Source organism: Aliihoeflea sp. 2WW (assembly GCF_000497755.1).
GTDB lineage: Bacteria > Pseudomonadota > Alphaproteobacteria > Rhizobiales > Rhizobiaceae > Aliihoeflea.
In genome coordinates this window covers 1-55,753 of the sequence record NZ_AYOD01000008.1, presented here as the reverse complement: position 1 = coordinate 55,753, position 55,753 = coordinate 1, and the positions used below count along the sequence as shown (strand labels likewise).

Below are 55,753 nucleotides of genomic sequence, written 5' to 3'. Positions count from 1 at the left end.
GAGGTGAGCGAAGAGGTAGATGACAAGGCCGGTGAAGAACAGCGCGCCCGGCAGGCCGAGCTGGAAGGTCAGGATGACCGGGGTGCTCTCGATATAGAGAAGGTCGAGCCGGGTCTCGATGATGTTCTGGATGATGGCAATGTCGGTGCCGGCGATTATGTCGCGCCAGGAGACGTATTCGAACACCCGATAGACATCGAGCCGCGCCATCGCGCTCTCGTCGATTAGCCCGCCCTCGAACCGGTCGAGGAAGCCGGCGCCGATGAGGAGGCCGATGGCCGGCAATGTCGCGATGGCGGCGAAGGCGAGCACCATCAGCTTCATCGAAGCTTGGCGGGCGGCGTCGACATTCTGCCAGCGCGTCAGCATCAGGCAGGCGAAGATCGCGATCGCGGCCATGATCGTCGCGGTGCGCGCGCCGGCCGCGGCAGCGCCGATGAGGAGGAGCGCCGCGCCGAGAAGCTTGAACGACAGGCGGAATCGGCTGGCGACGAGAAAGCCGATGCCGGCGGCGAGCATCAGGCCCTGGTTGAGCGGATGGCCCATCAGGCCTGTCGGGCGGAAATCGAGCTCGCCGACCTCATAGGGCAGGAAGCGCGTTCCCGTCGCGACTTCGCCGATGCCGATCAGCGCGCTCGCCATCAAGATGACGAGCATGACGTGTCCCGCAGTGCGCCGCATCGGCAGCGGCAGCATGAAGAGAACGAGGCCGGCGGCAGCGGCCGCGACGTAGGAATCGATGAGATAGCCGGCCGAGCCGCCCCGTCCGATGGCGACGAGGGCGACGGCGATGGCGAGCACCCAGAAGCCGAAGAAGAGCAGGGCGCGGAACGGCGCGAGCTCCCAGATTTCGAGCCTTATCGGCCGGAACAGCGGAATGATCGCCGCAACCCCGAGAAGCGCGTAGGTGCCGAAATGGATCTTCTCGTAGATCGCGCCTTTTTCGGTCGTGTACTCGACGAACTCGTTCATCAGCGGATTGGTGATGAGGATGCGCAGGCATATCGCACCGAGCGCCATGGCGAAGAGGAACAGCCAGAGCGACCTGTCGCGTTCGCGCCCGAAGGATGCCGATAAGGCGGCGTCGCTCATCGTGCTCAGCCCCGGATGACCTGCGCGATGACCGGGGCGGACCCGGCGGCGACGGTCTCGCCAACGGTGATTGCGCCATCATGGCGAACGCGACCCGCCGACGGCGCATCGACGACGATCAGGTCGAAATCCTGGCCCGACGCCGCGACCCAACGCGCGAGGTCGATGTCCTCGGCCGGCGCGCCGATGCCGATCGCGGTCAGGCCGCGCGGCAGGAAGGCGAAGCCGGCCGCATCGACGGTCAGCGCGAATTCGGGCTCGAAGCGGCGAAGCGACTGGACGTCGTTGAGGCCCGGATGACGCTCGAGGCCGAAGGCTGTGGTGAGCGGATTGCTGGTCTGGCCGGCGTCGACCAGCAGAACCTTGCGTCCGCTCTTGGCCGCGGCAATCGTGGTGTTGAGCGCGACGAAGGCGCGGTCGTCGGGATCGTCGCCGGTTATCGCGATGGAGGCGACCGGCCCAGCCGCCGACATGCGGCCGATCAAACCGGCGAGGTCGAAGAATGCCGGCGCTTCGCGGCGGGTCGCGAGCATCGCCATTTCATCGCCGGTCGCCGAACGACGCGAGAGGCGGAAGATCGGTGGAGCCCCGGCGGGTATGGCGCGGCGGGCGGTGGCCGGCGTCCCCGTCTGGTCGAACTGCTCGCGCAGCATGGCGAGCCCGACGCCGAAGAGGAAGCCGAAGGCGAGCGCGCCGCCAGTCATCATGGTGCGCGGCGGGCCGGCTTTTTCGAGCGGGGCGAGGGCGGCGGCGATGATCTGCGGGTTTTCCGGATTGACGGCTTGCTCCTGCTCGGAAAGCTGGCGCGTGCGTAGCAGGAAAGCCTCGTAGACGAGCCGGTCGCTGGCGGCGGTGCGCTCGAGCTGGCGCAGCTCGACGCTCGACTGGTTCTCTGCGGTAACCGTCGCGCCCGCAGACTGGAGCTGCGCTTCGAGGCTGGCAAGGTTGGCGCGCGAACGGGCAAGTCGCTGATCGACGGAGGTCGCGAACCGGTCGAGCTCGACATCGAGCTGGCGGCTGACGGACTGAGAGCGCGTGCGGGCAAGCTGGTAGGACGGGTGGCGCGCGCCGAGCGAGGAGGCGAGCGTTTCCTCTTCCTCCTGCGCCTCGGCGAGACGTGCACGCAGGGTCACGATGGCGGGCGTGAGGTTCGTTTCGGCGACCGAACCGAACGAGCTCGAATCGGCCCGCAGCCGCGCGACTTCGGCCGCCAGCGCCTCGTCCTCGGCGATGCGCGCGCCGACGCGGGTGATTTCAGTGGTGATGTCGGCAAGGCGCTGCTCGCCGATGCGCCGCCCATCGGCATCGATGATGTTGTTGGCGACCTTGTATGCCTGCACGGCGCGTTCGCCATCCTCGACGCGCTCGCGCAGCCGGTCGAGCTGCGACGACAGACCGTCGGCTGCACGGCCGACGGCTTGCGCACGCGTTTCGGCACGCTGCTCGACATAGATCGCGGCGATGGCATTGGCGAGCCGGGCGGCCTTTTGCGGGTCCTCCGACTTGACCGAGGCTTCGACGACGAAACTGGCCTCGTTGAGCGAGACGTTGAAATTGCGCTGCAGTGCCCGCAACGCCAGCCGTTCTGCGGGAACCGCGCTCGGCGTGGCGGGGAAGAAGGAGGCGACGAAGCCCGGCGGCGGGACGCCGAATTCCGGATCGGTCGCGAGGCCTTCCCGCTCGACGACCTCCATCAGGACCCGGTTCGAGCCCATGATGTAGGCCTGGTTCTGCGCATAGATGAGGGCGGTCTGTTCCGAGCGGCCGTTTGCCGAGAGTTCGCCTTCGAGAACCTGCATCCCCTCGGGATCGACCAGCACCTGCGCGGTCGCCCAGTAGTAGTTCGACATGGCGAGCGACGCGGCCGCTGCGATCACCGGAAAGACGATGGTCGGCACGAGAATCCAAAGGATGCGCCGACGCAGCGTGCGCAGCAGCGCGGCGAAGTCGAAGATCGTGACCTTGCCGTCGTCCTGGGTGCCTTGCGGCCGGCCGGCGCCACCGAGTGCCACGTCGCTCATCATGCCTCGCTCGTCGAAAAGGCGCGATGCGCCGTCTATTCCGTGCGCGCAAGGCTAAGTGACAGTCCTTAAGAAGATGTTCACCATGATCGGGAGAGGCGGATACGCGTCGTTAACCCTTCCTTACCCATGTCGTTCTAGGTTTTTGCTGTCGTGGACGCGCGTCCGACGGCTCGAGAACGGACAGAACATGGCAATGGCGCGATTTGCGGACAGGTTTCGGCGCAAGGAACCGGCACCCGAAATACCGGTGCCGGCCGCGCCCGCGTCGCTTCTGTCGGTAGAGCCCGAGCCTGAGGTCGAAATCCAGCCAATCGAAGCGCAAGCGCCGGCCCCGCCCGCACCGCCGGTCGATCAGCGGCCTGCGCTTTTGCGTCGGCTCTCCGGTGAAGACGCTCGACCCGCAAAGAGATTCGGGCTGCGCGCCGCAGGCCGGGGCGATGATACGATCCTCGCCGCAACGCCCTCTTTACGGCGCGCACCCCGCATCGGCGACTGGCTGGCGCGCCTTACGGGCGAGGGCGCGGCGCCTGACCAACGGGCCAGCGGCGCGATCGACGCCGAGGCGTTCGAGGACATCCGCCGCCAGATGGCCCGGTCCGATGAGGACAACCAGGCAGGCGATATCGACGACGCCGAAAAGCGGTTGACGCTCGCCCTGTCGAAAGCCGGGTGGCTCGCCGGTGAGATCGACAAATGTCATGCCGCGCTGGAGCAGGCGCGCGCCTTGATCCGCGACGAGGAATTGAGGCTCGCGCGGCTGCGCGGCCTGCACGAAGGCATGGGCAGCCAGGCGGAGACCGAGCGCGCGGATCTCGACGCCATCCAGCAGACGCTCGACTCGCTGCGGCGGATGGTCGGCCGCCTCGACGAGCCTAGATGATCGTCGGCACCGCGACGCCGTCCATCGTGATCGAGACGCCGGAAATATAGCTCGCTCGCCCGGAGGCGAGGAACACCACCGCATCGGCGATCTCTTCGGGCCGCGCATAGCGGCCGAGCGCGATTCGCGACACGCCGCGTTGGCGCGCTTCATCGACCGTTATGCCCTGCGCCTTCGCATCGGCGGCAAGCCCCTCGGCGACACGGTCCGTCTCGGTCAGGCCGGGATTGACGGCGAGGACGCGAATGCCGCGGCCGGCATAGGCATTGGCAAGCCCGGCCGTAGCCAGCATCAGCGCCGCATTGGCCGCGCCTCCGGCGATGTGGATCGGCGAGGCGACCTTGCCGCCATTGCCGATGACGTTGACGATCGCGCCCGAGCCGCGCTCGGCCATGCGCTTGACGACGGGGTCGATGACGTTGACGTAGCTGAAGAACTTGGCGTCCATGGCGGCGCGATAATGGTCCGGCGAGAGGTCTTCGGCCGACGTGCGCCGCGCCGAGCCGGCACTGTTGACGAGTATGTCGATCGGTCCGCCGGCACTTTCGGCCTCGCCGACGGCGCGCGCGGCATCCGCCGCATCGGACAGATCGGCCGCGACGAGCCCGACATCGCCGAGGATCGCGGCCGCCTTGTCGAGGTTCTGGCGACTGCGCGAGACGATCGTCACCTTGGCCCCTTCGTCGAGAAAAGCCTTCGCGCAGGCAAGGCCGATCCCTTTCGAGCCGCCCGTGACGAGCACGTGAAGCCCGTTGATGCCAAGATCCATATCAAACTCTCCCATTTTGCCTGCGCGCGACCGCCGGGCGATTCGACGGCCGCCTCTGTCCTGAAACGGGATCGCACCTGCATCCAAAAGTGCAAAGTAAGCAACACGGTCAGCTTGTCCATGCAAGCCGGGTGGCGCGGTTGTCGGGCTGCGAACGGAGAGTTCGAGCGGAACCTGAAGCCTTATGAAGGTGGATGGCGCAGCAAGGACTGCAGAATCGCGCTGCTACAGACTGTTCCAGACGGTGCACACTGTGTCCCGAACCGTATCCTCGATCGGTCGGTCCGTATCGATGGCTGCGACAGGCGCGCTGCCGTAGTCGCCATTCGATTCCAACGCGCGGCGGCGCTCGACGGCGTCGGCGTCCGGCCCGCCTTCCTTGCCGCGCTCGCGGTCGCGCATCAGGCTCGTGCCGAGTGGTGCCTGAAGCCTGACCACGAGGCCCGGCGGCGGCAGGTCGAGGCAGAATTTCTCTTCGAGCCGCATCAAGCCTCGCTTGAGGGCGGACGCCGCGCGCGCCTGTTGGGCCTTTGAGAACTGCACGCTGTCCATGCTGCCGACCGTGAGAGACGGATAGCGGTCGCAGATGACGATCGTTCCGGCCGTGGCGGCGCGCATCGCCTTGCGCAAAAGGTGGCGACGGTCGTGTGCGAGCATCGCCATGCGCAGCACATAGAGGAGCGAAGGGCTGTTCTCGCGCCGCTCCGGCTTTTCGTATTCGCCGGGGCGCTCTCGCGGGAAGAGACGGCGGGCGAGGGGGATTGCCAGATGGAGGAGCCACGTCGCCGGGGTCGCGGGCGGCTTGCCGGCATGGATGCGCCGCACGTCGAGATGCTCCCCGAGGCGGGTTTGCAGCGCCGTGCCAAGCGTGGTCTTGCCGACGGCCTTCGGCCCCACCAGCGCAATCACCGCTCCACCCGTGGCAAGGGCGAGGTCGCGACGGCCGGTAATGCGCGAGAAACCGAGTGCCGCGATGCGCCGCGCCCTGTCCACGAAGGCCGCGGCGCGGCCGACCCGGCGCAAGCCCTTCAGCGCGCGCGCCACGCGAAAGCCGAGCCGGACGCGCCGCGTAACAGTGCGCTCCGTCGCGATGGCTGCCAGCAAGGCGTGGAAGAGCCGCCCGTCGATTGCCGGAAACCATGACGCGCAGAGCTTCGCCGCGCGGTCGATGTCGCACTGGCCACGCAACCAGTCGAGTTCGGCCACGACGCCGGCATAATGTCGGCTCACCATCGCGATTTCGGTGAGGCTCGTATGCTTGAGCGCGTTGCGGACGGCGAACAGGACGAGTTCAGCTTCTGCCTGCGGAACCCGCACGCCGTGTATAAGGCGCGTGTCGTCCAGGAGTTCGTGCTCGATAGGCAGCCGGTACGCCTTGACGAGACTGTCGCCGGTGACGACCTGCGAATAGGCATGGAGGTGTATCAGCCGTGCCGAATCCGGATCGAGCGCAAAGGCATGGAAAACGCCCGGGTGACCGATACGGGCGCGCGACACGGCGAGCTTGAACCCGGTTTCGGCAAGCAATGCGTGGAAGGCGCAGGCGTCCCGCCGATCGACCAGGACGTCGATGTCGTCGTCGCCCGACAGCGCGTCCGCAAGGCGCATGTTGCTCTTCCAGTGACAGTAGCGGATCGAACGAGCCTCCATTCCGTCGAGAAGCGCGCGGACGACCGGATTGATGGCGGCGCGTGCATCGCGGGTCGGAAATTCGATCAGATTCTCAACCGGCATGGTGGCGTCTCCCCCGTCGCAGCGAACGTCCGAGCGCGATCGCCATGCCCGGCGGCAGGGCCAGATGGCGCCGGATCGCGACGGCGAGCGCCGCATTGAGCAGCGCCGTCGACCCGACCGACGCGAAGGCGGCGCCATGGACGCCGAGGACCGGAACGAGCGCCAGGGCGGCGGCGACGCCGAACGTCGCCGCAATAAGGAAGATCACCGCGCTCGCGCGCTCGTGGCCGGTCATGGTGAGAAGATGCTGCTGCGGTCCGAAGGCCGCGGCGAAGACCTGCCCCGCCATCAGGATCGCGACGATGGGAGCCGCCTCCAGGAAGGAATGGCCGAGCCAGCCGAGCAGCACCGGAGTGCCGCCCAGAAGCGGAATCGCGACGCAGATGGTTGCGATCAACGACAGGAGCGTCGAGCGGGCGCTCAATGTGCGCAGACCATCGATGTCGGCGCGCGCGTGAAGCGCCGAAACCTGCGGCGCGAAGGCGCTGGCGATCGCCATGCGCGGCAGCGCGGCGAGGAGAGACAAGCCGAAGGCGATGGCAAACAATCCCGCCTCGTGCACGCTGGCGATCATGCCCAGGACGAGCACGCCGGATCTGACGAGGACGTTGTCGGCAAAGAGAAGCACCGTCAGCGGGAGAGCCGGCGCCAACCATTCGCGAAAGGAAGCTCCGGCCCGCGCTTCGGCCAGCGCTTGCGGTCGCAGCAGGCGCAAGGCCGTCAGCGCGAAGGCGAGCGCGATTGCGCAGCCTGCGGCAAAAGCCAGCACGGCATAGGCGGCATCAGGCCGCCCGAGGCCGAGAAGCGTGGCGCCCGAGACGATGATGAGCACGGTGCCGTCGCGCAGGATGCGTTCCGGCACGAGCGAGACGACGGGTCCGCCGAACGCACGCGCGCCGGCCGATGCCGCCAGTTGAAACGCGATCAAGGGGATGGCGACGGCGCCGATGCGCAACGCATGGACCAATGCGCCGTCCCCGTCGGCCAGCCGGTCGGCGAAAACGACGATCAGCAGCGCGAACGCCGCTCCAAGTGCAAGCGTCGTCACCATCGCGCAACGCAGGACCCCGCGCGCCAGCGGCCACGCCTCTTGCGCTTCATAGGCGGGCAGGAGCCGAAGAAGCGAAGTGTGGAAGCCGAGCGTGGCGACATAGGCGCAGAGCGTGACCCAGGCGACGACATAGGCATAGATGCCGAACCCCTCCGGTCCGATCGCGCGGGCGATGACGAGCTGCGCGGCATAGGTGATGCCGGCGCCGGCGCAAAGGACGGCGAAGGCTCCGGCGCTGGAGGAGAGCAGCCAGGAGAGGCCGCGTGCACCGAATTTGCCCGGCGGGACACGCGCGATCGTAGCGCTCAAGGTGCGCATGCGTCCGCCTCCCGCCGAATGACGTCCAGGGAGCGCACGATGCGTGCCGCATTGGTGCGCGGGCTCGTGTCAGGCCCGCTTTCGACACGGATCGCGGTGCGGTTGCGCAAGGCGAGTTCGCGGCCGATGTCATGGGCCATCTCGATCTGGTTGGCGCTCGCCTTCGGTGACAGTTCGAACAGGCGTTCCAGGACGGACTGCCGGCCAAGGCGCGCCGCGAGCCGCTGACGAACGGCGCTGCGGGAAATGTCGATCTGCACGAGTGCGCCGGGCTGCGGAAGAAGATCGAGAGCGTCGGCAAGGCGCGAAGGGTCGGCGCGGCCGGCAAGAATGACGAGCGACGACAGCGCGCACAGATAGGCCTGGTCGAAGATGACGATCCCCGGGTCCTGCATGGCCTCACGCCATTGCGCGTCGAGCCGGTCGAGATATCGTCGGTAGCGAAGCGCCCAGAGCGGATTGCGGGGCGGATAAAGAGCAAGTAGCCGATCGGCGACCGGCGACCGGGCCGGACGCGATGCGAGGCGAAGCGCCTCGGGCAGCTTCGTTGCGCGCGACAGGACGGCGCCGAGCCTGCTGCCGGTCGCAGCTTCGGCCGGTCGGTCGCTGGCGACGATCCGCACGTCGATCCGGTCGTCCGCAAGGGCCTGCGCGAGGGCACGGGACAGCTTGGTCTTTCCGCTTCCCGCCGGGCCGAACATCTCGACGATCATGGCGAGGCCATGCGCAGGCCTGCCGGCTGCGCTCGCAAGGATGTGCTTGCCGGCGTCGCCTGTCCGGGGACGGAAGCGCCCATCGCCGCAAGTGAGATCTGGACGAAGTCGCCCGGTTCGAGCGCTGAATCGAGGTCGGCTTCAAGACGCACGGTCGATGCCGATGCCTGCTGGCGATAAAGGACGACGGTTGGCTCGGCGGCCGGCTGCGCGCCGCTCGGCACCTGGATTCCGGCCAGTTGCAGCTTCTGTTCGATGCTGTGCAGGCGTTCCCGCTCCGATGTCAGCTTGACGGTCGCCTCCTGCAACTGGCGCAGGAAATCAAGTCGTCGCTCGCCGGCAAGGCGCTGAAGGTCGCGCGTCAGTTCCTCGCGGTTGCGCCGGACCTGCATCAGTTGCGAACGGGTCTGCAGGAGCCGGGTGGACGACATCAGGAGTGCGCGCCGGGCATCGGTCACGCGTCCATGAACAACCGTGCCCTGCGTCAGGAGGTCGCCCGAGCGGGCAAGCTCGGCAGTGTCGACCGCGACGCCTTCTTCCTCGTTTTTCTGCTGTTCGGTCAGCACCACGATATGCTCGTCGGCCTGAGCGATCGATCGTTCGAGATATTCCTGCTGCGCGCTGAATTCGGCACGCTCGGTTTCCCGATAAGCCGTCTCGAAAGCGAGGAGGGCGTCGAGATCGGCCTCGGCGGAGGGCGACGGCGGTATCGCGTTCGCATCGAACGGTGCCTCGCCTTCGAGTTCGCCGTCGAGGCGCCAGATACGGACGTGCTGGGCGGCGAGGGCGAGCCAGGCGGTCACATAGTCGCTGCGCAGGCCGGACACATCGAAGGTCGGAGCGGCTGCCGCGGCCAGCAGCGGCAAGGTGCCGCCAGCCGACGCGATCGCCTGGCGCACGGTCATCTGCGGCCGGAATGGGACCTCCCCGGGCCGGGCGACGTCGCCGCCGATGGCGACGGGACGGTATTCGACGATGGAGACGGCGATGTCCTCGCGCTCGACGGCCCGCAGATATTCCCTGCCGTCATTGGCGTGAAGCCGCAGCACCTTGCTGGCGAGAACGGTCTGGATGCGGTCGCGTACGGCCGCGATTGTCGCGTCTGCGGCGTCGATCGTCCCAACCAGCGGAAAGGTGAGTGTCCCGTCGAGTTGCAGCGGCGCGCGCAGACCGAGCTGCGGCGTGCCGGCAACGGACATCTCGACGATGTCGCCGGGGTGAAGGCGATAGTCGGCGCCTGCCGCAGAGCCGGCAGCAACCAGCGCGCCGCCCAGGATGGCCAGTCGCGCGTGGGAGGAAAGGACGAACCGCATGGCTTCCTCCTTCAGCTTGCAAAGCTCAGTTGCGGACGCACCCGGCCGACCGACAGCCGCTCGCGCCACCACTCGGCCGTGCGCTCAAGCCCGGTCCGCAGGTCGACCGCCGGCCGCCATCCGGTCGCGGCATGAAACCGATCGGCATCGGCGACGAGAGCGCGGACTTCGGAATTGACGGGGCGGGCCCGCTCCGCGTCGCGCTCGACCGTCTTGCGGCATCCGGTGACCTCGCAGATCAGATCGACAAGGTCGCCGATCGTGATCGCCTTGCCGCTGCCTGCATTGTAGGGGCGCCCGAATTCGATGCTGTTCGACAGGCCGATCTCGGCGAATGCGGCCGCCGTGTCCTCGACGAAGGTGAAATCGCGCCGTGGGCTGAGATCGCCGATGCCGATGCGGCCGGCGGCCGGATCGAGGATCTGGCGGATCACGGTCGGAATCACCGCCCGCTCGCTCTGGCGCGGGCCGTACGTGTTGAACGGACGCAGGATCGCGACCGGCAGGTCGTGCGAGCGCGTGAAGCTCTCGGCAAGCATGTCGGCCGCGATCTTCGTCGCCGAATAGGGGGACTGCCCCTGCAGGGGATGGAGCTCCGAGATCGGCTCGAACAGGGCTGTTCCGTAGACCTCGCTCGTCGACGTGTGGACGACCCGCAGAACGTCGGACCGCCGCGCGGCCTCGAGGACGTTGAGCGTGCCGGTCACGTTCGTATCCACATAGGACTGGGCGGCGACATAGGAATGGGGGATGGCGATGAGCGCCGCCAGATGGAAGACGACCGCCATGCCGGACACGATCTGCTGCATGAAGGTGGCGTCGCGCACGTCGCCGCGAACGAGGCGGAGCTCGGCGCGGATGCGCGGGTCGATCTCGTCGATCCAGCCATGCGTGTCGAACGAGTTGTACAGGCAGAGCGCGGTGACGCTGGCGCCGCGCCGCACCAGTTGCTCGGTCAGATGCGAGCCGATGAAGCCATCCGCTCCGGTAACGAGCACCTTGAGGCCGCGATAGGTCTCGGGGCAGCGAAAGGGACCGCCGATTGGTTCGTGGACGTTCATGGCTGACCGCCCTCCGTCGTCGCCATGCCCGGCATCGACGCAGATCTGACGGCCGAGGCATTCAGCCCGACGACGGCCAGGATGCCGACGACGATCCATTTGAAATCGGTATAGAGCGTGCGGTCCCGATAGTAGCGCAGGTCGAGGCCGGCCTTGGCCGGGAACAGCACCTCCCGGTAGAAGCGCGTCGGCTCGGCGTTGACGGGGAAGAGGCTGCCTTCGTTGCGGAAGGCGACCTGGCTCGGCCCGAGAATGCCCGGACGATGCTCCAGGATCGAAATGGTCGTCGCATCGAAGCAGTCGGCGAAGTCGAGGCTTTCGGGTCGCGGGCCGACGACGGACATGTCGCCGCGCAGGATGTTGTAGAATTGCGGCAGCTCGTCGAGCTTGGTGTCGGCCAGGAGTCTGCCGATGCGCGACATCCGTGCGTCGTTCTGCATCGTCAGCGGCAAGCCGGCGCGCGTCTCGCGTGTCGCGAACTTACGGAACTTGTAGATCGTGAAATGCCGCCCACCCTCGCCGAGCCGGATCTGCCTGAAGAAAATCGGCCGACCGCATTCGGCGACGATCGCGACGGCGATGGCGAGAAAGAGCGGCGCCAGCACCACCAGCGCGGCACCGGCGATCGCGACATCAAGCAGTCGGCGCAACCGGGCGTCGAGATATGGTTGTACGCGCATGATCGATCCCTCGTCATGAATGTCTGAGCGCAATTGCAAGGCTTGCGACGACCCTCTCGACGTCAGTGGCCTGCATGCGCGGATGGAGAGGCAGGCTGAGTTCGCATGCGGCGAATTCCTCCGTCACCGGGAGCCGGACGTCGCGAAACCTGCTGGCGTAGTAGGAGAGCGTGTGGACGGGGGGATAGTGGATGGTCGTCTGGATTCCCTCCCCGGCGAGGCGGGCGATCACGGCATCGCGATCCGTTCCGGCGGGCAGCACCACCGGCATGATGTGATTGGCCGAGATCGCGCTTTCGAAAAACGGCACGCCGATGTCGGGGCAATTGCGTGAGAGCGCGTGCCGATAGGACGCCGTCAGTGCACGGCGTCTGGCATTCCAGGCCGGCAGGTGCGCGAGCTGGACGAGGCCGATCGCGGCGCGCAGCTCATCCATGCGATAGTTGTAGCCCAGCATGGAGACGTCGTAGTGCGGTGTCCGCCCGTTCAGCCGCTGGCGCATGTCGAGCGTCATGCCGTGGCCGCGCATCTGCCTGACCTTGGCGAGGACGGCTGGGTTTGCGGCAGTGACCATGCCGCCCTCGGCGGTCGTCATGTTCTTGTTGCCATAGAAGCTGAACGCCGTCGCATCGCCGACATGGCCGACGCCTCGCGCACCGACCGCGTGGGCAGCATCCTCGATGATGACGAGGTCGTGCAGATCGGCGAAATTGCGCCAGTCCTCGGCATGGGTGAGATAGCCGGCATAGTGCATGAGGATGATGGCGCGCGTTCGCGAATTGACCTTGGCATCGGCATCGCTCATCGAGATCAGCGGAGTGTCGAGCGCTGCGATGTCGACGAAGACGGGCTTCGCGCCGACATAGAGAACGGCGTTCGCCGTCGCCACGAAGGTGAGCGAGGGCACCAGCACTTCATCGCCCGGGCCGATGCCGAGCGCATCGAGGATCAGATGAAGCGCGGCCGTGCAGGAATTGACGGCTACGGCATCCTCGACGTCATGCGCGTGCGCGAAGGCCTCCTCGAAAGCCCGGACCTTCTGCCCCATCGTGATCCAGCCACCGTCGAGAACGGCGCGGACTGCCTCCTTCTCCTCGTCGCCGAGAATGGGTTCGGCCACCAGAAGGTTCGGCGCCGGCGCCCGCATGGGGGAGGGACCAGATGGAGAGTCCGTCTCGACCGTCGCGCCGATCGACGGCGGGACAATGGGGGCCGACCGGCCATTTTCGATGATCTGTTCGGTATCCATCATTCACTCCGCCGCCACCTGTTCGGGCGCGATGGCGTGCTCGAATGCCGGCAACTGGTCGTCCCAGCTCAATTGTTGGGCGCTCTGGAAATCCTCGACCCGCCCGATGTCGAGCCAAAGCCCCTCATGCGGGAAACTGAAGATTGGCAGGCCGCGGCCCAGCATGCACAAGATGAGGTCGTCGAAGCCGAACGGGATTCCGCTCGGGATGTGCTTCATGATCTTCGGGTCCATGCAGTAGATGCCCATGCTCATCAGGTTGGACAGCACCGGCTTTTCCTTGAAGCCGACGATGCGCCCGCCGATCTGCTCGATCACGCCGAACTCCATCTTGGTATGGCGGCGGGCCGAGGCGACGGTGACGAGCCCGCCAAAGGAGCGGTGACAATCGGCGAAGGCCGTGATGCTCAGGTCGGTCAGGATGTCGCCATTGATGACAAGGAAGGTCTCGTCGAGTTCTTCGCGCAGGAGGCCGAGCGGCCCGATCGTTCCGAGGGGCTCGCGCTCTTCGGTGTACTTGATGCGCATGTCCCACTGGCGGCCGTCGCCGCAGAAACTGCGGATCAGATGGGCGAGGTAGCCGGTGGTGATGTAGACGTCCTGGATGTCGTTGCGGCGCAGCCAGCGCAGCAGCAGTTCCAGCACCGGCTTGGTTCCGACCGGCATGAGCGGCTTGGGGAGCACCATCGTATAGGGCCGCAATCTCGTGCCCATACCCCCGCATTGAATCACGACTTTCATGTTTACCCTCCCTGCCGTTCGATTGCCATTCTGCGGAACGTTGGAATTGCTCGCACGCAGTTGTTGATTTGTTGAAGCGGCATTCGAAGAGGATGTTTTTACTTCAAAATATACCGTACAGAAATTGCCAATAAATGGGCAATACAAATAATGACTAGTATTAAATCGAAATTCTAAAAAGTATTAAGATATTTAGGGAGGGGCTACCTCCAAATAGTATTTGTCTTGGCGCCTGTCTCATGTGGAATGTAACCTTTGCCGCGTCGTTTGCATGCTGACGACGGCGCGCGGACTTCGGGCTTCGGGGACGCATCATGTTGCGTGAGGGTCTGTTCGCATTGGGGCTGGTGCTTTACCCGGCCACGCAGTTGAGAATCGGCGGCTTGCCGATCGGCCCGGGCGAGGCGTGTCTTTTCGGCTGGATCGGCCTCACGAGCCTCGAACGCCTGCTCGTGCCGCGCAGCGTCGGCCCGGTCGTCTTTCGGGTCGCGTCCTTCTGGTTCATCTTCGCCCTTTCGCTCTCGCTGGGAATGGTGGTCGGGCTCCTGGTCGAACCCTTTCACGACCTTCCCTCCATCGCCCACGATGTCGTCGCCTACAGCCTCCTGATCGCGATCAGCATGCTTCTGGCGCTCGATCTGGACGACCCGGTTCGCCGGCTGCGCACCGCGCGGCTGGTCGTGTTCTGCGGCGTCGCGGTGCTGACAGTGCAGCTTGCGGACGGCTTTGGTGTATCCGTCGTGCCCGGAACAGATCCCTGGTTCTTCGATCGTTTCCGCGGCTGGTCGCTCGATCCGAACCAGCTCGGCCTGATGTGCGCAACGCTGACGCTGCTATCGATCTATCTCGTCGAGAAGAGCGATCGTGCCGGAGAACGGTTTCTGGCGGCGAGCGCGGGCATCATGGTCTTCGGGGTCGGTCTCCTGACCAAGAGCGATTCCTACGTGGTCTGCGTCTCGGTCGCCGCGCTTGCGCTGATCGCGACCGGCGCGTGGACCATGCTGTCGAGGCCTTCTGCGAACCATCGCCTTCGCGACGCGCTGATGATCTTCGCGGTGCTTGCGCTGCCGGTGACAGCGCTGGCGCTGGCGCCATTCGCGCGAACGATGCTGGTCTATGTGCAGACGCAGTCGACCGCGGTCTATGAGGACGATGATCAGGGCGACACGCGCCTCGGCCTGTGGACCGAGGCGATCGAAAAAGGACTTGAGGCGAATCTCGTCGGCTTCGGCCCCGGCGCCCATCTGACCAGCAAGTCCTACAAGCGGCCGCCGCCCGACAAGTTCGAGGCGCACAACACGGTGCTGGATCTCTTCACCCAGGGCGGCGTCGTGGCGGTGCTTCTGTTCGCCTGGCTCTGCCTGTCCGCCTTTACGCGATGCTGGAGCGCCGGATTGCCGTCGCTGGCCGCACTCGCGGTCGGCTTCACGGCGTTCTCGATGTTCCATTTCGTCATCCGCCATCCGATCTTCTGGTTCGGGATCATGCTGTGCCTGCTGGAGACCGCACGCGTCGGCGTCGCCGCGCGCAGCGATGCGCCGCATCCGGTGGGAGCGCGCGCATGAGGCCCGTCAATGCGGACGTCCCTCCGTTTCGCTTCGTCGCTACCGTGCTGCGTCGGCGCTGGCTTCTGGTCCTCGGTGCCGGCGCCCTCGGCGCAGCGGCAGGCATCGTCGTGGCGGCGGTCGTTCCGCCGACCTACACGGCCAAGGCACAGCTCGTCATCGATGCGCAGGCCGCCACGATTGGCAACGTGATCGACGACGCGGCGGTCGACACGCGCGTCGAGATGCTGATGTCCGATGGTCATCTGCGCCAGATGCTGAAGAGCCTCGATCACGCAGCGAACCCCGCCGCCTCGACCGACACGGTCCCGGCACCATCGATGACCGATCGCATCGAGCTTTTGCGCACCAAGCTGATCGCGCGGCTGGCGCCCTTCACCCGCGCCTCCGGAAGCGTGGTCGTGCCGTCCGAGCAACCGGAAACCGATCTCGCCGCGCTGAGCCTCGATGACCTTCAAAAATCCATCAACGTCTACCGGGAGCGTCGCTCGCGGGTCATCTCGGTGACCTATCGCTCGCGCGATCCCGTTGCTGCGGCAGCGATGGCGAATACGGGCGTCGAGGTCTATGTCGACGACCTGCGCAGCCAGAGGGCGAAGTCGCGCCTCGATTCGCTCCGGCGGCTCGAGGAGCGCATTCCCGAAGCGAAGGTGGCGATGGAGGCGGCCGAAGGTACGCTGCGCCGTTTCGCGTCCGCCCACGGCCTTCTGGCAGACGGGGACGCCGGCGACGAAGATCTGCGCATAGCCGAGATCAATCGCCAGCTCGCCATCGCGCGCTTCGACCTGGCGGAGCGAAGCCACGGGCCCGAAGCGACGAAAGGTCCGGGAGCGGATGGCAACGCGAACTCCTCCACGTTCCAGACAACTGCGCGATCGGGTCCGATGCCACTCTATCCGCTCGGTATCGCCGGTCATCCCGGAACCCTGGCCGGTATGGCCGCACCCTTCGCTGCGAGCGCCGGTCGGCCGGAGACTGCAACGGACGCGGCTGGCGCCGACATGCCCGACTCCGACGTGCTCGCAGCGCGAGTGCGCTATCTGGAACGCTGGCAATCGCGGCTGCAGTCGGTCCGGGCGCAGACGCTGGAAGCCGAACTCGCCTATCGCGACCTCGTACGCAATGCGGCGTCGGCGCTGCAGGTCTATGACGCGCTGCTGCGCCGTCAGGCTGACCTGCTGACCCAGGAATCCCGGCCGCCCGAGGCACGCGTCCTCTCGCTGGCGGCGCCGCCTGAAAAACCGAGTTCGCCCGACACGCTGCTCTTCATTCTTCCTGCAACGCTCTTCGCCTGCCTGAGCGGCGGGCTCGTCGCGCTGATACTCGAACGCGGCAACCATACGCTGCGGAGCCCAAGCCTCGTCGGCGCGGATGACCGATCGTCCGAAACGGTGCTGCTGCCCCATGTCGGCCGGCTGTCGGGTCAGCGGGGAGCTTTGGCGCGCCTCGCCCAGCCCTTCTCGGCATACACAGGTGCGGTACGCCTCTTATCCGCGCAGATGACGATCGAAACGGGTCCGGATGGCGAGGAATCCTGCATCTGCCTCGTCACGTCGAGCGGGCCCGGTGAAGGCAAGACCACGCTTGCAATTTCGCTCGCCGCCTATCTGCGCACGATCGACCGCAAGGTGCTCCTCGTCGACATGGATTTCCGCCGTCCGGGGCTGGCGCCCGGCTTCGATGCGGCGCGCGGGAACGGCATTCTCGATCTTTTGCGCGGCACGCCGCCAGGCGACGTCATCGCGCGCCACGAAGGCTTCGGCATCGACTATCTGCCGCTGCCGGTCGACCGGATCGACCCCATGCTCGTTCTGGCCGATCGCGAACTCGACAGGGTCATGCGGGACTTGCGCGGTCAGTACGACGTCGTCGTCATCGACGGCTCGCCAATGGCGGGGACGGCCGACGCCCGGCTCATCCTGCCGCTGGTCGACCGCGTCGTTCTCGCCTCGCGCTGGGGCCGCACCCTGATCGAGGATACGCGCACCGCACTTGCGCGCCTGCACGACCTCCAGATGGCCGAGCGCACGGAACTGGTCATGACCATGGTTCCTCTGCGCCGGTACGAGCGTCACCATTATCGCGAGATCAACTGAAGTGCCTGCCGGGTAACCAACAATAAGTACCCCGGAATAGAGCATACCCAGGTCAGGAAAATTCGAGACATAATCAATCTATATTTCGGCGGCAAAATATTCGCAAATCAAGCGGGGGACGCAGATGGATTATCCTGCCGATGACAATGTTCGAATATTGCGGGCGGGTGGATCGGCACGACCGACCAGATTGTTGCTGGTGACCTCGGACGACCCGATCTACGTCATCGAATTCTTCCGAGTGTTCTTCGCTGAATTGCCGGAACGGGCATTCGACCTGAAGGCGATAGCGATCGATCATCCGTTTCGGGAATCGAAGATCGCTTCCTTCCGCAGGATCGCGGGAATGTACGGGCTGGCCGGTGCCGGCCGCCAGGTGCTTCGCTATGCGCGCGCCCGGCTGCGCCGCGAGACGATCTCCGAACTGGCTGCGGCGCAGGGCATCGAGGTGTTCGCGGTTTCTTCGGTCAACGACCCGGCTTTCATCGCGCATGTTCGGCGGATGGACGTGGACGTGATCGCATCCGTCGCGGCGCCAGAGATTTTCGGCTCCGACCTGCTGGGCGTGCCGCCGATGGGCTGCATCAACATCCATTCGGGTCGCCTGCCGCGCTATCGCGGCATGATGCCAACCTTCTGGCAGATGCAGCAGGGCGAACCGGAGGTCACCATCACCGTTCACCGGATGGTCGAAAAGCTCGACGCCGGAGACGTCCTGGGAACGCGGTCCTTTCCGCTCCGAAAGCGCGACACGCTGGATCGCGTCATCCGCGGGACCAAGCGCGAAGGCGCGCGGCTCCTGATCGAGGTGCTGACCGAGCTGCGCGAAGGTCGCAGTCGCGCCACGCCGCTGGACATGCGGCAGGCCTCCTACTTCACCTTCCCCGCTTATGCCGATGTCCGCGCGCTGCGCAGGCGCGGCCACCGGCTGTTGTGAGGCCTGCACGATGGCTCCGGGGGAGAGGTCACGCCCGCAATTTTCCGCGCCGACGATTTCTGTCGGCCTTGTCGTCGCGACGTTGCTGGTGTTGTCGCTGGTGCCTGTCTTCGGCGATTTGCGCACGGGCATCCCCGGCGAGATCGAGCATTTCGGCGCCTATCTCGTCTCCTCGATCATCATGGCCGCAGCGGTGCCGGGACGGCGTTTCGCCATCGCCGCCGGGCTCATCGCTCTCGCGCTCGCCTCCGAGGCGCTGCAGGCCTTCATACCCGGGCGAAGCGCCGCGTTCGGCGATGCGGTCGCGGGGTTCGTCGGCTCCGCCTGCGGCCTTTCGATCGACCAGTATGCGCGGCGGTGGCGAAAGAAACGGGCGCAAGCCGCCTTGTCGAAAGGACATTTGTCATGACGTTCAACACGCGCCCCGTCTCGTCCCGCATCAAGCTTGCCGCCGCGACCGCACTGGTTCTGGCTCTGTGCCAGACACCGGGCCTTGCCGGGCAGCGGCATATGGCGAGCAATTTGAAGGGCGATTTCGAAACCGCGAGACAGGACGGGTTCGATCTTGCCGACGTCGCAAGCATCGCAGTTCTGGAGAGCCTTCCGGACGGGATGAAGGGCGTGTTCTGGCTCGGCAACGGCTACAACACCGAATGCGCGTGGCGTCTCTCCGACGACGAGGTCGTCAGACAGGTTTCCGCTCTTGCCGGCCACCCGAAATTCAGCGGCATCTACTACATTTCCGATGAGCCGCATCCGGCCAAGTGTCCGGATGCGGCCGCACGCGTCGCCGAGCGATCGGAGCTGATCAGAAGCACGGACACTGCGGCGCGCACCTTCATCATCGTGCAGAACAGTTCGGCCGATCGTACCGAATTCGCGACCTTGAAGGATTCCGCCGACTATATCGGCGTTGCGCCGTACCCCTGCAACGTGAAGAACGCGACCACCGGCTGCGACATGAAGGCGTTGACGCAGCGCATCGACGAGGCCATCGCCGCCGGCATCACTCCCGACCGCATCGTGCCGGTCTTCCAGCTCTTCGGGCAGGAATGCGCGACCACCGAGACACCCTATTACCGGATGCCGAGCGGCGACGAGCTGGAACGCATGCTGGAGATCTGGGACCAGCGCGTTCCGCCTCCGGTGCGACCCTTTGCGATGGCGTATTCCTGGGGCGTCCAGGAGCGGACTGCCTGTCCGGCGCTAAGCCAGGCCGACGGCACGAGCTTCCCCGATCTTCGCGAAATCTTTTCAGCCTATATGGCCGGCCGCGTCGCGCGGCTGAAGACGGAGTAGGCCCGATGCGGCAGCCCGCCCAACGACGCGCCGCCGAAGTCGCGCTGTCGATCGACGTCGAGGACTGGTTCCACAGCGAAAACGTCAAGCGCGGCGTGTCGCGCGACAGTTGGGACCGGTGCGAGCCGCGCGTCGAGCGCAATACGATGCGGATGCTTGAAATCCTCGACGCCACCAACACGCGGGCGACCTTCTTCGTCCTCGGATGGGTCGCCGAGCGCAATGTGAATCTGGTGCGCGAGATCGCCGCCGCCGGCCATGAGGTCGCATCGCACGGCTTCGCCCACCAACTGGTCTATTCGCTTTCACCGGAGGCGTTTCGGCAGGACGTCAGCCGCGCCAAGGCCTTGCTGGAGGACATTGCCGGGCAGGAGGTGCGGGGCTATCGCGCTCCGTGCTTCTCGATCACGCCCTGGGCCATTCCGATCCTGCAGGAAACCGGCCACGCCTACGATTCCTCGATGGTGCCGACGGCCGCGCACGATCGCTACGGCAGCCTCGGCACGATCGACGACGGCAGCGACATTGCGGAACTGGGCGAGGGGTTCCACGAGGTTTGCGTCTCATGCCTGCGTTTCAGCCGGCGCGGCATTCCCTGGGGCGGGGGCGGCTATTTCCGTTTCGTGCCCTATGCGGCCTGGATGCGCGGCATCAACGTCATCCTGGCCGGCGGTCACCCTTATGTCTTCTACATCCATCCCTGGGAAATCGATCCCGGCCAGCCGCGCGTCGACGGTATGTCGGTGTTCAACACCTATCGCCAGCGCGTCAATCTCCATCGGTGCGAGGAGCGCTTCGAGGCGCTGTGCGCGCGTTTCCACTGGATGACGATCGGCGAGATGATCGAGCGCAGGCGCGGCGGCGCCGTTGCGATCGATCCGGCCATTCTTCCGCACGCTGAAGCAGGAGCCAGCCTTTCATGAAGACGCATGTGCTTTACGTCGGTGGCGAGGACCACAATTTGCGCATCCCGTTCATCCTGGCGATGCGCGATCGTGGCTTTCGCGTCTCGGCGGCGGGAAGCGGCGATGCCGCGCCCTTCGAGGCGGTCGGCATACCGTTTCATCCTTTCAGGTTCCATCGCTTCATCAATCCGCTGGCCGACATCGCCTCCCTCGCCAGCCTGTCGCGGCTCCTGCGCGAACTCCGGCCCGACATCGCGCAGGGATTCGACACGAAGCCGTGCCTCTACCTGCCGATGGCCGCAGGCCTCACCGGCCGGTCGGCGCCGGTTCGAACCATCTGCGGGCGCGCCTGGGTCTACTCGACCGGATCGCTGCTCGCCTGGTCCATGCGGCCGGTCTACCGGCTGCTGCACCGCGCCGCATCGCGCTTCACGGCCGCGACCGTCTTCGAGATCGAGGACGACCGCGCATTCTTCGAGGACTGCTCCATGGCGGGTCGAAACGGCCTCGTCATTCCCGGTGGTGGCGGCGGCGTCGACGTCGACGGTTTCGAACGCGCGCTGGAAGCTTCGCCTTCGCGCAGCCAGATGCGCCGGGCGCTCGGTCTCGGCAATGGCGAAATCGTCATGACCGTCACCCGTATGACGCGTCAAAAGGGCATCCCGACGCTGCTTAATGCGGCCGCGATCGTCCACCGGGAACGCCCCGACGTCCGGTTCGTGCTCGTCGGCCCACGCGAAAGCGAGGGACCGCTCGCGATATCGCAGGCCGAGATCGACGCACACGCGCCCTATGTCGTCGCGCTGGGTGCGCGAAGCGATGTGCCGGCCCTCCTGCGCGCGGCGGACCTCTTCGCATTCCCGACCGAATATCGCGAAGGCGTCCCGCGCGCGCTTCTGGAAGCCGGTCTTGCCGAACTGCCGGTCGTCGCGACGACCATTCCCGGATGCCGCGACGTGGTGGAAGACGGCGTCACCGGTTCCATCGTTCCCATGGGTTCGCCCGAAGCGCTGGCCAAGGGCATCCTCGCGCTGCTCACCGACAAGGAGCGCGCCGGCCGGATGGGCATGGCCGCGGCGCGGCGCGCGCGCAGCCGCTACAGTCTCGAGGCGATCGCCGACAGCCACGCGCGCCTCTACAACCAGTTGGACCGGGAGCGGCGGAAATCGCTCGAGCCCGTCGGCCAGCTTGCCGCCAGCGAGCCGCGTCCGTGACCCGCCATCCCCTCCACGACCTCTCTTCAACCGCCGGGCCTCGATCGCCATGCACGATGGCTCGCAGATAGGCGACCTTCTCGCGCGCTGCCGCAGGGCCATCCTGCCGCTGGTGCTGTTCACGGCCGGCATCAACGTTCTGATGCTGACAAGCGCGGTCTATATGCTGCAGATTTATGATCGCGTCCTGTCGAGCCACAGTCTCGAGACGCTGGCCGCGCTGACGGCCATTGCGTTGGTTGCGCTGATGACGATGGCCGCCCTCGAGGCGGTGCGCAGCCGAATCCTCGTCAAGGTCGGAACGTGGCTCGGGCGACGGCTGGCGCCGCTGGTCCTGCGCAGCGCTGTCGCGGAGGAGGCCGGCGGCCAGCGAACCCGGTCGACATCGGCCTTGCGCGACGCCGAGCAATTGCGCGCCTTTCTCTCCGGTCCGGCGGTCACGCCTCTCCTCGACGCGCCATGGGCGCCGATCTTTCTGGCCGTCATCTTCCTCATCCACCCGATCCTGGGTTTCTTCGCCTGCGCCGGTGCCGTTCTTCTCTTCGCGCTCGCGATCTGCGCCGAACTCCTGACGCGCCGTGCCATCGATCATGCCGCAACCGGCCAGCGCCTGATGTACGGGCAAGCCGAGAACGTGCTGCGCAACGCCGAGGCGATCGAGGCCATGGGCATGTTGAACGGCTTTCTCCGCCGCTGGCAGCGCGAGGTCGACACGGCGTCGAATGCGCATGAACGGGCGGGAAACCGCGCCGGGTACATCCAGTCGATCGCGCGCTTTTTGCGCTTCTGCCTGCAGGTCGGCATCCTGGGCTTGGGTGCCTGGCTGGTCCTGCGCCAGGAAATCCTTCCGGGCGCCATGGTCGCTGCATCGATCATTCTCGGCCGCGCCATGGCGCCTGTCGAGCAGGCCATCGGGGCGGTGAAATCCGTTCAGACCACGCGGGCGGCCTATCGCCGGCTGAAGACGCTGGGCGAGGTGACGCCGCCGGCGCGCGAGCACCTGCCCCTGCCGCGTCCGGAAGGTCGACTGCGCGTCGAGCATCTCGTGATCCGCCTGCCGGGCGCCAACCGCGCCATCCTCGACAATGTCAGCTTCCGGCTCGAGCCGGGCGAAAGCCTTGGCATCGTGGGCTCGACGGCGTCGGGCAAATCCTCGCTGGCGCGCGCGCTCGTCGGCGCGTGGAGACCGACATTGGGTGCCGTGCGCCTGGACAATATGGACGTCGCCCAATGGGCGGCCGGCGACCGCGGCAAATATGTCGGCTATCTTCCCCAGGACGTGGAACTGGTCGGCAATACCGTCGGCGAGGCCATCGCCCGCCTGGACGACGTCGCCGATCCCGCAGTCGCCAGCGCCGTGATCGCGGCTGCGCGGCTGGCAAACCTGCACGAAACGATCAAGGCCCTGCCGAAGGGCTACGAGACCGAGATCGGCGATGGCGGCGTCTATCTTTCCGGTGGCCAGCGTCAACGCATCGGCTTTGCCCGCGCGCTCTACGGCGCCCCGGCGCTGATCGTCCTCGACGAGCCCAATGCCAATCTCGACCGCGAGGGTGAGGAAGCGCTCGTCGAGACCATCGCCGCCCTGAAGGCGCAGGCCTGCACCATGGTCATCGTCGCCCACCGGCCGCGTATCCTCGAGACGGTCGATCACCTGCTCGTACTCGAGCAAGGTCGAATGGAGTTGTTCGGCCCGCGTCCCGAGGTTCTCGCACGGCTCGCCATGGCAGCGCAGCCCGTGCCCTCGATCGTGCGCGCACAGGCCGTCAGGGGTCGGCGCGGGCCTCTGGCCGCAATGTCGGAAGGGTGAGGGAGGTCCACCGATGCCGCCCGCCATTGCGTTCGATCATCATTCCGCCGACCGGCTTAGGCTTGGCGGGTTAACCTTTGCGGGATTCGTGATCTCAGGCGCGTTCTTCCTCGCGTTCGGCGGCTGGGCAGCAACCGTGCCGTTGAGCAGCGCGATCGTGACGACAGGCGTGGTGGAGGTCGAAAACCAACGCAAGCTCGTCCAGCATTTCGAAGGCGGCATCGTCGCCGAACTCGCCGCGCGCGAAGGCCAGCACGTGGACGCGGGCGAATTGCTGATAGCGCTCGACACGACGCAGCCCCGCGCACGCCTCGATCTTCTGGAGGGGCGGTTGGCCAACCGGCTCGCGCTTGCTGCTCGCCTTCGCGCGGAGCGTGACGAACAGCCCGTCGTCACGTTCCCGCATGACGATCCTGCCATGGCGACACAGCCGGGACGCGATGCCGTCGAGGTGCAGACCGCGCTGTTCGACGCACGCCGGCGCGCGCTGGCGGGGCGGACCGCGATCCTGCAAAAGCGGATGGAGCAGACGGGGGAGGAGATCGTCGGTCTCGAACAACTCGTCGCTGCCCATGACAGGCTGATCGGAACGCTGCAGGACGAGGCCGGCGATCTGGAGGGGCTGTTCGACCAGGGTCTGACGACGCGGGAGCGCTACATGGCGCTGCGCCGTCGGGAAGCGGAGATGGAAGGCGAGCGCGCGGTGCATATCGCAGCCATCGCCCGCGCCAGGAAATCCATCTCCGAGCTCGAACAGCAGATCGCCGAACTCGGCGTGACGCGCCTCAACGAGGCCGTGGAGGAACTGAGCAAGGTCGAGGCCGATCTCGTCGACCTGCAGCAACAGGTCCTTGCCGCGACCGACGTGCTGCGCCGCGCCGCGATCCGGGCGCCGCTCGCGGGCACGATCATGAACCTCAAGGTTCACTCCACCTGGGGCGTCGTCAGCCCCGGCGAACCGCTGATGGAGATCGTGCCGATTGACCCGAAGCTTGTTCTCAAGGCGCAGATCAGGCCCGAAGACGTGGACGAGGTGATGGTCGGGCAAGCGGTCGAAGTACGGCTGCGCTCGCGCGACGGGCTCGACCATCCCGCCTTCATCGGCTCGGTGCGCGGCGTGTCCGGCGACCGCTTCGTAGACGAGCGCACCGGCCAGGGTTACTTCACGGCGCTGATCGACGTCGATGCACGTCGACCGACGACGTCTTCATCCTTCGAGATACTTCCCGGCATGAATGCCGATGTGTCGATCGTGGTGGGAAGTCGAACCTTTTTTCAATACCTTACCGGCCCTTTGCAACGACGGCTCAGCATGTCGATGCGCGAACACTAGGATGATCTCGGGGATCGACAGGGGTTATTAATGAAAAAAGACTAGATAAATTTAGTTACCAATAAATTTCAAATGAGTACCAATTACAAATTGCGACTGATATTTAGCCGCGTTACAATTTCCGTATTCTGAAAATGATCGGGGGCAATTGAGGGAGCTTGGCGTGCATGACTGCGAATTGAGGGAGATCGCACATGCTGAATCCGACCAATATTGTGATCATCGAGCAAAACGAGATCTACCGGGCTGGTCTGTTGTATGTTCTGCACCAGGGCGGTTTCGAAAACTGCAGCGCGATTTCGTCGCTGGAAGAACTCGACAGCCACGCGCCGGCGCATTCCGGCAAGGTTCTCTTCCTTGCCGAAATAGGCAGCGACGAGGAAGCGATATCCGCGGGCATCGAGTTCATCAATCATGCGTGCCCTAACGCGTTGATCGTCATCGTTTCCGACTTTATCAGCGACAGACAAATCGCCACCGCGTTGCGGGCGGGGGCCGATGGCCTCGTTTTCAAGTTCGTGGCGCCGCAGGTGCTGACCAAGTCTGTCGAACTCGTTCTGCTCGGACAGCCCGTCTTTCCGATGCAGGTCGTCGAGGCGATGCAATCCCGCCGGTCGGCGGGTTCCGTTGATCCGATCGAGCTGCGCAACGCGCTCGACCGCCTGTCGAAGCGGGAAATGGAAGTCCTGAGATACATGTGCATGGGCAACGCCAACAAGGTGATCGCGCGGTCTGCCGGCATTTCCGAAGCGACCGTCAAAGTCCACGTCAAGGCGATCTTGCGCAAGCTTGGCGCACGCAACCGCACGGAAGCGGCGCTCTGGGCCTGGCCGCACGGCCTGTCCGGCGACGCGCCGCGACCCGATCGCGGCGACGCGAGCAATGCGGCAGGCGGACATAGGGACCCGGTATTTCACCACGACCATTGATCGAAAGCACGGTTCCCGGCGGCGGCGGATGATTTCATCACGCCCATTCGCGCGGCTCGGTCATAGCCATGAAAACGGGCGCGGGATCGTCGCCAAGATCGATCTCGATGATCCGCCCGTCATTGACATGGCTCCATCCGAAATCGGCGACGTAGAGATTGGTGCCGCCGGACCCGTCGCTTGCAGGCGCAAGCTCCAGATCCTTGACGTTGACGCGCGTGTTGTTGGTGGGGTGGCGGAACTGCGCGAGGACGTCGATCGTCTCGACGATGGCACCGCTGCGATCCACCTGCCAGATCGTCGCGCTGAAGCCGCCGCCGACGAAGAACGTGTCGGAACGCGGGTCATAGACCAGCGCCTCGGGATCGAGAATCTCGGCCGGCAGCAGGATGGTGCTGTAAAGCTGGGTTCCGTTCAGGTTCGTTTCCACGATCGTGCGCGACTCGCCATTGACGATGAACAGCCGCCCGTTCGCCGCATCGATCGCGAGGTCCTCCGGGTCGTCGCCGCCGACGGCAAGTGTATTGAAACTGCCCAGGCGCACCGTGGGATTGGCCGGATTGACCCAGTAGACCAACATCTCGTCATCGTCGGAAATATAGAGGCGGCCGCTGGTCGGATCGAAGGCGAGGCCTGTCGCCTCATCGGTGAAGTTGAGATTGAAGGATTGCTGCAACGTACCGTTCAGGCTGAACGCGTAAAGGTCCGTCGGTGAGTTGAAGGGCGCCTCGTCGACTTCCGAATCCGACAGGAAGAGGCGGCCGAGCCCCGCGTGGTAGGCAATGCCCGAGGGATCGGGAATCCCGAGCGCAGCCGTATCGATGGCATTCACCACGCGCGGGGCCTCGTCGCTGATCTGGGCGCCGGCCGCACCGCCGACGACGTCGAGCGCATGCCCGCTCGAGGCAAGCTGTGCGGAGTTGATCTGAAGCGAGAAGGTCTCGGTGCCTTCGGCGATGTTGTCGTCGATGAGGTCGATCCCGACATGGACGCTGGTCGTGCCGGCGGCGATGACGATCTGGCCGGACACCACTGCGCCAAAGTCGCTGCCGCCCGTCGCCGTGCCGTTGACCGTGCTGTAGGTGACGATGACGTCCTCGCGCGCGGGACCGTCAAGGCTGATCAGGAAGTAGACCTTGCCCGCGTCCTCGTCGATCGCTGTCGCGCTCGTCGCCTCCGCAGATATGGCGGGCGTGTTGTCCATGATGCGGAAATGCGCCGCAGTCACAACTGCGCCCGGGCTCAGCGTGGCAAGCGTGATCCTTCCGACCGATCCAGTGCCGTCGGGGTCCCAGTAGAGAATGTTGTTGGCAGGGTTGTAGATGAACTGGCCGTGGCCCGCGCTCGTCGCCGCAGCGCCGGTCACGAAATAGCCGGCGGCAAGAGCTCCGCCCGTCAATCCGTTGCCCTCGGTCAGGCCGTAATCGGCGGCGAACACGCCGATGCTGTCGGCGGCCTCGAAATCATAGATCCGGTCCGCGCTGCTTGCATCGGGAACGCCCAGGACGAACACGTCGGCGCCGGTACCGCCGGTCAGGTAGTCCTTGCCGGCGCCGCCGACGAGGATGTCGTCGCCGTCATAGCCGTAGAGGATGTCCGAGCCGCCGAGGCCGCTGAGCACGTTGGCGCTGGCGTTGCCCTTCAGCGTGTTGGCAAGCTCGTTGCCGGTGCCGTCGATCGAGGCGGTGCCGAGGAGCTCGAGCTTTTCGATGTGATTGCCGAGCCGATAGCTGATCGTCGACTGGACGTAGTCCACGCCGCCTGAATCGACGCCGGCAACCTCCTCCTCGTTGACGATGTCGCCTGGGTCGTCGACCCGGTAGATATCGTCGCCCGCGCCGCCGAACATGGTATCGCGGCCCTGGCCGCCATCCAGCAGGTCGTTGCCTGCGCCGCCGAAGAGCCAGTCGTCGCCGGCCTGACCGTAAAGGCGATCCTTGCCGCCATAGCCGTAAATCCAGTCCGTGCCGCCTGTGCCGATGAGATCTTCGTCGGCGCTCGTGCCGTATTTGTACCTGATCATTGGCAGTCACTCCCCATGCGGGCTGTGTGGGGGCGGAGTTGCGTCCCAGACAAACAGCCGAGCCACCGTGGCGTGGCACCCATGGCGTACCTGCGCCCCAACCGGATCGTTGCTCATCCAAAGCTAAGCGCACGCGCTGGCGATGCCATTGCGAATGGGAAGTAGACCGATGCGTTTTGGGGGTACGACCACTCTGCAACGACTACAAAGCTCGCAGACGTTGATGCTGTCCGGCAAGGCGGCGATTGGTGCCGACCACGGAACTGCCGGCTTCAGATGGCGGAGAGACCCACAAAGGGTGGCGGAGAGGATGGGATTCGAACCCACGAGACCCTTCCGGGTCTACTCCCTTAGCAGGGGAGCGCCTTCGACCACTCGGCCACCTCTCCGGTGACCCGGTCGATAAAGAAGTCGGTCCGCACAATCAATACGGACATTCAACGCAAGCGCGGAAAAACGACTCGATTCGAACGATTCGGACATTCACGGCTGATTCCACGGATCGGAATGGCCTTCGACGACGCGCTTGAGCCTCGTTGCGGCCCGTGCGCGCGCCACAGCTATTAATAGAGCGTAAAGGCGAGGGGGCAAAACGTGGCTTTTGTGCAACAAGGCCTGTGCATAGGGGGTATCGAACGGCCCGGATGGTGCAAACGCGGTTGATCGGGGAGCGGTCCTGCGTATTGTCATGATCGAAGAAGGGGCGGCGAAACACGCTTCCTTTTTCTGAGATTGGGGATGGGGCAGGGAAACGCTGTCCTTCAGCAAAAAGAGCCCAGACCCGCTTAACAACTTTTGACTGGAGGTCAGAAATGAACATTAAGAGCCTTCTTCTCGGCTCCGCTGCTGGACTGGTTGCCGTTTCCGGTGCCCAGGCTGCCGACGCCATCGTTTACGCCGAGCCGGAGCCCGTTGAGTACGTTCGCGTTTGCGACATGTACGGCGCTGGCTTCTTCTACATCCCGGGCACCGAGACCTGCCTTCAGGTTTCCGGCCTCGTCTGGTACCAGATGGGTGCTGCCGACGAAGCCCCGAACTACCACGGCTTCGCTGCCGACCGCTGGAACAAGTCGACCCGCGCTCGCGTCAACTTCGACGCCCGTTCGGACACCGAGTGGGGCACGCTGCGCGGCTACGTCCGTCTGCAGGGTGACTTCAACGCCTTCTCGAACCTGAACGGCCCGCTTTCCAGCCGCACCGGTTCGTCGGACGGTCGTGGCACCATCGGCTTCGATCAGGCCTTCCTCGAGCTCGGCGGCTTCCGCGCTGGTTACACCGAATCCGCGTGGGTTGCCTCGCAGGGCGCCGGCGTTGCTCAGTTCGGTTCGCACACCTGGGGTGGTCTCTCCTATGGCTACCAGCAGCGTCAGCTGATCTCGTACACCTTCGGTGGCGCTTCGGGCTTCGCAGCCACGATCGCTCTCGAAGACGATGCGAACGACAACTTCACGCCTGACGTCGTCGGCGTCGTGTCGTACAATCAGGCTTGGGGCGGCGTCTGGGCAAAGGGTGCCTATGATGAAGACCGCGGCACCAACCTCGTCGAAGTCGACGATGGCGGCTGGGCTGCTCAGGCTGGTCTCCAGCTGAACGTCCCGAACGCACCGGGCTCCTCGTTCCGCCTCATCGGCTACTATGCCGACAACGCGAACGCCTACTCGGTCGGCTCGGAATGGTCGGTTCTGGCTTCCTACCGCCAGCAGTTCTCGCAGACCATCGCTGCTTCGGTCGGCGCTCAGTACTTCAGCAACATCCACGACTTCGGCCCGGCCCTCGGCACCGAGACGGACCTGGACGGCTGGCAGGCTGAAGCTGCTCTGATCTGGACCCCGGTCACGAACTTCGAAGTTCGCGCTGAGTACGTCTACACGGACATCGACCTTCGTCCGTCGACCAACTCGGGCTTCCTGCGTCTGCAGCGCTCGTTCTAAGACCGATCTGGTCCTAGTTTGAATGAAGAACCCGGCGGGCAACCGCCGGGTTCTTTCTGTTTTGGGGTCGACCGGCTGGCGAAATCGGTCGCCTCCGCGATGCATCGGATGGCGGCGCCGCTGCCTTTGCCCGGTGTTCGACCATCTTCCGCGTTGGACAGATTTATCAGATGACGCGTTAGGGATTGGCTTTGGTTAAGCAGGTCCGCGGATCGACTTGGCCTGTTGCGGCCATCTACCGACAGGTGAGCACTTCAGTTCTGCGCGAATGGCGCTGCTCCGCTTGTTGCGCATGACAACGGATCGGAACGATCCAAAGCAAAAGGCGGACCCGAGGGCCCGCCTTTCGCGATTTCCCGATCGTGGAACCGGAACTCTTACCTGCGACCACCGACGAGGTCGGCGACGACGTCGGTCCGGCCCGACAGGCGCATCTTGTAGACCTGGTAGTTTTCCATCACGCGCTGCACGTAGGAACGTGTCTCGTGGAAGGGGATGCGCTCGATCCAGTCGACGACTGCATCGATGTTCTGTCCGCGCGGATCGCCATAGCGGCCGACCCATTGGGCGGCGCGGTTCGGGCCGGCATTGTAGCCCGCGAAGGTCAGGATGTAGGAGCCGTTGAAGCGGTCGAGCTGTTCGCCGAGATAGGCGGCGCCGAGCGCGGCATTGTACCCGGCATCGCGGGTGAGGCGGGCCTGGTCGTAGGAAACGCCGACCTTGCGCGCCATGTCGCGGGCCGTTCCCGGCAGCAATTGCAGGATACCGAGCGCACCCGCGCCCGAACGGGCCGAGATGTTGAACTCGCTCTCCTGACGGGCGATTGCATAGGCAAGCGCCTTTCCGGCCGCCGAGATGTTGGCATTGCCCGGAATGGCGCCGACGGGATGCGCCAGCGCTCCGACATCGAGGCCGCGACCCGCCGCCCATTTGCCGACGCGCAGCGCAAGCGGATGATCGCCGCGCCGCTCGGCCATGACGGCGAGAAGTGCCAGCTCGCCGGTGCTGTCGAGCTGCAGCGCCAGGTCGCGATAGAGCGTGTTCGCCCGGCCCTGGTGACCGGCACGCTCAAGGCGGCGAATCGCTTGCACTGCTTGCCGGCCCTCGAAATTGCGGCGGTCAGCGTCGCTGGGCGACGGGAAGCTTGCCGAAACGGTCGTGGCGCCGAGCTTGGCGGCGGCAAGCTGGCCGTAAAACGCCGTCCCGTAGCGCGCCGCGCGCTGGTAGTGGTCGCGTGCATTGCCCGGGCCGCCGGCCTCGGCGGCGCGTCCCAGCCAGTAATGACCGCGCGACAGGGAAATCGGTCCTTCGGCGATCTGGACGATTCGCGAGAAATGCCGGTTGGCCGTCGCCGCATCGTTGAGGAAGCGCAACGCATACCAGCCGGCATGGAATTCGGCGTCGACGGCATTGGCCGGGCTGTCCACCTGCTGAGCGGCGGCAACCTGATAGGCGAGGCGATTTTCGCCGAGATCAAGCAATTCGCGCGAGAGGACGCGTCTTTCGATCCACCACGCGTCGGCATTGACGAGCGAGGCCGCGTCCTTGGGTGCCTGGAGAACGACCTGGGCGGCCTCCTTATAGCGTTCGGCGCGGCGAAGGTGCCGTGCCTGCGCGAAGTAGAAGCCGGCCTTGCGCTGGGCCTGCGGCACGGCGGCAAGAAGCTTGCCGGCATTCGATTCGCCACGGATCACGGCGGCCCAGGCGCGCGTCAGCGCTTCGCCGCCGGCAAGACCTGCGACGCGCTCGGCCGAAGTGACGCGATCGATGTGGAGCATCCGCTCCATGCGATGCCAGTGATCCGCGGCCGTCAGAAGGCGGCCGAATTCGCGCACCATCGCGGCTTCTTCGCGGGGCTCGATGCGCTCGTTGCGCCAATAGGGCGCCAGAACGGCCTTCGCGGCCTGCGTGTTGCCGACGGCCAGATGCGCCCGCGTCAAGGCGATCGTGCCTTCCGGCGTTTCGGGTTGCGTGTCGCCGAAAGCGCGCAGCACGCCCTGCGGGCCCGGGTTTTCCCGCAGGAGCGCCCGCTCGGAATTGGCGCGCAACCGCGACATGCCCGGCCAGCCCTTGAGTGCGAATGCCGCCTGCGCGATTTCGCCGGAGGGCACGCCATCGGCGCCGCTCGTGGCGATCGCCCAGGAGAGAATCTGGCGGTCCAGCGAATTCGACGGCAGGTTGTCCCGGGTAACGCGGGCGCGGGAGATGTTGCCCGACTGCAAGGCGTCGAGCCCGGCCTTGAGCTTGGAAATATCGCCGCTGACGACGAGATCGGTTGCCATTGCGGCTGCCGACTGCGCCACGACCGAACCGGTCGTAAATGCGCTGTCGACGCCCGTCGCAGCAGCCTGGTAGGGGCGCTGTCCGGGAATCGGCGGGTTGGACGGCAGTACCGGATTGGCGAGCGCCAGCCCGGGAAGGAGGGCGAGGGTCAAGCCGGTAAGCGCGACGCGGGTCCTGAGTGTTGCCTGCATTCTTTAGGTCCTGGGTCGTTCGTCATGGACAGGTAGGTTAACGAGACACCCATGCTAGGGGCTGTGGGTGAAGACGACGTAAACGATTGGTTATCGCCATCGTTCAAATGCGCCGCGCTCATGGCCGGCGCGCGTTGAATTCCGCTTCGTCCCAACGCCAAGACTATGGTGCATCCGCCGCCGATCGTCTAGAAGGCGGGCAGAATAGCCGTTTTCCGCTTGCCAAGTGCCTATCCAGGAGCTTTGAGATCATGTTCACAGGTTCGATGACCGCGCTCGTGACCCCGTTCACCAAGGACGGCGCCCTGGATGAGAAAGCCTTCCGCGAACTCGTGGAATGGCAGATCGGCGAAGGCACGAACGGCCTGGTGCCGGTCGGGACGACGGGTGAATCGCCGACGCTGAGCCATGAAGAACACCGCCGCGTCGTCGAGATCTGCGTCGAGGTGGCCGCAGGTCGCGTCCCGGTCATTGCCGGCGCGGGCTCGAATTCGACCACGGAAGCCGTCGAACTGGCGAAGTTCGCCGAAAAGACCGGCGCGGACGCGGTTCTCGTCGTCACGCCCTATTACAACAAGCCCAACCAGCGCGGGCTCTACGCGCATTTCGCCGAAGTGGCGAAGGCTGTGAAGCTGCCCGTCATCATCTACAACATCCCCCCGCGCTCGGTGATCGACATGACGCCCGAGACGATGGGACGGCTTGCCAAAGACTTTTCGAACATCGTCGGCGTCAAGGATGCGACAGCGAAGATCGAGCGCGTCTCCGAACAGCGCATCACCTGCGGGCCCGACTTCATCCAGCTTTCCGGCGAGGACGCATCGGCGCTCGGCTTCAACGCACATGGCGGGCAGGGGGCGATTTCGGTCACCTCCAACATCGCGCCGCGTCTCTGCGCCGAATTCCAGCGCGCCTCGCTCGCCGGCGACCGCGAGCGCGCGATCGAATTGCAGGACCGGCTGATGCCACTCCACAAGGCAATTTTCATCGAGGCGGGCGTGACCGGCGCGAAATATGCGCTGTCGCGCCTTGGGAAAGCGCAGAACGTCGTTCGGATGCCGCTCGTCACGATCGAGGAGTCGACGGCGAAGGCGATCGACGCCGCGATGGTTCATGCCGGGCTGATGAACTGATGCCGGCTTTTCGCGTTGCGATGACATGAGCAAGGATAAGGACAACAATTCCAAGCTGGTCGCGGAAAACCGCAAGGCACGCTTCTCCTTCGAGGTGACCGACACCTACGAGGCCGGCCTGTCGCTGACGGGCACGGAGGTAAAGTCGCTGCGCGAAGGCCAGGCGAATATCGGCGAATCCTACGCTTCGGCGGAGGGCGGCGAAATCTGGCTGATCAATTCGTACATTCCCGAATACACGCAAGGCAACCGTTTCAACCACGAGCCCCGCCGCCGTCGAAAGCTTCTCCTGAAGAAGAAGGAGATGGCCCGCCTGAAACAGGGCGTCGAGCGCGAAGGCATGACGATGGTCCCGCTGAAGATTTACTTCAACGAAAAGGGCCGCGCGAAGCTGCTCTTCGGCTTGGCGCGCGGCAAGAAGCTGCACGACAAGCGCGAGACGGAAAAGCAACGCGACTGGGGTCGGGAAAAGGCGCGGCTTTTGAAGAACCACGGGTAGAAGGAGGGGAGTAGGGGAGTACGGGATTAGGGGAGTAGGGGAAGAACTTTTCTTCCCATTGTCGAAGTCCGCTGATGCTCTTCACTCCCCTACTCCCCTACTCCCCTACTCCCCTACTCCCCTACTGCCGAATCCAAAAACCCCCGCACATCCCTGAAAACATCGACGAACATCTCTTCCGTCAGCCGTCCCGTATTCGTGTTGTACCGCGAGCAGTGATAGCTCGAGAATACGCGGATGCCGCCGATTTCGGTCTGCGCCTGATGGCCGAATTTGTGCTCCGCAACCCGGCCGCCGAGCGCGCGCACGACGGACTGGTGCGAGATCGAGCCAAGCGTCACGATTGCCTTCAAATTCTCGAACCGGCCGATCGTCGGCACGAGAAATTTACGACAGGTGTTGATCTCTGCGCCCACCGGCTTGTTCTCCGGCGGCACGCAGCGCACGGCGTTAGTGACGGCCGTCTCGATGAGTTGCAGACTGTCGTCGGGGCGGGCTTCGAACTCGCCTGTGGCGAAGCCGAACCGTTTCAGCGTCGAGTAGAGAAGGTCGCCGGCATAGTCCCCGGTGAAGGGGCGGCCGGTCCGGTTGGCCCCGCGCAGGCCGGGCGCGAGCCCGACGATGAGCAGCCGAACGCTGCCATCGCCTGCCGTCGGCAGCCAGGTCGGCACCGGCGCGTTGAACCAGTGCGGCTCGCGCGCGCGCCACGCCGCGATGAAGTCGTGCAGGCGCGGGCACAACGGACAGTCGGGTGACGGTTCGGCCGGTCCGACGGAAACGATGCGGCTCATTCGAACTCGTCTTCGTCGACGGGTTCCGGCGCGGGACGGCGGGCGATGCGCTCTGCGCCCTCGCGTCCGATCTCGGCCTTGAGCGAATTCAGGTCGATGAAATGATCGGCCTGCCGGCGCAGATCGTCCGAGATCATTGGCGGCTGCGAGGCCATGGTCGAGATCACAGAGACCTTGCGGCCCTTGCGCTGGAGCGCATCGACGAGGCTGCGAAAATCGCCGTCGCCGGAAAAGATGACGTAGTGGTCGATCGTCGAGGCGAGTTCGAGCGCGTCGACCGTCAGCTCGATATCCATATTGCCCTTGATCTTGCGCCGGCCCATCGCGTCGGTGAACTCCCGCGCGGGCTTGGTGACGACCTTGTAGCCATTATAGTCGAGCCAGTCGATCAGCGGCCGGATCGAGGAATATTCCTGATCCTCGATCAGCGCGGTGTAGTAGTAGGCGCGCACGAGATAGCCGTGCTTCTGGAAATGCGTGAGCAGCTTGCGGTAGTCGACGTCGAAACCGAGTGCGCGGGACGTGGCGTAGAGATTGGCGCCGTCGATGAAGAGGGCGATCTTTTCGCGCGGATCGAACATGGCAATTGTTCCTGTCGAAATGGCCGGCCTGTCGAAATGACTGGCGCCCAAGGGCGAAAATCGAATTCAAGCGAAACTGAATATAAGACAGACATACGGGCAATGGCGCCGCGTGCCAACATCGCAGCGGCTGGGCTCAAGCATTTTTGATTGTGTGGACGCAGCGTCTCGCAATGCTTGTCAAGAGGCGAAGTTTTCGCTATGGAGCACGCAATCTCCCGACACCTGAAGACATGAAAGGGGCGTTCCCATGGCCCGCGTCACCGTTGAGGATTGCATCGACAAGGTCGACAACCGGTTCGAGCTCGTTCTGCTCGCCGGCCACCGTGCCCGCCAGATCTCGCAGGGCGCCGCGATCACGATCGACCGCGACAATGACAAGAACCCGGTCGTCGCCCTTCGCGAGATCGCCGACGAGACGCTCTCACCGGAAGATCTGAAGGAAGACCTGATCCATTCGCTGCAAAAGCACGTCGAAGTCGACGAGCCGGAAGTCGAGGCTCCCGCGCTGTCGACGGAGACTGGCGACGAGACGATCATCGCGACCGACGAGAGCGAAGAGAACGTCACCTTCGACCGCATGTCGGAAGACGATCTCCTGGCCGGCATCGAAGGCCTTGTCGCGCCGGAAAAGAGCGACGATTTCTGATCGTCGCGGCACGGCAATCTTCCGCCGCGGCCTATTGATGACTATCTAAATTATATGCCGCGCCGCTATGATGGCGCGGCATATTTCGTCTGAAGGGTCCGGTTCCACATGATGCGGCAATACGAGCTTGTCGAGCGCGTCCAGCGCTACAAGCCCGACGTGAACGAAGCGCTTTTGAACAAGGCGTATGTCTATGCCATGCAGAAGCATGGTCACCAGAAGCGCGCATCCGGCGACCCGTATTTCTCCCATCCGCTCGAAGTGGCCGCGATCCTCACCGACATGCATGTCGACGAGGCGACGATCGCCGTCGCGCTGCTCCACGATACGATCGAGGACACCTCGGCCACGCGCCAGGAGATCGACACGCTGTTCGGCCCGGAGATGGGCAAGCTCGTCGAGGGCTTGACCAAGCTCAAGAAGCTCGATCTCGTCTCCAAGAAGGCCGAGCAGGCTGAAAACCTGCGCAAGCTGCTTCTCGCCATTGCCGAGGACGTGCGCGTCTTGCTGGTCAAGCTGGCCGACCGGCTGCACAACATGCGCACGCTCGACCACATGCCCGAGCACAAGCGCATCCGCATCGCCGAGGAGACGATGGACATCTATGCGCCTCTGGCCGGGCGCATGGGCATGCAGGACATGCGCGAGGAGCTGGAGGAACTGGCCTTCCGTACCATGAACCCGGAAGCCCACCGCGCGGTCACCGAGCGTCTCGCCGACATCTACGAGCGCTCGAAGGACGTCATCGGCGAGATCGAGAAGTCGCTTTCGGTGCTGTTCGAGAAGTACGACATCAAGGCGACGGTGAAGAGCCGGCAGAAAAAGCCGTGGTCGGTCTTTCGCAAGATGGAGACCAAGGCGCTGTCTTTCGAGCAATTGTCGGACATTTTCGGCTTTCGCGTCATCGTCGACAATGAAGAGGACTGCTACCGCGCGCTCTTCGCGATCCACACGACCTGGTCGATGGTGCCGGGCCGGTTCAAGGATTACATCTCGACGCCGAAGCAGAACGACTACCGATCCATCCATACGACGATCGTGGGCCCGTCGCGCCAGCGCGTGGAACTGCAGATCCGCACGCGGCCGATGGATGACGTCGCCGAATACGGCGTCGCCGCCCACACGCTCTACAAGGATGGTGCGACGGTATCGGGCAATGGCGGTCTGAAGTTGTCCAAGGACACCAACGCCTATGCTTGGCTGCGCCACACGATCGAGCAGCTTTCGGAAGGTGACAATCCGGAGGAATTTCTCGAGAATACCAAACTCGAACTGTTTCAGGACCAGGTCTTCTGCTTCACGCCGAAGGGCCGGCTGATCGCGCTGCCGCGCGGCGCGACGCCGATCGACTTCGCCTACGCCGTCCATACAGATGTCGGCGATACCTGCGTCGGCGCCAAGATCAACGGCCGCATCATGCCGCTGATGACCGAATTGAAGAATGGCGACGAGGTCGAGATCATCCGCTCGAAGGCGCAGGTGCCGCCCGCCGCATGGGAATCCGTCGTCGTCACCGGCAAGGCGCGCTCGGCCATCCGCCGCGCGACCAAGAATGCCATCCGCAAGCAATATTCCGGCCTCGGCACGCGCATCCTCGAACGCGCCTTCGAGCGCTCGGGCAAGAAATTCTCCAAGGAACTGCTGAAGCCCGTCCTGCACCGCTTGGCGCGCAAGGATGTCGAGGACGTGCTGGCCGCCGTCGGGCGCGGCGAATTGTCGTCGCCGGACGTCGTGCGTGCTGTCTATCCCGACCACAAGGAGGAGAGGGCGGTGCAGCCGCCGCGTCAGCGCGAAGAGGGTTGGTTCAACCTGCGCAATGCGGCCGGCATGCTGTTCCAGATGCCGCGCTCGAACGAGCCGGAAAAACCCGGCCGGCGCGAGAGTGCCGGTGCACTGCCGATCCGCGGCGTGCGCGGCGACCTGCCGGTCAAGTTCGCCCCGGAAGGCGCCGTTCCGGGCGACCGCATCGTCGGTATCATGCATCCGGGCTCGGGTATCACGATCTACCCGATCCAGTCGCCGTCGCTCACCGCCTTCGACGACCAGCCGGAACGGTGGATCGACGTGCGCTGGGACATCGACGAGGACACCAAGGAGCGCTTCCCCGCGCGCGTCTCGGTGACGGCTCTGAACGAGCCCGGATCGCTTGCGAATATCTCGCAGGTGATTGCATCGAACGACGCCAACATCCATACGCTGTCCATGCTGCGCACCGCGCCGGATTTCACCGAGATGGTGTTCGATCTCGAGGTCTGGGACCTGAAGCATCTGAACCGGCTGATGTCGCAACTGAAGGAAAATGCGAGCGTTTCGGAAGTGCGCCGCGTGAACGGATAGGAAAAGACGGCAGATGCAGACTGAAGACGTATTGGCGATTTTCCGCGAGGCGGGCGCTATCCTGGAGGGGCATTTCATCCTGACCTCAGGCCTGCGCAGCCCGGTCTTCCTGCAAAAGGCCCGCGTGTTCATGCATGCCGACAAGACCGAGCGTCTGTGCAGGGCGCTCGCGGAGAAGATCCGCGCCGAGGCCGGCGAGATCGACTATGTCGTCGGTCCGGCCGTCGGCGGCATCATTCCCGCTTATGAAACCTCTCGTCATCTCGGCGTGCCCGCGGTCTGGGTCGAGCGCGAGGCGGGCGTCTTCAAGCTGCGCCGGTTCGAGATGGAAAAGGGCGCGCGCGTCGTCATCGTCGAGGACATCGTGACGACGGGCCTGTCGATCCGCGAGACCGTCGATTGCCTTCGCGAACTCGGCGCCGAAATCGTCGCGGCGGCCTGCATCGTCGACCGTTCCGCCGGCAAGGCCGATGTCGGGGTGCCGCTCATCGCGCTCGCCGAATATGAGGTGCCGGCCTATCCGGCCGACGCGCTCCCGCCCGAACTCGCCGCCATTCCGGCCATCAAGCCTGGAAGTCGCAACATCTGACGATGTCGGCGGCCGTTCACGAAACATTACATGATGATCGCGCATTGTAGCGGCTCGGTCTCCATGCCTATATCGTGATGACTGGACCATTCGAATCCCTGATGAGGGAACCGGGCAGGAAGCCCGGCCTGAGCGACGCAAAGGTATGCTTTTCAGACGACGTAAGACGGCGGATTTCGGCGAGAAGTTGCGGGTGATGTTCTGGCCGCGGCGCTCGTTCGCGCGCTCCGCCCGCTATTTTTCGAGACGGGTGCTGCGCCTGACGGCAACGCCGCATGCCGTGGCAGCAGGCGTGGCGGCCGGGGCCTTCGCATCCTTCCTGCCCTATATGGGCTTCCACTTTCTCATCGCCGCCGGCCTTGCATGGCTTTTGCGCGGCAATCTGATCGCGTCGGCGCTGGGAACGGCGGTTGGCAATCCGATCACTTTTCCCTTCATCTGGGGGTGTTCGCTGGGGCTCGGCCGATACATGCTGCAGGGACGTGAACCGGGTGAGGTGGTGCCACTGCAACTGGGGCGCGTCTTGACCGAGCTCGATTTCGCACTCCTTTGGGAGCCGCTGTTGAAACCGATGACGGTCGGCGGGGCGATGCTCGGAACGCTGTGCGGCCTGATCCTCTATCTTCTGACCTATTGGGCCGTCGGTCTGTTCCGCGAACAGCGGCGCCGGCGCCTTGCGGACAAGGCGCGCCAGCGCGCGCATCCGGCCCTGACGCAGCCCGCACGATGATCGTCGGCATCGGCAGCGACCTCATCGACATTCGTCGCATCGAAAAGACCATCGAGCGCCATGGCGAGCGCTTCATCAATCGCGTCTTCACCGAAATCGAGCAGGAAAAATCCGACCGGCGTAAATTGAGGGCGGCCTCCTATGCCAAACGCTTCGCCGCCAAGGAGGCCTGCGCCAAGGCGCTCGGCACCGGCCTTGCGCGCGGCGTCTTCTGGCGCGACATGGGCGTCGTCAATCTTCCGGGCGGCAAGCCCACGATGCGGCTGACCAATGGGGCGCTCCAGCGCTTGATTGCCCTGATGCCGCAAGGCCACAAGCCCGTAATCCACCTGACGATCACCGACGATTTCCCGCTCGCTCAGGCCTTCGTCATCATCGAGGCGCTGGCCGATCCATCCGCGGCGTGACCAAGCGACGCAACGGCGTTGCCGCAGACGCCGGCAAACGCTAAGACGAACCGCAGCCCGCAAAGTACGGAAAGAATCTCAGCGTGTCGGACAAGAACAACAAGAAATCCGGCGGTTTCGGTGAAACCGTCAGCGTCATCGTGCAGGCTCTGCTTCTGGCGCTGGTCATCCGCACGCTGCTGTTCCAGCCCTTCTCGATCCCGTCCGGGTCGATGCGCCCGACGCTGCTCGAGGGCGATTATCTGTTCGTCACCAAATGGGCCTATGGCTATTCGAAGCATTCGCTGCCCTTTTCGCCACCGCTTTTCGAAGGCCGCATCTGGGGTTCGGAGCCGGAGCGCGGCGACGTCGTGGTCTTCAAGTTTCCGCCCGACCCGTCGCTCGACTACATCAAGCGCGTGATCGGCATGCCCGGCGACACGGTTCAGATGCGCGAAGGTCAGCTTTTCCTGAACGGCGAGGCGGTGCCGCGCGAACTGGTGGACGAACTCGACAATCCCGACATCACCGAGATGGCGCGTCCCGTCGAGGTCTGGCGCGAGACGCTGCCGAACGGCGTTTCCTATGACACGCTCGACCTTTCGCCCAACTCGATCGGCGACAACACGCGCGAATTCCAGGTGCCCGAAGGCCACTACTTCATGATGGGCGACAATCGCGACAATTCGACGGACAGCCGGTTCTCGGTCGGCTATGTCCCGGCCGATCATCTCGTCGGTCGCGCCAACATCATCTTCTTCTCCATGTCGGGCGGCGCAAGCCCGCTCGAAATCTGGCGCTGGCCGACCGAACTGCGCTTCTCGCGCCTCCTCAACTCGGTCGAGTGATGGCCGGAAACAAGACAGATGGCGCGGCACTCGCGGCCGCCATCGAAAAGATCACCGGCATCGCCTTGAGCGACCACGAACGGCTGGCGCGTGCGCTGACCCATGCGAGCGTGCAGGCCGGCGCGGCGGCGCATTACGAGCGGCTGGAGTTCCTCGGCGACCGGGTGCTCGGCCTCGTGATCGCGCAGATGCTGTTCGAAGCGCACCCCGATGCCGCCGAAGGCGAGCTTTCGGTGCGCCTCAACGGGCTGGTCAATGCCGAGACGCTGGCCGATCTCGCCGACGAGATCGGCCTGACGCCGCTGATCCGCACCGGCGCCGAATTCGGTTCGCTGTCCGGCAAGAAGCGGATCAACACGCGCTCCGACGTGATGGAGGCGCTGATTGCGGCGATCTATCTCGAAAAGGGGCTCGACGCCGCCCAAGGCTTCATCCTCGACAAATGGGCCAAGCGCGCCAAAGGCGAGGCGGCCGGGCGGCGCGACGCCAAGACCGAGTTGCAGGAATGGGCGCACCAGCGCGTCAAGGTATCGCCCGTCTATCGCGTGGACAGGCGCGAGGGACCGGATCATGATCCGGTTTTCACGGTCAGCGTGCTGATCGAAGGTCTGGCGCCGGGGCAGGCGCAGGGCCGCTCCAAGCGCGAGGCCGAGCAGGCGGCGGCGACCGCCATATTGACGCGCGAAGGCGTCTGGAAGGACGAGACACGATGACCGACGAATCCACCAATGCCGAGGGTCCGACGCGCTCGGGCTTCGTCGCGCTCATCGGCGCGCCCAATGCGGGCAAGTCGACGCTTTTGAACCAGCTCGTCGGCTCCAAGGTTTCGATCGTCACCCACAAGGTCCAGACGACGCGCGCCATCGTGCGCGGCATCGCGACCCACAAGCGCTCGCAGATCGTCTTCATGGACACGCCCGGCATCTTCAAGCCGCGCCGCCGCCTCGACGAGGCGATGGTGACGACCGCCTGGGGCGGGGCCAAGGATGCCGACACGATCGCCTTCCTGATCGACGCCGAGCGCGGAATTCGCGGTGATGCGGAAACGATCCTCGAGCGGCTCGAAAACGTCCGCCAGCCGAAGATCCTGATCCTGAACAAGATCGATCAGGTGAAGCGCGAAGACCTCCTGGCACTTGCCTCCAAGGCGACCGAGAAGGTCCAGTTCGAGCGCGTCTTCATGATCTCGGCTCTGACGGGCTCGGGCTGCGCCGACCTTCTCGACTATCTTGCCGAGGCTGCGCAGGAAGGCCCCTGGTACTATCCGGAGGACCAGATTTCGGACCTGCCGATGCGCCAGCTCGCCGCCGAGATCACCCGCGAAAAGGTGTTCCTGCGCCTGCATCAGGAACTGCCCTATTCCTCGCATGTCGAGACCGAGGGCTGGGAGGAAAAGAAGGACGGATCGGTCAAGATCGATCAGGTCATCTATGTCGAGCGCGACAGCCAGAAGAAGATCGTCCTCGGCAAGAAGGGCGAGACCATCCGCGCCATCGGCCAGGCCGCGCGCGAAGAACTGGCCGAGATCATGGAGCAGAAGGTCCATCTCTTCCTGTTCGTGAAGGTGCGCGAGAACTGGATCAACGATCCCGAGCGCTATCGCGAGATGGGACTTGAATTTCCCCGCTGACGCGTCGAACTTCGCCTGATGGAATGGCGTGACGACGGCATCATCCTGGGCACGCGCCGGCATGGCGAGACGAGCGTCATCCTCGAAGTGATGACGCGCGGCCATGGCCGCCATCTCGGCCTCGTGCGCGGTGGGCGTTCGCGCAAGATGCAGCCGGTGCTGCAGGCGGGCAACCGGGTCGAACTCGTCTGGCGCGCGCGGCTCGACGAGCATCTGGGCTTCTTCGCGGTCGAACCGGTGGAACTCAAGGCCGCGCAGTTCATGGACAGCGCGGCCAGCATCTATGGCCTGCAATTGTTGGCGGCGCATCTGCGTCTCCTGCCCGAGCGCGATCCCCATGCCGGCCTCTATGAGACGCTGGCAGTGGTGCTCGACCATCTGCGCGAGCCGCAGGATGCGGCCGAACTCGTCGTCCGCTTCGAGCTTCTGGTTCTGGAGGAGCTCGGCTTCGGGCTTGACCTCCAGCGCTGCGCCGCGACGGGAGCGCGCGAGGACCTCGTCTACGTCTCGCCCAAGAGCGGCCGCGCCGTTTCGCGCACGGCGGGCGAGCCCTGGCGCGACAAGCTCCTGGCGCTGCCCGAATTCCTGCAGCGCGGCTCGAAACGTCAGGGCGACGAGGCCGCGATCGCCGACGCCTTCCGGTTGACCGGCTTCTTCCTCGCCCGCCACATCTATGAGCCGCGCGGCATGGACGAGCCCGATGCCCGCATCGGCTTCATCGCCGCGCTGAAAAAGGCGCTCGCCAGCATCCCACCGCATAACGGAGAAAATGCCGCATGACCGCAGTCGAAATCTTCCCGGGCCACGTCGTTCCGCGCGGCCTCGGCACCATTCCGCATGCGGATGTCGAGCATTATTCGGGCCTGGAACTCCTGCAGCGCGTGGTCGACGGCGAATATCCCGCGCCCTCGATCGCCGCCCGCATCAACTTCGCGCTTGTCGAGGTTTCGGAGGGCAGGGCGGTGTTCAAGGGCATGCCGGGTGCGCGCCATTTCAACCCGCTCGGCTCCGTCCATGGCGGCTGGGCCGCAACGGTGCTCGATTCCGCGCTCGGCTGCTCGATCCACACGTTGCTGGCGAAAGGCGAGGGCTATTCGACCGTCGAGATGAAGGTGAATTACCTCCGCCCGATCAGCGAGAAGACGGGCGTCGTGACTTGCGAGGGCAAGGTCGTCAACAAGGGCCGCACGCTCGCCGTCTCGGAAGCGCGGATGATGGACGAAAACGGAAAGCTGCTCGCCATCGGCACCGAGACCTGCGCCATCTTCCCGATCGCCAACATGGCGGCAAGGTAGCGCTCATCCCTTCTCCCCTTGTGGGAGAAGGTGCCCCGAAGGGGAGGGGTGAGACGGCGCCGCCAGGCAACCCCTCATCCGACCTCGGCTGGCGCCGAGGCCACCTTCTCCCACAAGGGGAGAAGGAAGAAAGATCGCTACTCCGCAGCCGCCAATACCGGCCGGTCGACCGGCCGCTCGGCGATCGGCCAGTGGACGATGGCTGCGAAAAGCCCGAGCCCCACGCCCAGCCACCATACCGGATCGTAGGAACCGAGGATGTCGTAGAGATAGCCGCCGAGCCAGACGCCGAGAAACGAGCCGAGCTGGTGCGACAGGAAGACGAGCCCGCCGAGAAGGCCGAGATAGCGCGTGCCGAACATGATCGCGACGAGTGCGTTGGTCGGCGGCACGGTCGACAGCCACAACAAGCCCATCACGATCGAGAACACGATGACCGCCGTCGGTGTCTGCGGCAGCAGCAGGAAGGCAGTGATGGCGATCGAGCGGCCGATATAGATCAGCGCGAGGAAGATGGGCTTGGAATATTTTTGGCCGATGACGCCGGCGGCGAGCGAACCGATGATGTTGAAGAAGCCGATGAAGGCGAGCGCCAGCACGGCATAGCGCGCATCGATGCCCAGATCGCCGATATAGGCCGGGAAATGCGCGGTGATGAAGGCGACCTGGAAGCCGCAGACGAAGAAGCCCGAGACGAGCAGAAGGTAGCTCTTGTGCGCGAAAGCTTCTCGCAGCGCCTCGCCCATCGATTGCTCGAACTGCGCCTGCGGCACCGAGCCCGTCTTCGAATTGCCGACCAGCGGAATGGCGAGGATGGGGATCAGGAGCATCATGGCGCTCATGATCAACAGCGTGTCCGACCAGCCATAGGCGTCGATCAGTCCCTGGCTGACGGGCGCGAAGATGAACATGCCGGCCGAGCCGGCGGCCGTGCCGATGCCGAAGACGATGGAGCGCTTTTCCGGCGGCGTGTTGCGGCCGAACGAAGCGAGCACGATCGAGAACGAGCTCGCCGCGACGCCGAGACCGACGAGGACGCCGCCGGAAATGTGCAGCATGGTCGGCGTGTCGGCGGTGGCCATCATCGCAAGGCCGGCGGCATAGAGCAGGCCGCCGAAGGACAGCACCCGCCACGTGCCGTAGCGGTCGGCGATTGCGCCGAAGATCGGCTGGCCGAGGCCCCAGAGCAGATTCTGGATCGCCATGGCGAGACCGAACGTCGTCCGGTCCCAGCCCTTTTCCGCCAGCATCGGCAACTGGAAGAACCCCATCGCCGAGCGCGGCCCGAACGCCATGCCGGCGATGATGCAGCCGCAGATGATGAGAAGCCACGGCACGGAGCGTGTCGCGGGGCGGTCGGCGGGAATCGTGGTCATGGCGCGCGTCTCGATTGAAGATCGAGACTAGCCGAGCGATTGTTCAAACGGAAACGAATTGAAACGATGGATCGTTCAATTCCGCTGATCGGTCACCTTTGCGGAAAGGGCCAGCCCGGCGAGCCCGGCTGTCCCGGCAGCGGCACCTGGCCGGGCAGCGGGGGACGCGTCGGGTCGAAATAGACCGGCCGCTCGCGGCGAAATTCACGGAGCGGGATGTTGGTCCGCGTCTGGATTCCCGGTCCCGTCTGCGCGATCGGTGGTGCCACCGTCACGCGCGGGCGGTTATAGGGAATCTGCCGCGACGACGCGCCGGCAGGCGGCACCTCGATCATCATGCCGGGTTGCAGCCGGTTTGGCCGCAAGCCGGGATTGGCCTGCATCAGCGCCTCGACATTCGTCCCGCAAGCGGCCGCCATCGCGGAAAGCGTGTCGCCGCGCGACACGGTCACCCGCTCGGGACAGGCCAGCGCGGGCGAGGCGGCGAAAGCGGGCAGGAAAAGCATGCCTGCAAATGCAAGTCGGACGATGTTCATGAGCCCAATCTAGGTCGTGGGACGCCGATTTGCACCCGCCCTCCGCCTATCGTGATGGCGCGGGCGGCGGGAGACGCGGGGCGACGGGGATCGTCAGACCCTTCGCCTCGAAAGCGGCCTTGGCCTTTTGCGTCATGTCGATCTTGGTTTTCCAGAAATCGGCGGTCGCGGTCCAGTAATGCAGCGTCACGCCGACGGCGGCGTCGCCCAGCGTCGCGACGAAGGTCTCGGGCGCCGGCTCTTCGAGGATGCGCTTTTCGCTGGCTGCAAGGTCGAGCAGCGTCTGGCGCGCGATCGCGACGTCGTCGCCATAGGCGATGGTCAGCGTCAGTTCGGTGCGTCGCAGCGGGTTGCGCGTGGCATTTGTCACCGGCACGTTCCAGAGCAGGCTGTTGGGCGCAAAGATATAGAGCCCGTCCGCGCCGCGAAGTTCTGTCGCGAAAAGCCCGATTTCCTCGATCGTGCCGGAAACGGTCGGCGTGGTTATGAACTCGCCGACCCGGAATGGCCGCAGCACGAGGAGCATGATGCCTGCCGCGATGTTCTGCAGCGTCCCCTGCAGCGCGAGGCCGATGGCGAGGCCGACCGCGCCGAGCGCGGCGATGATGCTCGTCGTCTGGACGCCGAACTGTGCCAGTGCGGTGACGCCGACGAGGATCAGGATCGTGTAGCGCACCACCTTGGAGAGGAACCGGCGAAGCGTCTCGTCGACGCCCTTGATGCGCCCGAGGCCGGCATAGAGCGAGCGTTCGAAGATGCCGGCGGCAAGATATCCGACGATGAGGAGCACGATCGCGCCGATGAAAGACAGCGAATAGGCGCCGATCAGCACGCCCGCCTCGCGCAGCGCCAGTTCGCTCATGGTCAGCGCATCGGCGGCGCGGATTTCGAGTTCGTCCATCGGTGATTCCATCCCCTCTGTCGCAGCGCATTAAGCCCTGTGCCGACACGAAAACCAAGCCGTGCAAGGCGCTGGACAGACGTCCCAATTCGGCCATAATCGGGGCGCGAAAGCGAAAATTCGCCGGCCTCGGAAAGGTGTCGGCGGGCCGGAGTTGGGAGGAACAATGCCGGCGCCCGACTTTCCCGAGGAAGTCCGCCGCAATGGCATCCGCACCCATCGCCTCAGGCATCACGCTGCGCGCCGCCCGCATCGGCGACGAGGACGCGTTGGCAGCGCTCGAGGCGCGCGTCTTCACTCATGACCGCATTTCGCGCCGCTCCTTCCACAAGCTGATCGAGCGCTCGACCGCCGAGACGACGGTCGCGATCCTGGACGGCGCGATCGTCGGCTACTGCATGGTCCTGTTTCGCAAAGGCAGCGGCGTCGCGCGGCTCTATTCGATCGCGGCCGACGAACAGATGCAGGGAACAGGTCTGGGTCGCACGCTGCTCGCCGCCGCCGAGCACGCCGCCTACGAGCACGGCCGCATGCTCCTGCGGCTGGAGGTGCGCGAAGACAATCCGCGCGCCATCGCGCTCTACGAGAAGAACCACTACCGCCGCATCGGCGTCGAGGACGGCTATTACGAGGACGGCGTCGCGGCGATCCGCATGGAAAAGCTGCTGCATGGCGAGGTGCGCTCGACCAAGGTGCCGTTCTACGAGCAGACCGCCGATTTCACCTGTGGTCCGTGCTGCCTGATGATGGCGATGGCGCATTTCGACGCCGACTACGTGCCCGAGCCGGTCAAGGAAATCCGCCTGTGGCGCGAGGCGACGACGGTTTTCATGATGTCGGGCCCGGGCGGTTGCGAGCCGTTCGGCCTGGCGGTCGCCGCGCACGAACATGGCCTGAAGCCGGAAATCTTCGTCTCGCACGAAGGCCCGCTCTTCATTCAGTCGGTACGTGATGCGGAAAAGCGCCGGGTGATGCTGCTGGCGCAGATCGATTTTCGCGCCCGCATTGCCGAATACGGCGTCGCTGTCCACGATCGCGCCTTCGTGCTCGACGATATTCGCCGCGCCTTGAAACAAGGACGGCTCGTCGTCGTTCTGATCTCGGGCTTCCTGATGTTCGGCAAGAAGGTGCCGCATTGGGTGCTGGCCATCGACGACGATGGCGACCACATCTTCATCCACGACCCCTGGGTCGAGGACGAGCACGGCGAGACGGCTTCCGACGCGGCGAACGTGCCGGTGCCCTATGAGATGTTCATGCGAATGGCGCAGTTCGGCCATCCCCCCTTGCGGGCCGCCGTCGTGCTCGGAGACAGACGAAAAAAATGACCTGGGTCATCCTGACCGGCCGCAAGAGCGACCTCGACCAGTTCGAAACCCCCCACAAGATCATCACCAACCGGGACTACCTGACCCATCCGTCGCTGTTTCGCACGCAGCGGCCGAAGATCATCAACCTGTCCGGCTCCTACGCCTATCAGAGCCGCGGCTACTACGCCTCGCTCCTGGCCGGTTCGCGCGGCCATCGCATCATCCCGTCTGTCGAGACGATGATCGACCTGTCGGAAAAGAAGCTCTACGAGGCATCGCTGCCCGAACTGGAGCAGACGCTGAACCGCTGCCGCAAGGAACTCGGCGGCAGCTTTCCGACGCGGATCGGCGTCTTCTTCGGCATCGGCCCCTCGAAGGCGTGGGATCGCTTCGCGCGGCTGCTCTTCGACTGGTTCCGCGCGCCGGCGCTGGAAGTGACGATCCGCGACAATGGCGAATGGGCCTCCATAGGCCGCGTCGGCTTCCTGCCGCTTGCTCGGATGAAGGAGGACGAGAAGACCCGCTTCCTCGAAGCGCTCGACACCTACACCGCGCGCGAATGGCGCGACACCAAGCAACGCACGCCCTCGCGCTATTCCTTCGCGACGCTGGTCGATCCGAAGGAGGAACTGCCGCCATCCTCCATCGCCTCGCTCAAATACTGGTCGCGCATCGCGGCCAAGATGGGGGTCGAGGTGGAGCCGATCGGCAAGCGCGACCTGCCGAAACTGGCGAATTACGACGCGCTCTTCATTCGCGAGACGACGACGATCTCGAACCACACCTACCGCTTCGCGCGCCGCGCCCAGCAGGAAGGCATGCCCGTCATCGACGATCCGCTGTCGATGATCCGCTGCACCAACAAGGTCTACCTCAACGAACTGATGGAAGCGCACAACGTGCCCGTGCCGCCGACCGTGATGATCGCCGGCGCCGCGGACCTGCAGCTTGCCGCTGACATGCTCGGCTTCCCGCTTGTGCTGAAGATCCCCGACAGCGCGTTTTCGCGCGGCGTAAAGAAGGCCAATAATTTTGAAGAGTTGAAGACGCTTGCCGACAAGTGGCTGGAGGATTCCGATCTTCTGATCGCGCAGAAATATTCGCCGACCGACTATGACTGGCGGATCGGCGTCCTCGGCGGCCAACCGCTTTTCGCCGTGCAGTATCTCATGGCCAAGAAGCACTGGCAGATCGTCAATCACGACCGCCGCGGCAAGCCCGACGAAGGCGGCTTCCGCGCCTTCACGCTCGCCCAGGCACCCGCCCATGTCGTCGAGACGGCCGTGCGCGCCGCGCGCTGCGTCGGCGACGGGCTTTATGGCGTCGACCTGAAGGAAATGCCGAGCGGCGAAATCTACGTCATCGAGGTCAACGACAACCCCAATCTGGAACACGGCGTGGAAGATGCCGGCGAGAAGGACGAGGTCTGGGTGCGGCTGACCAAGTGGTTCCTGAACCGGCTGGAGAAGCAGGGGCGGTAGCCGGAGAATTACAGCCCGGTCGAACCGTCGAGGCCGTCACCTCTGTGACGAGCACAGACGTGACGGCCGCCATGTAGAAGCCAGGACGAAAACGCTTTCGCTCAGCCCTCTCCACCGTCACCTCTGTGCTCGTCACAGAGGTCCAGGCCGCAGTGTTCAATCTGGGCGCATAAGCCGATATCTCGGGATCAGCGCAGCGCCGCCTCGATCTCCACGAACCGTGCCACGAACGCGTTCTGCACCAGCAATGCAGCCTGCGGCTCCAGCGCCAGTTCGCCAGCCGTGACGCCGGTCGGGCGGCCGAAGAACTTCACCGCCTCGGCCATGCCGAACCCGGCAAGCCGGGTCGCTTCGTGATAGGCGGCGATCTGGTCGGCGCGCTTGATCGCCTTCTTGATCGGCGCTGGGAGGGCAGGCGGCAGGCCGAAACGCAGGTGGATCGCAACCTGCAGCCGGTGCTCGACGATCCGGTAGCTGTCGCCGATCTGCTGCTTGAACGGCGAGATCATGTCGCCGATCACATATTCGGGCGCATCGTGCAGCAGCGCGGCGAGGTGCCAGCGCGGCTCCAGGTCGGGCTCGATGGAACGCAGGATTTTCTCCACGACCAGCGAATGCTGCGCGACGGAGAAGGCATGCGCGCCATGCGTCTGCCCGTTCCAGCGCGCGACGCGCGCCAGCCCGTGCGCGATGTCGCCGATCTCGATATCGAGCGGAGAGGGGTCAAGAAGGTCGAGCCTGCGGCCGGAGAGCATGCGCTGCCAGGCCCGCGCGGGGGCGCCGCGCCGGTCGGGCATCAGTCGGCCGCGGTGGTTTCGGGCAGCGTGTAGCGCGCCCAGGCGGGGATCATCAGCGTCAGCCTGGCATCGCCCGCGAGGATGTCGTGACCGGCGTCCAGCGCATCCTTGACGCGGTCGATGCGCACGATGGCGATGCCGGCGCCGTCCGCGCTCGAACCGAGCGTGCCGATCGGCCGGCCATTGACGGTGATCTCGGTGCCGGGCTCCGGCAGCACATCGCCGCTTCGGGCGATCATGACGCGGCGCCTTGCAGTGCCGCGATGCTGCATGCGCGAGACCACCTCCTGACCGACGAAACATCCCTTCTTCAGCCCGACGCCGCCATTCTGGTCGTAGAGGACATCGTGCGGGAAGACGTCGGAAAGGGAGAAATCCGCGCCACTTTCGGCAATGCCGTTTTCGGCGCGGAGCGCTGTCCAGGCCGTCTCGTCTGTCGTCGCGGCCAGCGCAGCTTCATGGTGCCGCCAGACCGGTTCGGCGAAACGCAGGTCGCGAACGCGTGAATCGGATTGCGAAGCGCTGGAATCATCGCCCCATGAAACGGCGACAAGTTCTTGTTCCTGGACGGCAATCGACACCTTGGCGCGCAATTTGTAGATCGTCAGCCGCTTTGCGAGATCGTCGGCCACATCCGCCCGGCATTCGAGCCGGAACCCGTCGCGGGTGCGTGAGATCAGGAAATCGAACAGGATCTTGCCCTGCGGCGTCAACAGCGCGCCAGGTTTCGCCTCGCCGGCCGCAAGCGCCGCGAGATCCGGCGTGATGAGGTTCTGCAGGAAGTGCTCGGCCTCCGGCCCGTCGACGGTGACGAAAGCGCGGGAGGGGAGGTGAACGGTCGGCATGGAGCGACTCGGCATCTGTTTCGGTGACGCCGCTTAGGTAGGCGCAAGCGCGCGCCCGGGCAAGCCGATGGCCCTATTCGCCGCCGACGAAGAATTCCCATTCGCCATCCGGCGAGATGCCGACGCGAAAGAAGATGTAGGTGCCATAGGCCTTCATCTCCTCGTAGTCGCCGGCGGTGACGAGCTTGAAGAGTTCGACGCGCTGGGGCGGCGTCAAGGTTTCGATCGGGATCGCCACGAAATACGGCCAGGCATAAATCTCGTCATCCGTGCCGATGTCGAGATGAACGAAGCCGGCGGCGAGCACCTCGTAGAGGATAGCGAGGATTTCATGCCCCTCCTCGTCGCCCGAAAGGCTCTTCAGATGGTCGATCGGGTCGCCCTCGACGGCGGAGAGCGATAGCTGCGTCGCATTCGCGCCGGTGGAGAGCAGCGCGCGCAGCGCCTCGACATCGCCGGCCTTGCAGGCTTCCATGATCCGCTCGCGCATGCGCCGGACCGGTTCCGGCAGCAGCATCAAATCGTAGAGGATACGCGGCGTCGCCTCGGGCGCGGACTGGCCGGGCGTTCCCGGACGGATCGGGTCGGGCAGGGGCACTTCGAGGGCGGGAAGGTCCGGACCGCGCTCGACGGCCGGCGCTTGCGGATCGCTTTCCGGTTCCTCGGGGGCTTCGAACTGCGTTTCCTGCAACTCGCTGAAGGCGTGCACGGGCAGGGCGAACAAAAGCGCGCACATGCAGGGAATCGACAGGCGGAGAGCGGCGTTCATCATCGTATGAACGCTAACACGACAGCGCAGGATGCGCCCGCGGCAAAATGGTCAGTGCAACCTCTTGTCGCCATCGAACGCGCCCGAAAGCGCCAGCTTGCGCATCTTTTCCAGAAGCAGCACGGCCGAATCCTCACCGGCCGTCTTGACGAGTTCGCGCAGCGCCGTCGAAAGCGCCGCCTCGGCGATGATTTCCGGTTCGATCCCCGCCGACAGGCCCTCGGCCCACGCCTCGCAATGGCTTTCGACCGCCGTCAGCCGCTTTTCCTCGCGGATGATCGCGTCGATGTCGTTGAGGCTGTAGTTCATCGGCTAACCCCTGGCGCCGCGTTCATCGGCATTTGGCATTTGTCGTTCAGGACTGGTTAAGCCTTTCTACCACAGCAAAAATGTCACGCATCGAGACTTTGATTAAAAAGTTAATCGAATACTAATTGCCGAAGCGTGCGGCGGTATCGCGGGTAAGCTTCTCGCCTTCTTTCATGTAGCGCGAAATGGCTTCGATCGCCGATGGGGTGCAGCGCGTATAGTTGGCTTCGAAAGCCTGGTAGCCGGCGTTGAAGTTGGCGACGAACTTGGCGCGGCGCACCTCGTCCGGGTCCTCGGCTTCCAACAGCCGCTCCATGTGGTCGAGCCACTCGTCGCTCGCCTCGCCGCACAGATTGCGCAGGAAGTGCAGCGATCCCAGAACTTCCGAAAGCCGCACGAGATTGGCTTCGAAGGGCGAATCCGCCGCGCGTGCGCCGGCGCCCGGAGCAACGCTCAGACCGGCGATCAGGAGGATTCGGAAGAGAAGGGGCATGCAGCAGTGCGGTCCGTCAGGTGAAGGTCTTCGTTTAGAACATCACACCGAAAAGTGGTATCCGGCATGCGCTATATTCTGCAGCCGATCTATTCATCGGTGTTCGGGCCGGATTGTGACGCGGCGATCTCGCGCGCGAATTCCAGCGTCGATGAGGTGATGTCGAGCCGTTCCATTTCGCCGATGGTGAACCAGCCGAGGCTTTCCGCATCGTCGCCGGCGACGACAGTGCCAGCGGTCTCATGGGCGAGGAATACGTCGAGTTCGTAGACCATATCCTCGCCCTCGATCTCGATCCGCCGCAGGAGCGTCAACCCACCTGCGACGAGCCCCGTCTCCTCGGCCAGTTCGCGCCTTGCCGCATCTTCGGCGCTTTCTCCCGGCTCGCAGCGCCCGCCCGGAAACGCGTATTGACCCCGCCCCGCGCCGCGCCCGCGCCTGACCAGCAGGAAGCGGCCGTCCCGCAAGAGCGCCACGGAGGCGGCGGCGATGCGCTTCATCGGATTGGCTCTCCCGTTCGTCCGTCAGCTCCACTAAATAGGACGCATGTGTGGACGTTTCGTATTGACCCAGACGGCGGCTCAGATCGAAGCCCTGTTCGCGATCATGCCGATCGAGGGCGGCCTGGCGCCGCGCTACAACATCGCGCCGACGCAGCCGATCCTGATGATCGCCGCCGGCTATCGCCGCGAGCCGGGCTCGAACCTGCCGGACCGCCGAGCCGAACTGGTGCGCTGGGGCTTGCTGCCGTCCTGGGTCAAGGACGTGAAGGCGTTTCCGCTTCTCATCAACGCGCGGTCGGAAACGGTGGCCGACAAGAATGCCTTCCGCGCCGCCCTACGTCACCGGCGTACCTTGGTGCCTGCATCGGGCTTCTATGAATGGAAGCGGGACGGAAAGGGCAGGTCGCAGCCCTATTTCCTGAAGCCGCGCCATGGCGGCGCGCTGGCCTTTGCCGGACTGATGGAAACCTTCATCGACCCGAATGGCAGCGAAATGGATACCGGCGCTATTCTGACCACATCCGCCAACGAGACGCTGGCGCCGATCCACGACCGGATGCCGGTCGTCATCCACGAGCAGGATTTCGCCGAATGGCTTGACTGCGTCGGCAACGAGCCGCGCGACGTCGCGCATTTGATGCGCCCGGCCGAGCCGGATCTGTTCGAGGCGATCCCGGTGTCGGATCGCGTCAACAAGGTCGCCAATGACGACCCCGCTCTTGTCCACCCGGCGCTGGTCGCGCCGGAACCTGTCGTCGAGAAGAAGCCGAAGCCGAAAACGGATCAGCTCAAACTCTTTTAGCCTCTCAGGCCGACTTCTTCATCGTCTGCTGCGATTTCTGATCCGCCGTGCGCTTGCGCGGTGCGGCGAGGACAGCCGCCAGGATCGCTGCCGGGCCGATGTTGCGGTAATGCTGGGTCAGCGACATGTATTCGGCGCGTTGGCGTTCGGTCTTGGTGGCGAGGACGGGCATTTCTCAATCTCCTTATCGTTGTTCGGCGGCTACCCGCCCGAGGTGGGGATCGAATAAGACCAAAGCTTGGCCGCAGGGATGGGTGATGCGGACAATTCAGTTCAATTTGTACCGGCATGCTTAACGCATTCTTTATGCGGCATTTTTGCCACGCGAACGGCCATTTGGCGGCCGTATTTCCGCCCTTGACGCGCCTTGATGGCAGCGCGATAAAGCAGGCCATGAAAACGCAGCTCGCCATTACCGGCATTTGCATTATCGGCTAGCAGCCTGCTGGTCCGGACGTTTTCGCCCTTCCGATCGTGAACGAGAAAACCTCCCGGCCAGCCGGTGGAGGGCTAGTTCCGTGGGAAGGTTGACGCATGACTGAAGCGCCGCAACTGCGCTTGACCAACACGCTGACGAAGACGAAGGAAGTCTTCCGGCCGATCGATCCGCAAAACGTGCGGATGTATGTCTGCGGCCCCACGGTCTACGACTTCGCCCATATCGGCAATGCCAGGCCGGTCATCGTCTTCGACGTGCTGTTCCGGCTCCTGCGCCACCTCTATGGCGAGGCGAACGTCACCTATGTGCGCAACATCACCGACGTCGACGACAAGATCAACGCACGCGCCCTGCGCGACTTTCCCGACCTGCCGCTGAACGAGGCGATCCGCAAGGTCACCGAAACGACGGCGACGCAGTTCCACGAGGACGTCAAGGCGCTCGGCTGCCTCCAGCCGACGCACGAGCCGCGCGCGACCGAGTTCGTCCTGCCCCGCGCGGACGGCAAGGCCGACATGGTCGGCCTGATTCAATCTCTCATCGACCGCGGCCATGCCTATGCGGCGGCAGGGGAAATCCTCTTCGACACGGTCTCGATGGCGGATTACGGCAAGCTCTCCGGGCGCATCCTCGAAGACCAGCGCGCCGGCGCCCGCGTCGCCGTCGACGCGCACAAGAAGAACCCCGGCGACTTCGTCCTCTGGAAGGCCTCGAGCGATGCCGAGCCCGGCTGGGACGCAACCTTCACCATCGACGGCAAACTGCTCCCCATCCGCGGCCGCCCCGGCTGGCACATCGAATGCTCGGCCATGTCCGCCGCCTATCTCGGCGAAGTCTTCGACATCCACGGCGGCGGCCTAGACCTCATCTTCCCCCACCACGAAAACGAAATCGCCCAATCCCGCTGCGCCCACGGCACGGAGGTGATGGCGAACTACTGGCTCCACAATGGATTCCTGCAGGTCGAGGGTCGCAAGATGTCGAAGAGCGAGGGCAATTTCGTCACGATCCATGACTTGTTGCACACGGAGAAGTTCGGCGGCCGGAAATGGCCGGGCGAGGTGCTGCGATTGGCGATGCTGATGACGCATTATCGCGAGCCGATCGATTTTAGTCGGAACAAATTGGCTGAAGCGGACCGCCTGATTACGCTCTTCCACGAGTACATGGACGGTTGCGCCGAAGGTCAGGTGCCGGCGGAGTTCATGGAATTCTTGTTGGACGATTTCAATTCGGCAGGGGCGCTAAATTGGCTGGCAGCGCAGCGCAAGGATCGCTCAATTGGCCGACAAGACTTTCGAGCAGCCTACGCCGCTCTTGGCTTGAAGGTTACGCCAAAAACGTTCCGCGTTGAGGGCTTCAGCGATGACCGGATTCGGAAGTTTCGTGATGAACGCCTCGCCTTCATCGCCGCCAAGAACTGGAGCGAAGCCGATCGCATCCGCGACGAACTTCTGGCTCAGGGCATCCAGTTGAAGGACGGCAAGGACCCCGCCACCGGCGAGCGTGTGACGACGTGGGAGGTGAAGAGGTGAGGCTTGCGTCAGGCACCCCCCTCTGGCCTGCCGGCCATCTCCGTGACG

53 protein-coding genes and 1 tRNA gene (1 of these 54 cut by a window edge) are annotated in these 55,753 nt (G+C 64.8%); 28 read left to right on the top strand and 26 right to left on the bottom strand.

Going from position 1 to position 55,753, the window contains the following annotated elements; all coding sequences use genetic code 11:
* Positions 1-1,092 carry the 5' portion of a VpsF family polysaccharide biosynthesis protein gene (locus ALII_RS0105270; RefSeq protein ID WP_024586278.1) on the bottom strand. Its footprint begins 153 nt before the window's first position, so only the first 1,092 of its 1,245 coding nucleotides appear in the window; the start codon lies at positions 1,090-1,092; its stop codon lies off the left edge, out of view.
* Between the two features lie 5 nt (positions 1,093-1,097).
* Complete coding sequence (locus tag ALII_RS0105265; RefSeq protein ID WP_161632237.1) at positions 1,098-3,113, bottom strand: exopolysaccharide transport family protein; 2,016 nt, start codon at positions 3,111-3,113, stop codon at positions 1,098-1,100.
* Between the two features lie 76 nt (positions 3,114-3,189).
* Here ALII_RS0105265 and ALII_RS0105260 point away from each other — a divergent pair, with 76 nt between their 5' ends.
* Positions 3,190-3,996 carry a hypothetical protein gene (locus tag ALII_RS0105260; RefSeq protein WP_152529544.1) on the top strand — a complete coding sequence of 269 codons (807 nt, stop codon included), beginning with the start codon at positions 3,190-3,192 and terminating at the stop codon, positions 3,994-3,996.
* Here ALII_RS0105260 and ALII_RS0105255 read toward each other — a convergent pair.
* From ALII_RS0105255 to ALII_RS0105215, 9 genes are all read right to left on the bottom strand, one after another.
* Positions 3,989-4,765: an SDR family oxidoreductase gene (locus ALII_RS0105255; RefSeq protein WP_024586275.1), complete on the bottom strand. Its 777-nt coding sequence runs from the start codon at positions 4,763-4,765 to the stop codon at positions 3,989-3,991. The genes ALII_RS0105260 and ALII_RS0105255 overlap by 8 nt on opposite strands.
* Positions 4,766-4,990: 225 nt before the next feature.
* The gene (locus ALII_RS0105250) at positions 4,991-6,499 is read right to left on the bottom strand and encodes a hypothetical protein (protein WP_024586274.1); all 1,509 of its coding nucleotides are present in this window, start codon (positions 6,497-6,499) and stop codon (positions 4,991-4,993) included.
* Positions 6,489-7,868 (bottom strand): oligosaccharide flippase family protein, encoded by a 1,380-nt coding sequence (locus ALII_RS0105245; protein ID WP_024586273.1) that lies wholly within the window; start codon positions 7,866-7,868, stop codon positions 6,489-6,491. The genes ALII_RS0105250 and ALII_RS0105245 overlap by 11 nt, the downstream gene beginning before the upstream one ends.
* Positions 7,856-8,581 carry an AAA family ATPase gene (locus tag ALII_RS0105240; protein WP_024586272.1) on the bottom strand — a complete coding sequence of 242 codons (726 nt, stop codon included), beginning with the start codon at positions 8,579-8,581 and terminating at the stop codon, positions 7,856-7,858. Before ALII_RS0105240 ends, ALII_RS0105245 begins: the two co-directional genes overlap by 13 nt.
* Positions 8,578-9,894, bottom strand: coding sequence for a polysaccharide biosynthesis/export family protein (locus ALII_RS0105235; protein ID WP_024586271.1), 1,317 nt, complete (start codon positions 9,892-9,894; stop codon positions 8,578-8,580). The genes ALII_RS0105240 and ALII_RS0105235 overlap by 4 nt, the downstream gene beginning before the upstream one ends.
* 11 nt (positions 9,895-9,905) lie before the next feature.
* Complete coding sequence (locus ALII_RS0105230; RefSeq protein ID WP_024586270.1) at positions 9,906-10,955, bottom strand: SDR family NAD(P)-dependent oxidoreductase; 1,050 nt, start codon at positions 10,953-10,955, stop codon at positions 9,906-9,908.
* A complete protein-coding gene (locus tag ALII_RS0105225; RefSeq protein ID WP_029660225.1) occupies positions 10,952-11,635 on the bottom strand; it encodes a sugar transferase in 684 nt (227 codons plus the stop codon). Before ALII_RS0105225 ends, ALII_RS0105230 begins: the two co-directional genes overlap by 4 nt.
* 13 nt (positions 11,636-11,648) lie before the next feature.
* Positions 11,649-12,884, bottom strand: coding sequence for a DegT/DnrJ/EryC1/StrS aminotransferase family protein (locus tag ALII_RS0105220; protein WP_244437316.1), 1,236 nt, complete (start codon positions 12,882-12,884; stop codon positions 11,649-11,651).
* Positions 12,885-12,887: 3 nt separating this feature from the next.
* Positions 12,888-13,625, bottom strand: coding sequence for a sugar phosphate nucleotidyltransferase (locus ALII_RS0105215; RefSeq protein ID WP_024586267.1), 738 nt, complete (start codon positions 13,623-13,625; stop codon positions 12,888-12,890).
* A 314-nt stretch (positions 13,626-13,939) separates the two neighbouring features.
* On the opposite strand from ALII_RS0105215, the gene ALII_RS0105210 reads away from it, so the two are divergent.
* The 10 genes from ALII_RS0105210 to ALII_RS21560 all read left to right on the top strand — a co-directional run bounded on the left by ALII_RS0105210 (position 13,940) and on the right by ALII_RS21560 (position 25,713).
* Positions 13,940-15,190, top strand: coding sequence for an O-antigen ligase family protein (locus ALII_RS0105210; RefSeq protein WP_024586266.1), 1,251 nt, complete (start codon positions 13,940-13,942; stop codon positions 15,188-15,190).
* Positions 15,187-17,286, top strand: a complete 2,100-nt coding sequence (locus ALII_RS0105205) for a tyrosine-protein kinase domain-containing protein (protein ID WP_024586265.1) — start codon at positions 15,187-15,189, stop codon at positions 17,284-17,286. Before ALII_RS0105210 ends, ALII_RS0105205 begins: the two co-directional genes overlap by 4 nt.
* Positions 17,287-17,410: 124 nt before the next feature.
* On the top strand, positions 17,411-18,223 hold the full coding sequence (locus ALII_RS0105200; RefSeq protein WP_081718899.1) for a formyltransferase family protein: 813 nt from the start codon (positions 17,411-17,413) through the stop codon (positions 18,221-18,223).
* A 10-nt stretch (positions 18,224-18,233) separates the two neighbouring features.
* A complete protein-coding gene (locus tag ALII_RS0105195) occupies positions 18,234-18,632 on the top strand; it encodes a VanZ family protein (RefSeq protein ID WP_152529543.1) in 399 nt (132 codons plus the stop codon).
* Positions 18,629-19,522 (top strand): hypothetical protein, encoded by an 894-nt coding sequence (locus ALII_RS22640; protein WP_024586262.1) that lies wholly within the window; start codon positions 18,629-18,631, stop codon positions 19,520-19,522. Before ALII_RS0105195 ends, ALII_RS22640 begins: the two co-directional genes overlap by 4 nt.
* Before the next feature lie 5 nt (positions 19,523-19,527).
* Positions 19,528-20,445, top strand: a complete 918-nt coding sequence (locus ALII_RS0105185) for an XrtA system polysaccharide deacetylase (RefSeq protein WP_024586261.1) — start codon at positions 19,528-19,530, stop codon at positions 20,443-20,445.
* The gene (locus ALII_RS0105180; protein ID WP_024586260.1) at positions 20,442-21,641 is read left to right on the top strand and encodes a glycosyltransferase; all 1,200 of its coding nucleotides are present in this window, start codon (positions 20,442-20,444) and stop codon (positions 21,639-21,641) included. The genes ALII_RS0105185 and ALII_RS0105180 overlap by 4 nt, the downstream gene beginning before the upstream one ends.
* A gap of 49 nt (positions 21,642-21,690) precedes the next feature.
* Positions 21,691-23,451, top strand: coding sequence for a type I secretion system permease/ATPase (locus ALII_RS0105175; protein ID WP_024586259.1), 1,761 nt, complete (start codon positions 21,691-21,693; stop codon positions 23,449-23,451).
* A 13-nt stretch (positions 23,452-23,464) separates the two neighbouring features.
* Positions 23,465-24,784 (top strand): HlyD family type I secretion periplasmic adaptor subunit, encoded by a 1,320-nt coding sequence (locus ALII_RS0105170; protein WP_051375778.1) that lies wholly within the window; start codon positions 23,465-23,467, stop codon positions 24,782-24,784.
* Between the two features lie 194 nt (positions 24,785-24,978).
* Positions 24,979-25,713 (top strand): response regulator transcription factor, encoded by a 735-nt coding sequence (locus ALII_RS21560; RefSeq protein ID WP_024586257.1) that lies wholly within the window; start codon positions 24,979-24,981, stop codon positions 25,711-25,713.
* A 37-nt stretch (positions 25,714-25,750) separates the two neighbouring features.
* On the opposite strand, the gene ALII_RS21555 is transcribed toward ALII_RS21560, so the two are convergent.
* Positions 25,751-27,736, bottom strand: a complete 1,986-nt coding sequence (locus tag ALII_RS21555) for a Calx-beta domain-containing protein (protein WP_024586256.1) — start codon at positions 27,734-27,736, stop codon at positions 25,751-25,753.
* Between the two features lie 299 nt (positions 27,737-28,035).
* Positions 28,036-28,125: transfer RNA gene (locus ALII_RS0105155), tRNA-Ser, on the bottom strand.
* Between the two features lie 423 nt (positions 28,126-28,548).
* On the opposite strand from ALII_RS0105155, the gene ALII_RS0105150 reads away from it, so the two are divergent.
* The gene (locus ALII_RS0105150; protein WP_024586255.1) at positions 28,549-29,667 is read left to right on the top strand and encodes a porin; all 1,119 of its coding nucleotides are present in this window, start codon (positions 28,549-28,551) and stop codon (positions 29,665-29,667) included.
* 377 nt (positions 29,668-30,044) lie between these two features.
* Here the strand turns inward: ALII_RS0105150 and ALII_RS0105145 are convergent, their stop codons facing one another.
* Complete coding sequence (locus ALII_RS0105145) at positions 30,045-32,141, bottom strand: lytic transglycosylase domain-containing protein (RefSeq protein WP_029660217.1); 2,097 nt, start codon at positions 32,139-32,141, stop codon at positions 30,045-30,047.
* Between the two features lie 251 nt (positions 32,142-32,392).
* Here ALII_RS0105145 and dapA point away from each other — a divergent pair, with 251 nt between their 5' ends.
* Together dapA and smpB are read left to right on the top strand one after the other, a co-directional pair.
* The gene (gene dapA / locus ALII_RS0105140; protein ID WP_024586253.1) at positions 32,393-33,274 is read left to right on the top strand and encodes a 4-hydroxy-tetrahydrodipicolinate synthase; all 882 of its coding nucleotides are present in this window, start codon (positions 32,393-32,395) and stop codon (positions 33,272-33,274) included.
* Between the two features lie 25 nt (positions 33,275-33,299).
* Positions 33,300-33,773, top strand: a complete 474-nt coding sequence (gene smpB, locus ALII_RS0105135) for an SsrA-binding protein SmpB (RefSeq protein WP_024586252.1) — start codon at positions 33,300-33,302, stop codon at positions 33,771-33,773.
* Positions 33,774-33,886: 113 nt separating this feature from the next.
* Here smpB and ALII_RS0105130 read toward each other — a convergent pair whose 3' ends face one another.
* Both ALII_RS0105130 and ALII_RS0105125 read right to left on the bottom strand, forming a co-directional pair.
* Positions 33,887-34,564 carry a uracil-DNA glycosylase gene (locus ALII_RS0105130; protein WP_029660216.1) on the bottom strand — a complete coding sequence of 226 codons (678 nt, stop codon included), beginning with the start codon at positions 34,562-34,564 and terminating at the stop codon, positions 33,887-33,889.
* Positions 34,561-35,145 (bottom strand): NYN domain-containing protein, encoded by a 585-nt coding sequence (locus ALII_RS0105125; RefSeq protein WP_024586250.1) that lies wholly within the window; start codon positions 35,143-35,145, stop codon positions 34,561-34,563. Before ALII_RS0105125 ends, ALII_RS0105130 begins: the two co-directional genes overlap by 4 nt.
* Positions 35,146-35,395: 250 nt before the next feature.
* Between ALII_RS0105125 and rpoZ the strand changes: the two genes are divergently transcribed.
* The 10 genes from rpoZ (at position 35,396) to ALII_RS0105075 (ending at position 43,609) form a co-directional block, all read left to right on the top strand.
* Positions 35,396-35,794 carry a DNA-directed RNA polymerase subunit omega gene (rpoZ, locus tag ALII_RS0105120; protein WP_024586249.1) on the top strand — a complete coding sequence of 133 codons (399 nt, stop codon included), beginning with the start codon at positions 35,396-35,398 and terminating at the stop codon, positions 35,792-35,794.
* Between the two features lie 108 nt (positions 35,795-35,902).
* Entirely contained in the window at positions 35,903-38,131 is a 2,229-nt protein-coding gene (locus ALII_RS0105115; protein WP_024586248.1) for a bifunctional (p)ppGpp synthetase/guanosine-3',5'-bis(diphosphate) 3'-pyrophosphohydrolase, read from the top strand.
* 13 nt (positions 38,132-38,144) lie between these two features.
* Positions 38,145-38,720, top strand: coding sequence for an orotate phosphoribosyltransferase (gene pyrE / locus ALII_RS0105110; protein ID WP_024586247.1), 576 nt, complete (start codon positions 38,145-38,147; stop codon positions 38,718-38,720).
* Positions 38,721-38,865: 145 nt separating this feature from the next.
* A complete protein-coding gene (locus tag ALII_RS0105105) occupies positions 38,866-39,450 on the top strand; it encodes a DUF2062 domain-containing protein (RefSeq protein WP_024586246.1) in 585 nt (194 codons plus the stop codon).
* On the top strand, positions 39,447-39,857 hold the full coding sequence (acpS, locus tag ALII_RS0105100) for a holo-ACP synthase (RefSeq protein WP_024586245.1): 411 nt from the start codon (positions 39,447-39,449) through the stop codon (positions 39,855-39,857). Before ALII_RS0105105 ends, acpS begins: the two co-directional genes overlap by 4 nt.
* A gap of 83 nt (positions 39,858-39,940) precedes the next feature.
* The gene (gene lepB / locus ALII_RS0105095; RefSeq protein WP_024586244.1) at positions 39,941-40,684 is read left to right on the top strand and encodes a signal peptidase I; all 744 of its coding nucleotides are present in this window, start codon (positions 39,941-39,943) and stop codon (positions 40,682-40,684) included.
* Entirely contained in the window at positions 40,681-41,397 is a 717-nt protein-coding gene (gene rnc, locus ALII_RS0105090; RefSeq protein ID WP_024586243.1) for a ribonuclease III, read from the top strand. Before lepB ends, rnc begins: the two co-directional genes overlap by 4 nt.
* The gene (gene era, locus ALII_RS0105085) at positions 41,394-42,314 is read left to right on the top strand and encodes a GTPase Era (RefSeq protein ID WP_024586242.1); all 921 of its coding nucleotides are present in this window, start codon (positions 41,394-41,396) and stop codon (positions 42,312-42,314) included. Before rnc ends, era begins: the two co-directional genes overlap by 4 nt.
* An 18-nt stretch (positions 42,315-42,332) precedes the next feature.
* Positions 42,333-43,094, top strand: a complete 762-nt coding sequence (recO, locus tag ALII_RS0105080; RefSeq protein ID WP_024586241.1) for a DNA repair protein RecO — start codon at positions 42,333-42,335, stop codon at positions 43,092-43,094.
* A complete protein-coding gene (locus tag ALII_RS0105075) occupies positions 43,091-43,609 on the top strand; it encodes a PaaI family thioesterase (protein WP_024586240.1) in 519 nt (172 codons plus the stop codon). The genes recO and ALII_RS0105075 overlap by 4 nt, the downstream gene beginning before the upstream one ends.
* A gap of 137 nt (positions 43,610-43,746) precedes the next feature.
* Here the strand turns inward: ALII_RS0105075 and ALII_RS0105070 are convergent, their stop codons facing one another.
* The 3 genes from ALII_RS0105070 to ALII_RS0105060 all read right to left on the bottom strand — a co-directional run bounded on the left by ALII_RS0105070 (position 43,747) and on the right by ALII_RS0105060 (position 46,383).
* Positions 43,747-44,985 (bottom strand): MFS transporter, encoded by a 1,239-nt coding sequence (locus ALII_RS0105070; RefSeq protein WP_024586239.1) that lies wholly within the window; start codon positions 44,983-44,985, stop codon positions 43,747-43,749.
* A 92-nt stretch (positions 44,986-45,077) separates the two neighbouring features.
* Complete coding sequence (locus ALII_RS21550) at positions 45,078-45,521, bottom strand: LysM peptidoglycan-binding domain-containing protein (RefSeq protein WP_029660215.1); 444 nt, start codon at positions 45,519-45,521, stop codon at positions 45,078-45,080.
* A gap of 46 nt (positions 45,522-45,567) precedes the next feature.
* Positions 45,568-46,383 (bottom strand): mechanosensitive ion channel domain-containing protein, encoded by an 816-nt coding sequence (locus ALII_RS0105060; RefSeq protein WP_029660214.1) that lies wholly within the window; start codon positions 46,381-46,383, stop codon positions 45,568-45,570.
* Between the two features lie 242 nt (positions 46,384-46,625).
* Between ALII_RS0105060 and ALII_RS0105055 the strand changes: the two genes are divergently transcribed.
* Positions 46,626-47,750, top strand: a complete 1,125-nt coding sequence (locus tag ALII_RS0105055) for a peptidase C39 family protein (RefSeq protein ID WP_024586237.1) — start codon at positions 46,626-46,628, stop codon at positions 47,748-47,750.
* Positions 47,747-49,213: a RimK family protein gene (locus ALII_RS0105050; protein ID WP_024586236.1), complete on the top strand. Its 1,467-nt coding sequence runs from the start codon at positions 47,747-47,749 to the stop codon at positions 49,211-49,213. The genes ALII_RS0105055 and ALII_RS0105050 overlap by 4 nt, the downstream gene beginning before the upstream one ends.
* A 188-nt stretch (positions 49,214-49,401) precedes the next feature.
* Here the strand turns inward: ALII_RS0105050 and ALII_RS0105045 are convergent, their stop codons facing one another.
* The 6 genes from ALII_RS0105045 to ALII_RS0105020 form a co-directional block, all read right to left on the bottom strand.
* Entirely contained in the window at positions 49,402-50,010 is a 609-nt protein-coding gene (locus ALII_RS0105045) for an HD family hydrolase (RefSeq protein WP_024586235.1), read from the bottom strand.
* On the bottom strand, positions 50,010-50,855 hold the full coding sequence (locus ALII_RS0105040) for a folate-binding protein YgfZ (RefSeq protein WP_024586234.1): 846 nt from the start codon (positions 50,853-50,855) through the stop codon (positions 50,010-50,012). Before ALII_RS0105040 ends, ALII_RS0105045 begins: the two co-directional genes overlap by 1 nt.
* A 73-nt stretch (positions 50,856-50,928) precedes the next feature.
* Positions 50,929-51,591 carry a hypothetical protein gene (locus tag ALII_RS0105035; RefSeq protein ID WP_244437314.1) on the bottom strand — a complete coding sequence of 221 codons (663 nt, stop codon included), beginning with the start codon at positions 51,589-51,591 and terminating at the stop codon, positions 50,929-50,931.
* A gap of 84 nt (positions 51,592-51,675) precedes the next feature.
* Positions 51,676-51,933, bottom strand: a complete 258-nt coding sequence (locus ALII_RS0105030; RefSeq protein ID WP_024586232.1) for a hypothetical protein — start codon at positions 51,931-51,933, stop codon at positions 51,676-51,678.
* Positions 51,934-52,054: 121 nt separating this feature from the next.
* On the bottom strand, positions 52,055-52,426 hold the full coding sequence (locus ALII_RS0105025; RefSeq protein ID WP_024586231.1) for a TIGR02301 family protein: 372 nt from the start codon (positions 52,424-52,426) through the stop codon (positions 52,055-52,057).
* 89 nt (positions 52,427-52,515) lie between these two features.
* Positions 52,516-52,926, bottom strand: coding sequence for an NUDIX domain-containing protein (locus ALII_RS0105020; RefSeq protein WP_024586230.1), 411 nt, complete (start codon positions 52,924-52,926; stop codon positions 52,516-52,518).
* A 46-nt stretch (positions 52,927-52,972) separates the two neighbouring features.
* Here ALII_RS0105020 and ALII_RS0105015 point away from each other — a divergent pair, with 46 nt between their 5' ends.
* Positions 52,973-53,731 carry an SOS response-associated peptidase gene (locus tag ALII_RS0105015; protein ID WP_024586229.1) on the top strand — a complete coding sequence of 253 codons (759 nt, stop codon included), beginning with the start codon at positions 52,973-52,975 and terminating at the stop codon, positions 53,729-53,731.
* Between the two features lie 4 nt (positions 53,732-53,735).
* Here ALII_RS0105015 and ALII_RS22280 read toward each other — a convergent pair whose 3' ends face one another.
* On the bottom strand, positions 53,736-53,903 hold the full coding sequence (locus ALII_RS22280) for a transcriptional regulator (protein ID WP_152529542.1): 168 nt from the start codon (positions 53,901-53,903) through the stop codon (positions 53,736-53,738).
* A gap of 362 nt (positions 53,904-54,265) precedes the next feature.
* Between ALII_RS22280 and cysS the strand changes: the two genes are divergently transcribed.
* On the top strand, positions 54,266-55,705 hold the full coding sequence (gene cysS, locus ALII_RS0105000; RefSeq protein WP_024586228.1) for a cysteine--tRNA ligase: 1,440 nt from the start codon (positions 54,266-54,268) through the stop codon (positions 55,703-55,705).
* Positions 55,706-55,753 lie beyond the last annotated feature (48 nt).

Excerpts from the sequence above, each read along its gene's own strand:
- ALII_RS0105020 (WP_024586230.1), bottom strand. The coding sequence starts at position 52,926 with ATGAAGCGCATCGCCGCCGCCTCCGTGGCGCTCTTGCGGGACGGCCGC.
- ALII_RS0105250 (WP_024586274.1), bottom strand. The coding sequence starts at position 6,499 with ATGCCGGTTGAGAATCTGATCGAATTTCCGACCCGCGATGCACGCGCC.
- ALII_RS0105195 (WP_152529543.1), top strand. The coding sequence starts at position 18,234 with ATGGCTCCGGGGGAGAGGTCACGCCCGCAATTTTCCGCGCCGACGATT.
- ALII_RS21560 (WP_024586257.1), top strand. The coding sequence starts at position 24,979 with ATGCTGAATCCGACCAATATTGTGATCATCGAGCAAAACGAGATCTAC.
- ALII_RS0105040 (WP_024586234.1), bottom strand. The coding sequence starts at position 50,855 with ATGCCGACCGTTCACCTCCCCTCCCGCGCTTTCGTCACCGTCGACGGG.
- ALII_RS0105145 (WP_029660217.1), bottom strand. The coding sequence starts at position 32,141 with ATGCAGGCAACACTCAGGACCCGCGTCGCGCTTACCGGCTTGACCCTC.
- ALII_RS0105130 (WP_029660216.1), bottom strand. The coding sequence starts at position 34,564 with ATGAGCCGCATCGTTTCCGTCGGACCGGCCGAACCGTCACCCGACTGT.
- ALII_RS0105175 (WP_024586259.1), top strand. The coding sequence starts at position 21,691 with ATGCACGATGGCTCGCAGATAGGCGACCTTCTCGCGCGCTGCCGCAGG.
- ALII_RS0105045 (WP_024586235.1), bottom strand. The coding sequence starts at position 50,010 with ATGCCCGACCGGCGCGGCGCCCCCGCGCGGGCCTGGCAGCGCATGCTC.
- ALII_RS0105060 (WP_029660214.1), bottom strand. The coding sequence starts at position 46,383 with ATGAGCGAACTGGCGCTGCGCGAGGCGGGCGTGCTGATCGGCGCCTAT.
- ALII_RS0105170 (WP_051375778.1), top strand. The coding sequence starts at position 23,465 with ATGCCGCCCGCCATTGCGTTCGATCATCATTCCGCCGACCGGCTTAGG.
- cysS (WP_024586228.1), top strand. The coding sequence starts at position 54,266 with ATGACTGAAGCGCCGCAACTGCGCTTGACCAACACGCTGACGAAGACG.
- ALII_RS0105185 (WP_024586261.1), top strand. The coding sequence starts at position 19,528 with ATGCGGCAGCCCGCCCAACGACGCGCCGCCGAAGTCGCGCTGTCGATC.
- ALII_RS0105255 (WP_024586275.1), bottom strand. The coding sequence starts at position 4,765 with ATGGATCTTGGCATCAACGGGCTTCACGTGCTCGTCACGGGCGGCTCG.
- ALII_RS0105235 (WP_024586271.1), bottom strand. The coding sequence starts at position 9,894 with ATGCGGTTCGTCCTTTCCTCCCACGCGCGACTGGCCATCCTGGGCGGC.
- recO (WP_024586241.1), top strand. The coding sequence starts at position 42,333 with ATGGAATGGCGTGACGACGGCATCATCCTGGGCACGCGCCGGCATGGC.
- pyrE (WP_024586247.1), top strand. The coding sequence starts at position 38,145 with ATGCAGACTGAAGACGTATTGGCGATTTTCCGCGAGGCGGGCGCTATC.
- ALII_RS0105215 (WP_024586267.1), bottom strand. The coding sequence starts at position 13,625 with ATGAAAGTCGTGATTCAATGCGGGGGTATGGGCACGAGATTGCGGCCC.
- ALII_RS0105180 (WP_024586260.1), top strand. The coding sequence starts at position 20,442 with ATGAAGACGCATGTGCTTTACGTCGGTGGCGAGGACCACAATTTGCGC.
- ALII_RS0105115 (WP_024586248.1), top strand. The coding sequence starts at position 35,903 with ATGATGCGGCAATACGAGCTTGTCGAGCGCGTCCAGCGCTACAAGCCC.
- ALII_RS0105205 (WP_024586265.1), top strand. The coding sequence starts at position 15,187 with ATGAGGCCCGTCAATGCGGACGTCCCTCCGTTTCGCTTCGTCGCTACC.
- ALII_RS22280 (WP_152529542.1), bottom strand. The coding sequence starts at position 53,903 with ATGCCCGTCCTCGCCACCAAGACCGAACGCCAACGCGCCGAATACATG.
- ALII_RS0105105 (WP_024586246.1), top strand. The coding sequence starts at position 38,866 with ATGCTTTTCAGACGACGTAAGACGGCGGATTTCGGCGAGAAGTTGCGG.
- ALII_RS0105070 (WP_024586239.1), bottom strand. The coding sequence starts at position 44,985 with ATGACCACGATTCCCGCCGACCGCCCCGCGACACGCTCCGTGCCGTGG.
- ALII_RS21555 (WP_024586256.1), bottom strand. The coding sequence starts at position 27,736 with ATGATCAGGTACAAATACGGCACGAGCGCCGACGAAGATCTCATCGGC.
- ALII_RS0105265 (WP_161632237.1), bottom strand. The coding sequence starts at position 3,113 with ATGAGCGACGTGGCACTCGGTGGCGCCGGCCGGCCGCAAGGCACCCAG.
- ALII_RS0105230 (WP_024586270.1), bottom strand. The coding sequence starts at position 10,955 with ATGAACGTCCACGAACCAATCGGCGGTCCCTTTCGCTGCCCCGAGACC.
- ALII_RS0105030 (WP_024586232.1), bottom strand. The coding sequence starts at position 51,933 with ATGAACTACAGCCTCAACGACATCGACGCGATCATCCGCGAGGAAAAG.
- ALII_RS0105245 (WP_024586273.1), bottom strand. The coding sequence starts at position 7,868 with ATGCGCACCTTGAGCGCTACGATCGCGCGTGTCCCGCCGGGCAAATTC.
- ALII_RS0105015 (WP_024586229.1), top strand. The coding sequence starts at position 52,973 with ATGTGTGGACGTTTCGTATTGACCCAGACGGCGGCTCAGATCGAAGCC.
- ALII_RS0105055 (WP_024586237.1), top strand. The coding sequence starts at position 46,626 with ATGGCATCCGCACCCATCGCCTCAGGCATCACGCTGCGCGCCGCCCGC.
- dapA (WP_024586253.1), top strand. The coding sequence starts at position 32,393 with ATGTTCACAGGTTCGATGACCGCGCTCGTGACCCCGTTCACCAAGGAC.
- era (WP_024586242.1), top strand. The coding sequence starts at position 41,394 with ATGACCGACGAATCCACCAATGCCGAGGGTCCGACGCGCTCGGGCTTC.
- ALII_RS0105210 (WP_024586266.1), top strand. The coding sequence starts at position 13,940 with ATGTTGCGTGAGGGTCTGTTCGCATTGGGGCTGGTGCTTTACCCGGCC.
- smpB (WP_024586252.1), top strand. The coding sequence starts at position 33,300 with ATGAGCAAGGATAAGGACAACAATTCCAAGCTGGTCGCGGAAAACCGC.
- ALII_RS0105200 (WP_081718899.1), top strand. The coding sequence starts at position 17,411 with ATGGATTATCCTGCCGATGACAATGTTCGAATATTGCGGGCGGGTGGA.
- ALII_RS0105240 (WP_024586272.1), bottom strand. The coding sequence starts at position 8,581 with ATGATCGTCGAGATGTTCGGCCCGGCGGGAAGCGGAAAGACCAAGCTG.
- ALII_RS21550 (WP_029660215.1), bottom strand. The coding sequence starts at position 45,521 with ATGAACATCGTCCGACTTGCATTTGCAGGCATGCTTTTCCTGCCCGCT.
- ALII_RS0105220 (WP_244437316.1), bottom strand. The coding sequence starts at position 12,884 with ATGGATACCGAACAGATCATCGAAAATGGCCGGTCGGCCCCCATTGTC.
- rpoZ (WP_024586249.1), top strand. The coding sequence starts at position 35,396 with ATGGCCCGCGTCACCGTTGAGGATTGCATCGACAAGGTCGACAACCGG.
- ALII_RS0105035 (WP_244437314.1), bottom strand. The coding sequence starts at position 51,591 with ATGTGCGCGCTTTTGTTCGCCCTGCCCGTGCACGCCTTCAGCGAGTTG.
- ALII_RS0105125 (WP_024586250.1), bottom strand. The coding sequence starts at position 35,145 with ATGTTCGATCCGCGCGAAAAGATCGCCCTCTTCATCGACGGCGCCAAT.
- ALII_RS22640 (WP_024586262.1), top strand. The coding sequence starts at position 18,629 with ATGACGTTCAACACGCGCCCCGTCTCGTCCCGCATCAAGCTTGCCGCC.
- ALII_RS0105260 (WP_152529544.1), top strand. The coding sequence starts at position 3,190 with ATGTTCACCATGATCGGGAGAGGCGGATACGCGTCGTTAACCCTTCCT.
- ALII_RS0105225 (WP_029660225.1), bottom strand. The coding sequence starts at position 11,635 with ATGCGCGTACAACCATATCTCGACGCCCGGTTGCGCCGACTGCTTGAT.
- ALII_RS0105150 (WP_024586255.1), top strand. The coding sequence starts at position 28,549 with ATGAACATTAAGAGCCTTCTTCTCGGCTCCGCTGCTGGACTGGTTGCC.
- ALII_RS0105075 (WP_024586240.1), top strand. The coding sequence starts at position 43,091 with ATGACCGCAGTCGAAATCTTCCCGGGCCACGTCGTTCCGCGCGGCCTC.
- ALII_RS0105025 (WP_024586231.1), bottom strand. The coding sequence starts at position 52,426 with ATGCCCCTTCTCTTCCGAATCCTCCTGATCGCCGGTCTGAGCGTTGCT.
- acpS (WP_024586245.1), top strand. The coding sequence starts at position 39,447 with ATGATCGTCGGCATCGGCAGCGACCTCATCGACATTCGTCGCATCGAA.
- ALII_RS0105050 (WP_024586236.1), top strand. The coding sequence starts at position 47,747 with ATGACCTGGGTCATCCTGACCGGCCGCAAGAGCGACCTCGACCAGTTC.